The sequence below is a fragment of the Cumulibacter soli genome, from assembly GCF_004382795.1.
GTDB lineage: Bacteria > Actinomycetota > Actinomycetes > Mycobacteriales > Antricoccaceae > Cumulibacter > Cumulibacter soli.
The window spans coordinates 228,877-286,317 of the sequence record NZ_SMSG01000001.1; the positions used below are offsets into that span (position 1 = coordinate 228,877).

Annotated in this window: 52 protein-coding genes and 4 tRNA genes (2 of these 56 cut by a window edge); 20 read left to right on the top strand and 36 right to left on the bottom strand. The window is 64.1% G+C overall.

Annotated features, from left to right (window positions below):
• From E1H16_RS01115 to rplK, 3 genes are all read right to left on the bottom strand, one after another.
• Positions 1-1,303 carry the 5' portion of a sodium-dependent transporter gene (locus E1H16_RS01115; protein ID WP_134321857.1) on the bottom strand. 338 nt of this gene lie to the left of the window's left edge, so 1,303 of the gene's 1,641 nt are visible here — the first part of the coding sequence; it begins with the start codon at positions 1,301-1,303; its stop codon lies beyond the left edge, outside the window.
• A gap of 133 nt (positions 1,304-1,436) precedes the next feature.
• Complete coding sequence (gene rplA, locus E1H16_RS01120) at positions 1,437-2,150, bottom strand: 50S ribosomal protein L1 (protein ID WP_208378788.1); 714 nt, start codon at positions 2,148-2,150, stop codon at positions 1,437-1,439.
• A 96-nt stretch (positions 2,151-2,246) separates the two neighbouring features.
• Positions 2,247-2,675, bottom strand: coding sequence for a 50S ribosomal protein L11 (rplK, locus tag E1H16_RS01125; RefSeq protein ID WP_134321859.1), 429 nt, complete (start codon positions 2,673-2,675; stop codon positions 2,247-2,249).
• 279 nt (positions 2,676-2,954) lie between these two features.
• On the opposite strand from rplK, the gene E1H16_RS01130 reads away from it, so the two are divergent.
• Both E1H16_RS01130 and E1H16_RS01135 read left to right on the top strand, forming a co-directional pair.
• Positions 2,955-4,529 (top strand): ABC transporter substrate-binding protein, encoded by a 1,575-nt coding sequence (locus tag E1H16_RS01130; protein ID WP_134321860.1) that lies wholly within the window; start codon positions 2,955-2,957, stop codon positions 4,527-4,529.
• 173 nt (positions 4,530-4,702) lie between these two features.
• Complete coding sequence (locus E1H16_RS01135; protein ID WP_134321861.1) at positions 4,703-6,274, top strand: ABC transporter substrate-binding protein; 1,572 nt, start codon at positions 4,703-4,705, stop codon at positions 6,272-6,274.
• Between the two features lie 83 nt (positions 6,275-6,357).
• On the opposite strand, the gene nusG is transcribed toward E1H16_RS01135, so the two are convergent.
• The 3 genes from nusG to E1H16_RS01150 form a co-directional block, all read right to left on the bottom strand.
• The gene (nusG, locus tag E1H16_RS01140; RefSeq protein ID WP_243837542.1) at positions 6,358-7,254 is read right to left on the bottom strand and encodes a transcription termination/antitermination protein NusG; all 897 of its coding nucleotides are present in this window, start codon (positions 7,252-7,254) and stop codon (positions 6,358-6,360) included.
• Positions 7,255-7,318: 64 nt separating this feature from the next.
• Positions 7,319-7,873: a preprotein translocase subunit SecE gene (gene secE / locus E1H16_RS01145; protein WP_243837544.1), complete on the bottom strand. Its 555-nt coding sequence runs from the start codon at positions 7,871-7,873 to the stop codon at positions 7,319-7,321.
• Between the two features lie 41 nt (positions 7,874-7,914).
• Positions 7,915-7,987, bottom strand: a tRNA-Trp gene (locus E1H16_RS01150).
• A 252-nt stretch (positions 7,988-8,239) separates the two neighbouring features.
• Here E1H16_RS01150 and E1H16_RS01155 point away from each other — a divergent pair.
• Together E1H16_RS01155 and E1H16_RS01160 are read left to right on the top strand one after the other, a co-directional pair.
• Complete coding sequence (locus tag E1H16_RS01155; protein WP_243837546.1) at positions 8,240-9,622, top strand: hemolysin family protein; 1,383 nt, start codon at positions 8,240-8,242, stop codon at positions 9,620-9,622.
• Positions 9,619-10,632 (top strand): hemolysin family protein, encoded by a 1,014-nt coding sequence (locus E1H16_RS01160; protein WP_134321863.1) that lies wholly within the window; start codon positions 9,619-9,621, stop codon positions 10,630-10,632. Before E1H16_RS01155 ends, E1H16_RS01160 begins: the two co-directional genes overlap by 4 nt.
• Here E1H16_RS01160 and E1H16_RS01165 read toward each other — a convergent pair.
• From E1H16_RS01165 to E1H16_RS01190, 6 genes are all read right to left on the bottom strand, one after another.
• Entirely contained in the window at positions 10,629-11,054 is a 426-nt protein-coding gene (locus E1H16_RS01165) for a MaoC family dehydratase (protein WP_134321864.1), read from the bottom strand. The genes E1H16_RS01160 and E1H16_RS01165 overlap by 4 nt on opposite strands.
• On the bottom strand, positions 11,051-11,509 hold the full coding sequence (locus tag E1H16_RS01170; protein WP_134321865.1) for a MaoC family dehydratase N-terminal domain-containing protein: 459 nt from the start codon (positions 11,507-11,509) through the stop codon (positions 11,051-11,053). Before E1H16_RS01170 ends, E1H16_RS01165 begins: the two co-directional genes overlap by 4 nt.
• Before the next feature lie 9 nt (positions 11,510-11,518).
• A complete protein-coding gene (locus E1H16_RS01175; RefSeq protein WP_134321866.1) occupies positions 11,519-11,743 on the bottom strand; it encodes a twin-arginine translocase TatA/TatE family subunit in 225 nt (74 codons plus the stop codon).
• A 324-nt stretch (positions 11,744-12,067) separates the two neighbouring features.
• Entirely contained in the window at positions 12,068-12,232 is a 165-nt protein-coding gene (gene rpmG, locus E1H16_RS01180) for a 50S ribosomal protein L33 (protein ID WP_134321867.1), read from the bottom strand.
• A 33-nt stretch (positions 12,233-12,265) separates the two neighbouring features.
• Positions 12,266-12,341: transfer RNA gene (locus tag E1H16_RS01185), tRNA-Met, on the bottom strand.
• Positions 12,342-12,385: 44 nt separating this feature from the next.
• Positions 12,386-12,458: transfer RNA gene (locus E1H16_RS01190), tRNA-Thr, on the bottom strand.
• Positions 12,459-12,723: 265 nt separating this feature from the next.
• On the opposite strand from E1H16_RS01190, the gene E1H16_RS01195 reads away from it, so the two are divergent.
• Complete coding sequence (locus E1H16_RS01195; RefSeq protein ID WP_134321868.1) at positions 12,724-13,407, top strand: hypothetical protein; 684 nt, start codon at positions 12,724-12,726, stop codon at positions 13,405-13,407.
• A gap of 57 nt (positions 13,408-13,464) precedes the next feature.
• Here E1H16_RS01195 and E1H16_RS01200 read toward each other — a convergent pair.
• A tRNA-Tyr gene (locus E1H16_RS01200) sits at positions 13,465-13,548 on the bottom strand.
• 78 nt (positions 13,549-13,626) lie between these two features.
• Between E1H16_RS01200 and E1H16_RS01205 the strand changes: the two genes are divergently transcribed.
• The 10 genes from E1H16_RS01205 to E1H16_RS01250 all read left to right on the top strand — a co-directional run bounded on the left by E1H16_RS01205 (position 13,627) and on the right by E1H16_RS01250 (position 23,907).
• Positions 13,627-14,118, top strand: a complete 492-nt coding sequence (locus E1H16_RS01205; RefSeq protein ID WP_134321869.1) for a YajQ family cyclic di-GMP-binding protein — start codon at positions 13,627-13,629, stop codon at positions 14,116-14,118.
• Positions 14,119-14,155: 37 nt separating this feature from the next.
• Positions 14,156-15,040 carry a glucose-1-phosphate thymidylyltransferase RfbA gene (gene rfbA / locus E1H16_RS01210; RefSeq protein ID WP_134321870.1) on the top strand — a complete coding sequence of 295 codons (885 nt, stop codon included), beginning with the start codon at positions 14,156-14,158 and terminating at the stop codon, positions 15,038-15,040.
• A gap of 81 nt (positions 15,041-15,121) precedes the next feature.
• On the top strand, positions 15,122-16,225 hold the full coding sequence (locus E1H16_RS01215) for a hypothetical protein (RefSeq protein ID WP_208378789.1): 1,104 nt from the start codon (positions 15,122-15,124) through the stop codon (positions 16,223-16,225).
• 2 nt (positions 16,226-16,227) lie between these two features.
• Positions 16,228-17,817 (top strand): ABC transporter transmembrane domain-containing protein, encoded by a 1,590-nt coding sequence (locus E1H16_RS01220; protein ID WP_134321871.1) that lies wholly within the window; start codon positions 16,228-16,230, stop codon positions 17,815-17,817.
• Positions 17,814-18,182: a hypothetical protein gene (locus E1H16_RS01225; RefSeq protein ID WP_134321872.1), complete on the top strand. Its 369-nt coding sequence runs from the start codon at positions 17,814-17,816 to the stop codon at positions 18,180-18,182. Before E1H16_RS01220 ends, E1H16_RS01225 begins: the two co-directional genes overlap by 4 nt.
• Positions 18,139-19,626, top strand: coding sequence for a sensor histidine kinase (locus tag E1H16_RS01230; RefSeq protein ID WP_166741574.1), 1,488 nt, complete (start codon positions 18,139-18,141; stop codon positions 19,624-19,626). The genes E1H16_RS01225 and E1H16_RS01230 overlap by 44 nt, the downstream gene beginning before the upstream one ends.
• Positions 19,604-20,278, top strand: coding sequence for a response regulator transcription factor (locus E1H16_RS01235; RefSeq protein WP_134321874.1), 675 nt, complete (start codon positions 19,604-19,606; stop codon positions 20,276-20,278). Before E1H16_RS01230 ends, E1H16_RS01235 begins: the two co-directional genes overlap by 23 nt.
• A 146-nt stretch (positions 20,279-20,424) precedes the next feature.
• Complete coding sequence (locus E1H16_RS01240; RefSeq protein WP_134321875.1) at positions 20,425-21,138, top strand: succinate dehydrogenase cytochrome b subunit; 714 nt, start codon at positions 20,425-20,427, stop codon at positions 21,136-21,138.
• A 22-nt stretch (positions 21,139-21,160) separates the two neighbouring features.
• A complete protein-coding gene (locus E1H16_RS01245) occupies positions 21,161-23,167 on the top strand; it encodes a fumarate reductase/succinate dehydrogenase flavoprotein subunit (RefSeq protein WP_134321876.1) in 2,007 nt (668 codons plus the stop codon).
• Positions 23,164-23,907, top strand: coding sequence for a succinate dehydrogenase/fumarate reductase iron-sulfur subunit (locus tag E1H16_RS01250; RefSeq protein ID WP_134321877.1), 744 nt, complete (start codon positions 23,164-23,166; stop codon positions 23,905-23,907). Before E1H16_RS01245 ends, E1H16_RS01250 begins: the two co-directional genes overlap by 4 nt.
• Before the next feature lie 446 nt (positions 23,908-24,353).
• On the opposite strand, the gene E1H16_RS01255 is transcribed toward E1H16_RS01250, so the two are convergent.
• Positions 24,354-24,764: a PaaI family thioesterase gene (locus E1H16_RS01255; protein ID WP_208378790.1), complete on the bottom strand. Its 411-nt coding sequence runs from the start codon at positions 24,762-24,764 to the stop codon at positions 24,354-24,356.
• Positions 24,765-24,798: 34 nt separating this feature from the next.
• On the opposite strand from E1H16_RS01255, the gene E1H16_RS01260 reads away from it, so the two are divergent.
• Positions 24,799-25,848, top strand: coding sequence for a threonine aldolase family protein (locus E1H16_RS01260; protein ID WP_208378791.1), 1,050 nt, complete (start codon positions 24,799-24,801; stop codon positions 25,846-25,848).
• An 18-nt stretch (positions 25,849-25,866) separates the two neighbouring features.
• Positions 25,867-27,135, top strand: coding sequence for a M24 family metallopeptidase (locus E1H16_RS01265; RefSeq protein WP_134321878.1), 1,269 nt, complete (start codon positions 25,867-25,869; stop codon positions 27,133-27,135).
• A gap of 68 nt (positions 27,136-27,203) precedes the next feature.
• On the opposite strand, the gene E1H16_RS01270 is transcribed toward E1H16_RS01265, so the two are convergent.
• The 3 genes from E1H16_RS01270 to E1H16_RS01280 are packed head-to-tail and all read right to left on the bottom strand — an operon-like array spanning position 27,204 to position 31,220.
• Positions 27,204-29,546 carry a [protein-PII] uridylyltransferase gene (locus E1H16_RS01270; protein WP_166741575.1) on the bottom strand — a complete coding sequence of 781 codons (2,343 nt, stop codon included), beginning with the start codon at positions 29,544-29,546 and terminating at the stop codon, positions 27,204-27,206.
• Positions 29,527-29,865: a P-II family nitrogen regulator gene (locus E1H16_RS01275; RefSeq protein WP_134321880.1), complete on the bottom strand. Its 339-nt coding sequence runs from the start codon at positions 29,863-29,865 to the stop codon at positions 29,527-29,529. The genes E1H16_RS01270 and E1H16_RS01275 overlap by 20 nt, the downstream gene beginning before the upstream one ends.
• Before the next feature lie 14 nt (positions 29,866-29,879).
• The gene (locus E1H16_RS01280; protein ID WP_134321881.1) at positions 29,880-31,220 is read right to left on the bottom strand and encodes an ammonium transporter; all 1,341 of its coding nucleotides are present in this window, start codon (positions 31,218-31,220) and stop codon (positions 29,880-29,882) included.
• Between the two features lie 310 nt (positions 31,221-31,530).
• Here E1H16_RS01280 and E1H16_RS01285 point away from each other — a divergent pair, with 310 nt between their 5' ends.
• Both E1H16_RS01285 and E1H16_RS01290 read left to right on the top strand, forming a co-directional pair.
• Complete coding sequence (locus tag E1H16_RS01285) at positions 31,531-33,387, top strand: 2-oxoacid:acceptor oxidoreductase subunit alpha (RefSeq protein ID WP_134321882.1); 1,857 nt, start codon at positions 31,531-31,533, stop codon at positions 33,385-33,387.
• Complete coding sequence (locus E1H16_RS01290; RefSeq protein ID WP_134321883.1) at positions 33,387-34,451, top strand: 2-oxoacid:ferredoxin oxidoreductase subunit beta; 1,065 nt, start codon at positions 33,387-33,389, stop codon at positions 34,449-34,451. The genes E1H16_RS01285 and E1H16_RS01290 overlap by 1 nt, the downstream gene beginning before the upstream one ends.
• A 128-nt stretch (positions 34,452-34,579) precedes the next feature.
• On the opposite strand, the gene E1H16_RS01295 is transcribed toward E1H16_RS01290, so the two are convergent.
• The 19 genes from E1H16_RS01295 to E1H16_RS01385 form a co-directional block, all read right to left on the bottom strand.
• Positions 34,580-35,086 (bottom strand): GNAT family N-acetyltransferase, encoded by a 507-nt coding sequence (locus E1H16_RS01295; RefSeq protein ID WP_134321884.1) that lies wholly within the window; start codon positions 35,084-35,086, stop codon positions 34,580-34,582.
• Positions 35,087-35,309: 223 nt separating this feature from the next.
• Complete coding sequence (locus tag E1H16_RS01300; protein ID WP_134321885.1) at positions 35,310-36,326, bottom strand: polyprenyl synthetase family protein; 1,017 nt, start codon at positions 36,324-36,326, stop codon at positions 35,310-35,312.
• Positions 36,327-36,329: 3 nt separating this feature from the next.
• Positions 36,330-37,886, bottom strand: a complete 1,557-nt coding sequence (nuoN, locus tag E1H16_RS01305) for an NADH-quinone oxidoreductase subunit NuoN (RefSeq protein WP_134321886.1) — start codon at positions 37,884-37,886, stop codon at positions 36,330-36,332.
• Entirely contained in the window at positions 37,883-39,583 is a 1,701-nt protein-coding gene (locus E1H16_RS01310) for an NADH-quinone oxidoreductase subunit M (protein WP_134321887.1), read from the bottom strand. The genes nuoN and E1H16_RS01310 overlap by 4 nt, the downstream gene beginning before the upstream one ends.
• Positions 39,580-41,529, bottom strand: coding sequence for an NADH-quinone oxidoreductase subunit L (nuoL, locus tag E1H16_RS01315; protein ID WP_243837547.1), 1,950 nt, complete (start codon positions 41,527-41,529; stop codon positions 39,580-39,582). Before nuoL ends, E1H16_RS01310 begins: the two co-directional genes overlap by 4 nt.
• A 9-nt stretch (positions 41,530-41,538) precedes the next feature.
• Entirely contained in the window at positions 41,539-41,838 is a 300-nt protein-coding gene (nuoK, locus tag E1H16_RS01320) for an NADH-quinone oxidoreductase subunit NuoK (RefSeq protein WP_134321888.1), read from the bottom strand.
• A complete protein-coding gene (locus E1H16_RS01325) occupies positions 41,835-42,653 on the bottom strand; it encodes an NADH-quinone oxidoreductase subunit J (protein ID WP_134321889.1) in 819 nt (272 codons plus the stop codon). Before E1H16_RS01325 ends, nuoK begins: the two co-directional genes overlap by 4 nt.
• A complete protein-coding gene (gene nuoI, locus E1H16_RS01330; RefSeq protein WP_134321890.1) occupies positions 42,650-43,213 on the bottom strand; it encodes an NADH-quinone oxidoreductase subunit NuoI in 564 nt (187 codons plus the stop codon). Before nuoI ends, E1H16_RS01325 begins: the two co-directional genes overlap by 4 nt.
• On the bottom strand, positions 43,206-44,537 hold the full coding sequence (gene nuoH / locus E1H16_RS01335; RefSeq protein ID WP_134321891.1) for an NADH-quinone oxidoreductase subunit NuoH: 1,332 nt from the start codon (positions 44,535-44,537) through the stop codon (positions 43,206-43,208). Before nuoH ends, nuoI begins: the two co-directional genes overlap by 8 nt.
• Positions 44,537-46,975: an NADH-quinone oxidoreductase subunit G gene (locus E1H16_RS01340; protein ID WP_134321892.1), complete on the bottom strand. Its 2,439-nt coding sequence runs from the start codon at positions 46,973-46,975 to the stop codon at positions 44,537-44,539. The genes nuoH and E1H16_RS01340 overlap by 1 nt, the downstream gene beginning before the upstream one ends.
• 3 nt (positions 46,976-46,978) lie before the next feature.
• Positions 46,979-48,298: an NADH-quinone oxidoreductase subunit NuoF gene (nuoF, locus tag E1H16_RS01345; protein WP_134321893.1), complete on the bottom strand. Its 1,320-nt coding sequence runs from the start codon at positions 48,296-48,298 to the stop codon at positions 46,979-46,981.
• Positions 48,298-48,990: an NADH-quinone oxidoreductase subunit NuoE gene (gene nuoE, locus E1H16_RS01350; RefSeq protein ID WP_134321894.1), complete on the bottom strand. Its 693-nt coding sequence runs from the start codon at positions 48,988-48,990 to the stop codon at positions 48,298-48,300. Before nuoE ends, nuoF begins: the two co-directional genes overlap by 1 nt.
• Positions 48,990-50,318, bottom strand: coding sequence for an NADH-quinone oxidoreductase subunit D (locus tag E1H16_RS01355; protein ID WP_134321895.1), 1,329 nt, complete (start codon positions 50,316-50,318; stop codon positions 48,990-48,992). Before E1H16_RS01355 ends, nuoE begins: the two co-directional genes overlap by 1 nt.
• A gap of 31 nt (positions 50,319-50,349) precedes the next feature.
• On the bottom strand, positions 50,350-51,384 hold the full coding sequence (locus E1H16_RS01360; protein ID WP_134321896.1) for an NADH-quinone oxidoreductase subunit C: 1,035 nt from the start codon (positions 51,382-51,384) through the stop codon (positions 50,350-50,352).
• The gene (locus E1H16_RS01365) at positions 51,381-52,124 is read right to left on the bottom strand and encodes a NuoB/complex I 20 kDa subunit family protein (RefSeq protein WP_134321897.1); all 744 of its coding nucleotides are present in this window, start codon (positions 52,122-52,124) and stop codon (positions 51,381-51,383) included. Before E1H16_RS01365 ends, E1H16_RS01360 begins: the two co-directional genes overlap by 4 nt.
• Positions 52,125-52,139: 15 nt before the next feature.
• Complete coding sequence (locus tag E1H16_RS01370) at positions 52,140-52,502, bottom strand: NADH-quinone oxidoreductase subunit A (protein WP_166741576.1); 363 nt, start codon at positions 52,500-52,502, stop codon at positions 52,140-52,142.
• 119 nt (positions 52,503-52,621) lie between these two features.
• A complete protein-coding gene (locus tag E1H16_RS01375; protein ID WP_134321898.1) occupies positions 52,622-53,941 on the bottom strand; it encodes a geranylgeranyl reductase family protein in 1,320 nt (439 codons plus the stop codon).
• A 129-nt stretch (positions 53,942-54,070) separates the two neighbouring features.
• Entirely contained in the window at positions 54,071-54,811 is a 741-nt protein-coding gene (locus E1H16_RS01380; RefSeq protein WP_243837548.1) for a demethylmenaquinone methyltransferase, read from the bottom strand.
• Positions 54,812-54,904: 93 nt separating this feature from the next.
• Positions 54,905-56,203, bottom strand: a complete 1,299-nt coding sequence (locus tag E1H16_RS01385; RefSeq protein WP_134321900.1) for a serpin family protein — start codon at positions 56,201-56,203, stop codon at positions 54,905-54,907.
• 315 nt (positions 56,204-56,518) lie between these two features.
• Here E1H16_RS01385 and E1H16_RS01390 point away from each other — a divergent pair, with 315 nt between their 5' ends.
• A protein-coding gene (locus E1H16_RS01390) for a beta-ketoacyl-ACP synthase III (RefSeq protein ID WP_134321901.1) crosses the window boundary here: on the top strand, positions 56,519-57,441 show its 5' portion. Its footprint extends 22 nt past the window's final position; only the first 923 of its 945 coding nucleotides appear in the window; the start codon lies at positions 56,519-56,521; its stop codon lies beyond the right edge, outside the window.

The following is a 57,441-nucleotide window of genomic DNA, read 5'->3' on the forward strand; positions in this document are numbered from 1 at the left end:
GCCACACCACCGCGATAATGCTCGCGATCGCGACCAACAGAACACCGAAACGATTAACGAAGTAGTCCAGCGTATCGAGGATCGGCAATCCGGTCGTCGTACCGAACAGCACTGTACTGATGACCGCAATCGGAACCACGATCAGACCAGTGGCCTTTATCCGACTCATACCAAGTTTGTCGCGCAGCGCGGAGATCACGACCTCCACGATGCTGACCAGTGACGTAAGACCTGCGAGCACCAGCGAGCCGAAGAAAAGTACGCCGATCAGCCCACCGGCCGGCGCTTGGGAAATAATCGCGGGGAAGCCGATAAATGCCAGCCCGATACCGTCGCTGGCGACCTGATCGACGCCGTTACCGGCCGCTTGCGCCATGAACCCAAGCGCGGAGAAGACGCCGATCCCCGCTAATACCTCGAACGAACTGTTCGCCATGCCGGCAACGGCGCCCGAGCCAGTCATATCCGTGTGTCGCCCGACGTACGACGCGTACGTGATCATGATGCCGAAGCCGATCGAGAGCGAGAAGAAGATCTGGCTATATGCGGCGAGCCAGACGTCCACGTCACCCAAGGCCGACCAGTTCGGTTGGAACAGGGCGTTCAGGCCGTCAAAGGCGCCCGGCAGCGTGAGTGCCTGAACGACGAGTACGACGAACATCACCAAGAGCAGCGGAATGAACACGACCGACGTTGCACCAATGCCCCGCTGTACGCCGAAGGCCAGGATGACGAGCACGACGAGCCACACGATGATCAGCGGCACGGTCAGCCCGCCGACAAAATCGAACCCGAACTCTGGAGTCGCCGTCGCGTTCAGGAAATCACCGAAGAAGTAACTCTCCGGGTCGGCGCCCCACGACTTACCCGGAGAGTAGATCGTGTACTGCGCCGCCCACGCAATGATGGCCGCGTAGTAGATCGCGATGATGATGCACACCATCACCTGCCACCAGCCGATGAACTCCGACTTGCGGCTGAGGCGCCGGAAGGAAAGGGGGCCGGAACCACGGAACCGGTGACCGATCGCGTAGTCGAAGAAGAGGAAAGGCAAGCCCGCCGTCAACAGGGCAACAAGGTAGGGCAGGATGAACGCCCCGCCGCCGTTCTCGTACGCCACGTAGGGAAAGCGCCAGATATTCCCCAAGCCGACGGCAGAACCAACCGCCGCCATGATGAACACTCGCCGGGAACTAAATCGGCCACGCTGACGATCGGTCTCGTCGGCGTACGCCGATTCACCCGGCGCAGTTTCGGTTGACAACTCCACCACCCCGCAGTGACCTGTAACTGCATCGACCATGTGTCGACCGTCACCAGAGCGTACCTACCGTCACACCAGTTACGCAGCATCTGCGTGCACGAAAACAGCGAAGTCTGCTCCGGCGATGAGGGAGCAGACCTCGCTGTAGGAACCTTGTTGCAGGCCCTAAGTGCTACGCGACCGAGTCCTCGGTCAGGTTGCGCGTGCGGTTCGGGTCAACCAGGATGCCGGGGCCCATCGTCGCGGAGAACGCGATCTTCTTGATGAACTTGCCCTTGGCCGCGGACGGCTTCGCACGGAGGACCTCATCGAGGACCGCGGCGTAGTTCTCAACCAACTGGTTGGGCGCGAACGATGCCTTGCCGACGATCAGGTGCAGGTTGGCCTGCTTGTCGATGCGGAAGCTGACCTTACCGCCCTTGATGTCAGCGACAGCCTTGGCGACGTCCGGGGTCACCGTGCCGGTCTTCGGATTCGGCATCAGACCACGCGGGCCCAGCACGCGAGCCACGCGGCCGACCTTGGCCATCTGATCCGGCGACGCGATGGCCGCGTCAAAGTCCAGGAAACCGTCGTTGATCTTCTCGATCAGATCGTCCGATCCGACGACGTCCGCACCAGCGGCCTCGGCCTCGGCGGCCTTCTCGCCGACGGCGAACACGATCACGCGGGCGGTCTTGCCGGTGCCATGCGGCAGGTTGACCGTCCCGCGAACCATCTGGTCGGCCTTGCGTGGGTCAACACCCAGCACCATGGCGACCTCGACGGTTGCGTCGTACTTCGTCGTCGCGGTCTCCTTGACCAGACCCGCTGCCTCAAGCGGGCTGTACAACTTCGACCGATCGATTTTTTCCGCGGCGGCGCGGTATGCCTTGCTGCGCTTCATAATTGCTCCAAGTTGCTTCGGGGTGTCCGGCGGGACCGAACACCACTTGTAGATGTGGTCGGCGAGCCAGCGCGTGGCTCTCCCACATGGGCACGACTACTTGACGTCGATACCCATCGAACGTGCGGTGCCGGCGATGATCCGCTCGGCCTGGTCCAGGTCGTTCGCGTTCAGATCGGCCATCTTCGTCTCAGCGATCTCGCGAACCTGGTCGCGGGTGACACTGGCAACCTTGTTGACGTGCGGCTCGCCGGAGCCCTTCTGCACGCCAGCAGCCTTCAGCAGCAGGCGCGAGGCCGGCGGCGTCTTGGTGATGAACGTGAAGGAGCGGTCCTCGTAGACGGTGATCTCTACGGGGATGACGTTGCCGCGCTGCGACTCGGTCGCGGCGTTGTACGCCTTGCAGAACTCCATGATGTTGACGCCGTGCTGACCGAGCGCGGGACCAACGGGCGGAGCGGGGTTAGCCTGGCCGGCCTGGATCTGAAGCTTGATCAGACCAGCGACCTTCTTCTTGGGAGGCATGTCTTTCGTGTCCTCTGTGTCGGGAACTAAACTGGCGGCCGCACACCGGTCACTACATGTGGCACACCGGCGCCGTACGGCCAGGAGTCGCCCCCACCCACCATCTGATGGGCAGAAAGCAACCTGTCAAGCCTACGCGGCGAACTCGAAAGACGCGAGCGGGCGCTAGCAACATCACAACGGTCCTTGCCACCCACCGGCCCGACTGTTAAGCATGACCCCAATCACCGTGAGCAACCACACATCGCACGCTGCTCACTCGACGATCGGGGTCCCATTGTGAAGTCGTCTCTGCGCCTGGCCGCTACCGCATCGGCATTCGCGCTCCTACTCACCGGATGCGGCGACGCGCCGGACAAAGAACCCGCGGAATCGGGTGAACTGCCCAGCGAAATTCCGATGACCAGCGACGAACTCGACAAAGATGCGCACTTCCGATGGGCCTACACGCAGTACACCACCAGTTGGGACCCAACGAAGAGCGTCGGCGGCGGCGACTTCAGCTTCTATGCCCCGGTGTACGACCGATTGCTCTGGCTCGAACCCGATGCGTCGGTGTCGCCAATGCTCGCCGAGGACTTCACCGCCGAAGGAAACACGGTGACCATGAACCTGCGCGAGGGCCTGACCTTCTCCGACGGTACGCCGTTCGATGCAGAGGCCGTGAAGTTCAATCTCGAGCGGGACGCCGCAGACGGCAGCACCCTGCAGGCCGAGGTGGGGCAGTTCGAGTCGGCAGAGGTAATCGACGAGCACACGATCAAGGTCACCGTGTCATACGGACTGGGCGCCTACCTCAGCGCGCTCACCGCACGCGGCGGCATCATGGTCTCCCCGACTGCCGTCGAGAACGGCACGATCGAGGACGAGCCTGTCGGCATCGGTCCGTACGTGGCAACGTCCATGACTCCCGGCGACAAGGTGGAGTACGAAAAGACGCCCGACTACTGGGATCCGTCCGTGCAGAACGTCGCCACGATGACCTACAGCTTGATGCTGGACGACCAGACGCGATACAACGCCGTACAGAGCGGTGAGGTCGATGGCGCATTCCTGAACCCGAACCAGATCGACACAGCCATCGCCGCCGACCTCAATGTGATTTCCGAACCGTCCACCTCGTTCGTCTACATAATGGTGAACCCGACCATCGAACCGTTCGATGACCCCGAGGTCCGGCGAGCCATGAACTACGCCGTGGACCGTCAGGCCATCGCGGACGGTCTCTACGAGGGGTACTGCTCGGCCGGAGTCCAGCCATGGCCAGAGTCCAGCCCGGGCTACAGCGAAGAGATCGGCGATGGTCTCGACCAGTTGCCCTACGACCCTGAGAAGGCGAAGCAGACTCTCGCGGACGCCGGATATCCCGACGGCTTCGAGTTCACCACGGTCGCCACGAACGTCAGTCAGTACACCGCGCTCGCCGAGGCTCTGCAGGACCAGTTCAGCGCCGTTGGCATCACGATGAACATCGACCCGGTGCCGACCCCCCAGGTCATCGAGAAGTTCGTCATCGACCAATCCGTTGCCGGCAACGTCAATCCGTACACCGGGTTCGCCGATCCACACGGCGTGCTGGCGCGTCACTTCTTGGACGGCGGAACGTACGGATTCGGCGGTCAGCTCGACGATGAAACGTTGAAGACCGCGCAGGACGCGGCGAGCGAGGTCGACCCTGAGGACCGCCGACCGCTGTACGGGGAAGTCATGCAAGCAATGGTCGACGAGCCCACACATCTGTTGTCGCTATGTCAGGTGCACCTCACGGCTGCCTTCAACGATCAAGTATCGAACGTGCAGCAGTTCTTCAGTGGATCGACTGATCTGCGCGGCGTGGCCATGACGAAGGAGTGATTCGGGTGCTCCCGGGGTCGCGCTCGTCGGGCCCCCGAGAGCTCGCTCGCTGCCAGATAACATAACGATCAATCCATACAAATGTCTTGCTCGCGCGCCTTGGTTACTGAAAAGTAGGCAGGGCCCGGGTGAGCGCAGACACCCGGGCACCCTCTACGACCAAGGGAGTGGCCTTGAAGTTTGCGATTCGCGCCGCAGTAGCAACAACCTCGCTCGCCCTACTGCTGACAGGGTGCGGCAATGCCCCCGACAAAGAGCCCGCCGCCACCGAAGAGTTACCCACCGCCATACCGTTGGCCGACGACATCGACACCGAGGCCAACTTCAGTTGGGCTTACACGCAGTACACCTCGAGCTGGGACCCGACCAAGAGCATCGGCGGCGGCGACGTCAGCTTCTACGTCCCGGTCTACGACCGGCTCTTGGACCTGAACGAAGACGCGACCGTCAGTCCGATGCTGGCCGAAGACTTCACCGCCGAGGGCAACACCGTCACCCTGCACTTACGGGACGGGTTGACCTTCTCTGACGGGACCCCGATGGACGCCGACGCGGTGAAGTTCAATTTAGAACGGGCGGCTGCACCGGAAAGCACGCTCCTGGCCGAGGTCGCGCAGTTCGAGTCGGCGACGGTGATCGATCCGCTCACCGTGGAGGTCACCGTGAGTTCCGGACTCGGCGCGTACCTCACCGCACTCGCGGCTCGCGCCGGAATGATGATCTCGCCTGATGCGGTGAAGTCGGGAGCGATCGAGAACGAGCCGGTAGGGGTCGGGCCGTACGTCGTGACCTCCCAAACTCCCGGGGACAAGGTGGAGTACGAGAAGACCCCCGGCTACTGGGATCCGGATGCGCAGCACGTGGCAAGCCGCACCTACTACCTCATGGCCGACGACCAAACGCGTTACAACGCGCTGCAGAGCGGTGAGATCGACGGCGCCTTCCTGAATCCAAATCAGATCGACACGGCAATCGCAGCCGACCTGCAGGTCATCGCGCAGCCAAGTACGTCGTTCGTCTATTTCATGGTGAACCCAACGATCGAACCGTTCGATGATCCAGAAGTACGCCGCGCACTGAACTACGCGGTCGATCGACAGGCGATCGCCGACGGGCTCTACGAAGGCTACTGCTCCCCCGGTATCCAGCCGTGGCCTGAGAGCAGCCCGGGCTACAGCGAGTCGATCGGCGACGGGTCGGACGCATTCCCGCACGATCCGCAGCAGGCGCAGGAGATCCTCACCGAAGCCGGTTACACCGAGCCGATCGAGATCCAGGCGGTCACCACGAACGTCACGCAGTACCAGAACCTGGCCGAAGCGCTGCAAGACCAAATCAAAGACGCCGGGTTCGAGATGACCATCGAACCCCTGCCGCCGACCCAGGTGGTGGAGAAGTTCGTCCTCAACCAGGAGGCGGACGGCAACGTCAACCCGTACACCGGACTCGGCGATCCGCACGGCGTACTCGCCCGCAATTACCTTCCCGGCGGCACGTATAGCTTCGGCGGACAGTTCGACGAGGCCACGACACAGAAAACCCTCGAGGCATCAGGGCCGGTCGATCCGGAGGAACGGCGTGCGATGTATGAGGAACTCATGCAGGGCATGATCGATACCCCGACGCACATGCTGTCCCTGTGCCAGGTGCACCTCGCCGCCGCATTCGGGCCTCAGGTATCGAACGTGGAACAGAGTTTCACCGGCGCGACCGACCTACGCGCAGTCGCGATCAGCAAGGAATAGGCCGGAAAATGAGATCTGCGGTGGTTTCTCGCACGCTTTCGAGCGTAGGAGAAACCACCGCAGATCTGTTCGGTGCTGGAAAGCTAGATCTTGCTGACTTGATTGAAGCCGAGCTCGACAGGCGTCTCACGACCGAAGATCGACACCAAGACCTTGAGCTTCTGCTGCTCCGGCATGACTTCGCTGATCGATGCCGGCAAGGTCGCGAATGGCCCGTCCATGACGGTGACCGACTCGCCGACCTCGAAATCGACCTCGATCGTCGGCGCGGCCTGTCCGGTCAATGCCGCTTCGCCGGCGGAGCTGGCCGTAGCGGCGGAGGCCTCCGGCTGCGGCTGGGAACGGATGATCATCTTCACGACATCGTCGATCGGCACCGGGGACGGGCGAGCCATACCACCGACGAAACCGGTCACGTTCGGCGTGTTCCGCACAACGTTCCACGATTCATCCGTGAGGTCCATGCGCACGAGTACGTACCCGGGGTACGGCTTGCGCTTGACCTTCACCTTCTTGCCGTTCTTGATCTCGGTGACCTCTTCTTCGGGGACGGCCACCTCGTAGATGTAGTCCTCCATGTCGAAGGTCTCCGAGCGCGTCATGATGTTGGTGCGCACCCGGTTTTCGTACCCGGCGTAGGAGTGCACGACGTACCAATCGCCGATCAGCGATCGCGAGCGCAACTCGGCTTCCTCGTCGATCGGAGCATCGATATCGTCCTCGACGGCGGGAGCTGCAGAGGCTTCTGGCTGCTCGCCGGACTCGGCGCTCTCATCCGCGGATGCTTCCTGCAGGTTGCTCTGAGGCGCTACTTCAGCGTCGTCGCCAGCCTGCGCGGCATCAGTCACGGCGCCCTCGGTGCCAACCGTCTCGGCGTCAGCCGACGCGGTGTCGCCGCCGTCGACGGTCGACTCGCTGTCATTGGCTGCTGTCTCGCTCGAGTGCGTCAACTCGTCGCGCTCGATGTCTTCTTCAGCCACGGGATTAACTCGCTTCCTTGGTTTGCGCCGTCGAAACGGCAGGGCGTCGCTTGACGGCCGCGGACTAGGCGAAGATCCAGTCCATCAGTTCGCCGACGCCGAGGTCAAAGCCCCAGACCGCCGCGACGAGTGCGACGACGAAAACCAGCACGACGGTCGTGTAGGTGATCATCTGCTTTTTAGTAGGCCAGACGACCTTGGACAACTCGCTGACGACTTGCTGCAAGAACGTCCCCGGCGCAGCTCCGGCGATCGGGCTCGGCTTCTTCTGAGACTTCTTGTCCTGCGACTTCGTCGCAGCCTTTTTCTTGGTGGCGGTCCCAGCGCTCTTCGACTTCTTGTTCTGACGGGCGCCTGCTGCTACTGCGGCGTCCCCATCCGAGTCCTCATCAGAATCGTCGTCGTCCGAGTCCTCGTCATCGGAATCCTCTTCCGCAGAGTCTTCGTCGTCGAGGTCATCATCCGACTCTGCTGAGTCATCCTCTGACTCTTCGTCGTCAGACACCGCCGAGTCGGCCTCGTCATCGGAAGGATCGACGCCGTCATCCTCTTGGGTCGGCTCATCGGGGAGCTCACGCTCGTCGTCATCAGACGACTCGCGCGGAGAGTCCTTAGCCACTCGCTAGCCTTCCGTTAGCCGACATTGCAGGTACTTACTTGCAGGGGTGACAGGACTCGAACCTGCAACCTGCGGTTTTGGAGACCGCTGCTCTACCAATTGAGCCACACCCCTGTAGCGCGACCGACCCTTCGGGCACGCCAGGTCAGGAGTCAACTGCGACTCCCGGCACGCAAGTCTACCCACACACTCAATCCGCTGACCACCAGGGCGCTCTTTACCCACAGTTGCCCATTCCGGTGAGATACTGCGTACATACACACCCTCTCCCTTGGAGCCAAACCGCCTCATGGACAGCGACAGTCCGAGACCCCCGAGTCTGAACTGCCCAACTAGAAACTCAATACTGAACGGCGGCACACGCTGATGTGGGCCGTAACCATGTTGATCGGCCTCCTCGTCGTGCTGATCATCACCGCGCTGACTGGATTCTTCGTCGCGCAGGAATTCGCCTATATGGCTGTCGATCGCTCACGACTGCGATCACGAGCGAGCGAAGGCAACGCAGCAGCCACCCGCGCATTGCAGGTCACCTCGCGCACCTCCTTCATGCTCTCCGGGGCACAACTCGGCATTACAGTCACCGCGCTACTCGTGGGCTATGTCGCCGAACCACTGATCGGCGCCTCGCTGGGCGAAGCGCTGGGCGGTATCGGTATCCCATCCGGTGTATCGATCGCCATCGGCGCGGCGTTCGCCTTAATCGTGTCCACCTTGGTGCAGATGATCTTTGGCGAGCTCTTCCCGAAGAATCTCGCCATCTCGCGGCCCGAACCGGTGGCACTGCGGCTGGCTACGCCAACGACCGCCTACCTCGCGGCATTCGGCTGGCTGATCAAGGTCTTCGAGGGGGCGTCAAACCTACTGCTGCGACTGTTGCGCATCGAACCAGTGCACGACGTCGAACACTCAGCCACACCCCGCGACCTCGAGCACATCGTTGCCGAGTCGCGCGATACCGGCGAACTCCCCGAAGAACTATCCATGCTGCTCGATCGGATCCTCGATTTCCCGGACCAGACTGTGGAACACGCGATGATCTCGCGCCCCAACGTCGGCACCTTCCGCGAGGATCAGACTCTCGAAGAAGCGTGGGAGCACATGAGCACCGGACATTCGCGCTATCCGGTGCTCAACGCCGACGCCGAGGTAGTCGGTGTCATACACCTACAGGACGTGCTCGCCACGCCGCGGCGTGAGGCTGTGCCCGTGCGCTCGCTGATGCGCGATCCCCTACTGGTGCCCACCACGATGTCGCTGCCCGATGCGCTCGATCAGTTGGCAACCGCTCGCCGGCAACTCGCCTGCGTCCTGGACGAGTACGGCGGGTTCGTCGGCGTACTGACCATCGAGGACCTCGCCGAGGAACTCGTCGGCGAAATCACCGACGAACACGATCCGCTCGAGCCCGAACCGTTGGCGCACGCTGACGGCACCTGGCAACTGTCCGGCGATATCCACCTGGACGAAGTAGAACGAGCGCTCGACTGCGAGCTTCCCAGGGGTGACTACGAAACCCTCGCCGGGCTCGTCATATCCGCGCACGGGTCGTTGCCACCGGTCGGCACCCAGATCGACGTCGAACTCCCCATCGATCCCGCGGACCTCGCCGAGGACGACGATCCGGAACCGCAAATGCTCCGGGTGACAGTGCTGCACATACGGCGACACGTTCCCTCGCGAGTCCGCGCCGAACTCATCGAGCGGCCAGTACCGACCGCTGAGGAAGATCAGGAGGCGACCGCGTGAGCGCTGCAGTCGTCATTCCCGTCACCGTGGCACTGATTGTGCTCAGCGCCCTGTTCGTGGCCGCCGAGTTCGCACTGTTGGCGGCCAAACCACATCGTTTACAGGATCGTGCGGCCAACAGCCGTTCGGCCCGCGCGGCGCTACGTAGCAACAACGAACTAACGCTGCTGTTGGCCGGCAGCCAGCTCGGGATCACCGCATGCGCGTTAGCACTCGGTGCCATCACCAAACCCGCGGTCATGCACGCGCTGACTCCGCTGATCACGTCGATCGGCGCACCGCTGGTCGTCGCCGAGGTCGCCTCGTTCATCTTGGCGCTGCTCGTGGTGACCTTCCTGCATCTCGTGATCGGCGAGATGGCGCCGAAATCATGGGCCATCGCACATCCTGAAACCGCGGCCACGGTCCTCGCGCTTCCGATGCGCGGCTTCATGTTCCTCACCCGACCGGCCCTGGTCGCGCTGAACTCCACAGCGAACTGGCTGCTACGCAAAGTCGGTGTGCAGCCCCAGCCGAACGTCTCAACCGGGCAAAGCGCCGACGACCTTCGGCACCTCGTTGAACATTCGGCGTCCGTGGGTGCGCTCGATGAAACCTATTCCGCTCAGCTGACGATCGCGCTGGACCTGCAGAACCTCAGCGTCGGCGACCTGCTTGATCCGAACCAGCGGATCAATTCGGTCGACGCGTCCGAAAGCGTGCTGCGTGTTCGCGAGCAGACCCGTGCCAGCGGTCACTTGCGGATTCCGGTTACCAAGGACGGCGTGATCGTCGGCGTCGTGCACGTGCGCGACACGCTGATGGAGCCGGACGACCGTGCGGCCTCAGAAATCATGCGCCCGATCATGCGGATGACCGCCTCGACCCCGGCGCATTCCGCGCTTGCGACGATGCGTGAAACTCGTACACACCTGGTGCTGGTCGAGTCTGCTGACGGCCCTGCCGGGATCGTCACCCTGGCAGACGTCCTGAAGCGGTTGTTCCCGGGGCGCCAGGTGCGGCCGGCCTAATCGAGTTTGACGATCGCGCGCGCCATCGACAGCACCTTTTGGTCGCCGGCGCGCGCGTCGATGTCGATTCGCACCTTCTTGTCCTCTAGCTTCTTGCCGATCTTCGCCGTCACGACCAACTCCGACGGGTCGTCGCTGTCCGGCACCTCTACGGGCTGCCCAAAGCGCGTGCCGTACTCGAGGATCCGCGCGGGATCGCCGACCCAGTCAGTCAGCAGGTTCGCCGCCTTCGCCATGGTGAGCATGCCGTGCGCGATCACATCCGGGAGCCCGACGGCCAGAGCGGTGCGTTCGCTCCAGTGAATTGGGTTGAAGTCACCTGACGCGCCGGCGTACCGCACGAGATCGGCTCGCGTGATCGGCAGCGTGACGTCCCGGAGGTGCTGACCAGCTTCGACTGCGTCGTACGACGGGACACTCATGACTGCTCCTGAGCCGTGCCGCGCGCTACCAGCATCCCGAAGGCGGTGACTACATGCTCACCGTCTTCGGTGCTGAGCTCGGCGCGAAGATTGATCATGTCGTTACCGGCGACTGCACGAATCTTGTCGATGTGCAGGACGCCGACCAGCCGGTCGCCCGGACGGATGGGCCGCGAATAGGTGAACTTCTGTTCGCCGTGCACGACCTTTGAGTAGTCGAGTCCGAGTTCGGGGTCGAACGCTGCTTGATTGATCACCGGCATCGCGGCCACGATCGCGAACGTGGGCGGCGCGATCACATCGGGATGCCCGAGAGCGCGGGCGGCCTCGATATCGCGATATGCGGGGTTGGGGTCGCCGATCGCGTCGGCGAACTCACGGATCTTCTCGCGGCCAACCTCGTACGCCGCCATGGGCGGGTACTCGCGGCCGACGAAACTCTGATCTAACGGCATCGGTACACCTTAATGCGTCGTTGAGTCATCCGCGTCTGGTCGACTGGACGGGGCTCCGTCCGCCTTCGCGCCCGGATTCGCGGGCGCGTCGTCCGCTTGAAGCCCCTTCAACTCGCTCTTGAAGATGCGTAATGACCGGCCGACAGCCCGGCTCGCGTCGGGGAGTTTCTTATAGCCGAACAGGGCGAAGGCCACCATCGCAACGACCGCTATCTGCATTACTCCGGGGTACATATAAATCCTCACGCTTCAGTGGTCGTCGTGAAATCCGCGATCACCAATTCTCGTACGTCGGCGATGCTAGTAAGCGGTTGCGCGGATCGCTCACGCGGCCGGGTGCTCGATGCTCGAAGACACGGCGGTACCCTGCCCCGCCTTCTCGACCCATCGCTGCGTAGCGCGCAGGTGGATGCGGCCCGACTCGGACGCAGTACCGATCGGGGCAGAACTAGCCGAGCGCAGAACCGAGCGAGCGCACGACGACTCGTGTCGGCAGCACGCAGCGAGGCCGCACCCCGATCGAAATCAGGGTGCGGCCTCGCTGGTGAAGTCTCTGCGCTACCGGGTCTCGCGGTGGACCTGGTGCTGCCGGCAAGTCGGGCAGAACTTCTTCATCTCAAGTCGCTCGGGGTCGTTCCGGCGATTCTTGTTGGTGATGTAGTTGCGGTTCTTACACTCCTGGCACGCCAGGGTGATCTTCGGTCGTACGTCGGTGGAAGCCACGTGAGCGAGCCTTTCGTCAGTAGTTCGGATGAGTGGTAGCCGTGACCGGACTTGAACCGGTGACCACACGATTATGAGTCGTGCGCTCTACCAACTGAGCTACACGGCCAGGTTGGTACCGAGCGTCACGCTGGTGAGCGCTCCGATTACCCGAGCCCCTTTACGGAATCGAACCGTAGACCTTCTCCTTACCATGGAGACGCTCTGCCGACTGAGCTAAAGGGGCCTGCCGCACTCGCAGAACTGCGCGAGTCGGACCACAAGAGGTTACACGGAAGCGCACTGCGAGCAACAGCCGGGGGGTTGTGATTCACGTTATGCCGGGTTCGACCAGATGCCCACTGCGCATGCATGATGGAGAAGGGCGTAATCGGTCGCGCGCGGGATCCCCGTGCCGCACCAATGCGTCCTAGCGAACGCCGACATTCGTCGGTCAGCAACATCTGAGCAGTTACAGCTAATTATGCAGATAAGTCACTAAGGACAACACGATGGAACATTTCGACGGAGCCGACTCCAGTTATGACGGCGGCACGAGCGATGACCCGTCCTTCGACGGAATCAGTGATCAGGAATACAGCGCAAGCAATGGGTTCGACATCGGCATCGCGGACGGCGACGAAGTAGATATCGACGGTGACGGCCAGGCCGACGGAATCGCGAAGGTCAGTTACGGAGACCTCGACGGCGACGGGATCGACGACTACGTCGAGATCTCCGTTGACGCGGACACCGACGGTGACGGTGAGGTCGACGCGGTCGTGATTGTGAATCAGTACGACACCGATGGGGACGGTTTTGCCGACGAGGTCGATATGACCTACGGGCAGGACACCGATGGCGACGGTCAGATCGATACCTCAACGTTCTCGAGCGGCGCGGTGTCCAGTTCACCCACCGACACCGACGGCGACGGCGAGGTCGACACGGTCGAGCAGTCCGTGAGCTGGGACGCCAGTTCGCACCAAACCGCTGGCGGTGATGACTCACACGCCGAGGCGGACGACGATCCTGTCGTCAATGAGATGGAAACGTATGAAGAGTCCGACGAGACACAGGGAATGACCGCTAGCACGGACTCCGACGCGTACGAGGCCGACGACGTCGACCTGGCGTACGTCGACCCGGCGACCGGCGCATGGGTAGAAAGTTCGTCAGCGACGAGCGCCAACTAGCGCGATTATTGCTCGAAACCAACGAATGGCCCGGCTATCGCCGGGCCATTCGTCGTGTGGTGGCAGGTAGAGGATTTGAACCTCTGAAGCTTGCGCGGCTGATTTACAGTCAGCTCCCTTTGGCCACTCGGGCAACCTGCCATGTCCCGCTCCGCCTGGCCCACATCGGTAGACTCGGCGTCGCGTTCCGGTAGACGAGCATACAGGAGAGATTTCACCATGGCCGACCCATCCTTCGATGTTGTGAGCAAAGTCGATCACCAGGAGGTCGACAATGCACTGCAGCAGGCTTCCAAGGAGCTTTCGCAGCGATTCGATTTCCGCGGCACGGACACGTCGATCGAGTGGGCCGGTAATGACGGCGTCGCGCTGACGTCCTCCACCGACGACCGAATCCTCGCCGCTTTGGAGGTATTCAAGGAGAAGCTCGTCAAGCGCGGGATCAGCCTGAAGGCCTTCGATGCCGGCGAGCCGCAGTCCTCCGGCAAGGGTTACAAGTTGACCGGCAAGATCGTCGAGGGCATCGACTCGGAAAAGGCGAAGAAGATCTCGAAGTTCATTCGCGACGCGGGGCTCAAGGGCGTTCAGGCTCAGATCCAGGGCGATCAACTGCGTGTGACCGGTAAGAAGAAGGACCACCTTCAGGAAGTGATCTCGTTGCTGAAGGGCGAGGACTTCGGCGTGGCGCTGCAGTTCACCAACTACCGTTAAGTCGCTCGGCACTGACTACCGAAGGGTCGCATCGCGTATGAAGGGCATCATCCTGGCCGGTGGCAGCGGCACCCGCCTCCACCCCATCACCAAGGCCTCCAGCAAGCAGCTATTGCCGGTATACGACAAGCCGATGGTCTACTACCCGCTGTCGACGCTGATGCTCGCGGACATCCGGGACATCCTGATCATCTCCACACCGCACGACCTGCCGAGTTTCCAGCGACTACTAGGCGACGGGTCCCAGTGGGGTATCAACCTCACGTACGCCGAGCAGGCCCATCCGAACGGGCTTGCCGAGGCGTTCATTCTCGGCCGCGATCACGTCGGTGACGACTCCGTCGCACTGGTGCTCGGCGACAACATCTTCTATGGCCAAGGGTTCTCCTCGATGCTGCAGCATGAGGCCACGAGCCTGTCCGGCTGCACCTTGTTCGGCTATCAGGTCACCGATCCGGAGCGATACGGCGTCGGCGAAGCCGACGCGGACGGCAAGCTGATCTCGATCGAGGAGAAGCCCGCACAGCCGAAATCAAATCGTGCGATTACCGGCCTGTACTTCTACGACAACCGGGTGCTGGATATCGCCGCGAACCTCAAGCCGTCACCGCGTGGCGAGCTGGAGATCACCGACGTCAACAAGCAGTACCTCGAGTGGAACGATGCCCGCCTGGTTGATCTCGGCCGTGGATTCGCGTGGTTGGACACCGGAACCCACGACTCGCTGCTGGAAGCCGGTCAGTTCGTGCAGGTGCTCGAGCATCGCCAGGGCGTGCGGATCGCGTGCCCGGAAGAGGTCGCGATGCGGATGGGATACATCGACGCCCAGACGACGTACGCGCTGGGCAAGGAACTGGCCAAGTCCGACTACGGCACGTATTTGATGCGCGTCGCGAAGGAATTCGGCGCCTCCGAGGCTTAATTCGGATCGCGGGGCCCGAGATGAGGAAACCCTCATCTCGGGCTCATCGTCCGGTCATGGCCGGTGCATAGCGTTCAAGGCATGACGCACACACTCGCCGCGCCCACCCTGCTCCTCGAGTCGTCGAACACTGACAGTTACGAACTGGACCCGACGCGCCTGCTGCGCGCGAAACGCGCCTACACCACCCGGTTCCTGGACGCCGCACTGCGCGTCGATCCGACTGGCTATCGCCTGATCAGCGGATCGTTGCGGCCGGCTCCCGGTGATATCGTGCTCGCGCGCGTCGTCGAGATCGGTCAGCACCAACGTCTGGAGAGCCCGACCAGACGCCGTCAACACCTACACGTAGGCGATGAGATCCTCGTCGCTTACGGGCACCGCTACGCACCCGACCAGTTCGAGGCCACCGTGCCAGAGGATTTGGGGCCGGTGCATCTGGTGGCCGCCGGCGGCGTGGCTGCTCGGGTCGTCACACAACACGCACGGATGGACCCGGCCACGGTGCTCGAACCGTTGGGGTTTCTCGCGCATTCGCGCGGTATCGCCAATCTGACGCACTTCGCGCAGTACAACGCGGGTACGCCGGCGGCGTACGTCGACCGCGATGTGCCCACCATCGCGGTGCTGGGTTCCAGTATGAACGCGGGCAAGTCCACGACGCTCGCGTCATTCGTCCACGGTCTGACCCTCGCTGGGCTGCGCGTCGCCGCCGGCAAGGTCACCGGTACCGGCGCGGGCGGCGACCCGGCGATGTTCACAGACGCTGGCGCGATCGAGGTCGTGGATTTCACCGACTTCGGCGTCGCGTCCACGTTCCGCATGGAGTTCGGGTACCTTCGCGAACTCGCGACAGCGATCCGCGCCCACCTGCTGGCACAGGCCCCCGACGTTGTTGTGCTGGAGATCGCCGACGGCGTGTTCCAGGACGAAACCTCCAGGCTGTTGCACGACGCCGAGTTCACCAGCGGTATCGACCGGGTTTTGTTCGCCACCGCCGACGCGCTCGGCGCGAGCGCCGGCGTACCGATGTTGCGAACTGTCGGACTCGACGTAGCGGCGGTATCGGGCTGTCTGACGTCCTCGCCGTTGGCGACTCGAGAGGCTCGCGCGGCACTCGACGTCAGCGTCATCGACACCTTCGATCTCGCCACGCCGCACGTTGCCACCAGGCTGCTTCGATAACCATGCCCGCGTTATTGACCGAGGAACGTCGCCGGCTGATCGCACTGCTGGTGCTTTCTGGAGTGGGGCAGGCAGCAGCGGCACTCACCGTCGCGATTGCCGCACCGCAACTGCTGGTGGCCGACCAGGGCGTGAATCGGGTGTGGCTCATCAGCGTCTTGCTGGGTGCAGCTGCGCTCATCGGTGCACTTCGGATGAGTGAATGCGTACTGTCCGAACGGCTCGCGCAAAGTTACGTCCATCAGGTGCGCGGCGACCTGGTCGCCGCCGCGCTGCACCGCGCGGACGGCCCCCACCTCGGCATCACCGTCGCCCGCACCACCAATGACCTCAGCGCGGTACGGAACTGGATCGCGCTCGGCATCAGCCCGCTGCTCGTCGGCGTCCCACTCATCCTCGGCGTACTCGTCGCCTTGCTGATTCTGTCGGCACCGATCGCAGCGGCGGTCACGGCCATGCTGACCGCGTTCGCGGCGACCCTGTACTGGCTGAGCCGATATGCCTTACGACGCGCACGTACCCTGCGCAGACGCCGCGGCGCGATGGCCGCGCATATCGCGGACACCGTGTCGGCGTCCGCGAACATCCGCGCAGCGGGCGGCGTACATCGCGAACTGGCGCACATCGACAAGGTCAGTGCCCGGCTCGGGTCCGCGGCTGTCGCGCGATCGGTCATCGCCGGCGGTATGCGCGGATCGGCTGCGGCGACGGGAGCCGTCGCGATGGTGCTCGCCACCGTCGTCGGCACCGCGAGCGCCACGTCTGCCGGTGCGATCACGGCGGCGCTCCTGTTGCTCGGAGTGATCGCGACCCCGCTGAACGAGCTCGGCCGCATCACGGAGTACCGCCAGTCATATCGTGCCGCGCGATTGATCCTGGAGCCCGAACTACAGTTCGCCACGCACGCCCGGCAGAGCGCGCCGGCACCCAGGGCGCGGCGAGTTAACGGCGTACCGGACGGCGTCGTACACCTCGCCGACCTCCCCGGCGCCAGTGAACTGCTCGCCTTTCCTGGCGGCCGGATCCTGCTTCGCTGCACCGACGCCGCTGCCGCCGGAATCACCGATGCACTGCTGCATGGCAGCCCGCACGCCTGGGTACACGTCGACGGTCGAGACCTGTACTCGCTGCAAGCGAACGACCGCCGTGAACTTGTCGGTTGGGCCGCTCGTGGCACTGCCATCGAACGCGGCACAATCGGGCGCGCAGTGCGGTATCGACTGCCCCGTTCGGACGAATCGCCGATTCAGGCCCTGCAGCGGGTGGGCCTGGGCGAGCGGATCACTGAACTCCCGAACGGGGTCAGGACGGTGCTGCGCCGCGGCGGCGATCCGCTGTCCACCTCCGAGCGCGCGCAACTGCTGCTCGCCCGTGCAACACTGGGCACCCCGCCCCTGCTGCTGCTCGATCACCTCGATGAGCAGCTCGACGCGGCGGGACGGCAGATGGCCGGCGAACTCATCCGCACGTACCCCGGTGTAGTCATCGCCCGCACCCATCAGCCCGAGCAGTTGCTTGGCGCGCACCGGGTGTGGGAGGTCCACGACGCGGGTACGCGTCAGCTCACCGCAATGGAAGGGGCCACCTCATGAAGTCGCCCATTGGTTTCGGGCTGCTCGGCGGATTGATCGGGTTCATCATCGTCGGCGCGGTCTCGTTCGCAATGCTCGGTTCTGCACCGCCGGCCGATCTGCCCGATGAAGCGCCCATCACGTTGGCTCCGCGCGATTCCACGGACGAGAGTTTCTCCACATCCGCACCAAAGGAATCCGCGGATCCCTCCACGGGCACTTCTGGTCCATCGGATCCGTTATCACCGAAGCCGCCCACCGACAGCTCCACCGATATCGATCCACCCATCGATTCGTACCCGGCCCCGCTGCCTGACGACGACGATGACGATGACGACGACGATGACGACTACGACGACGGAGATGATGACGACGACGATGACTGATCGCCCTCGTCGTCGGCTGCCGCTGCGCTGGTGGATCGTCGGCTGGATCGCGCTCACCGCGGGGATCGGTATCGGCCTCCTGCTCACGTTGACCATCGTGTTGATGCGCCGCGATGTCGGCGAGCGCGCGAATGCCCAGATCACCCAGGAGATCGCCGAGTTTCAGGCTCAGGCGACTACTGGCGCCGAATCGGACGGTGAGGCGCTGTTGCAAAGTTTCCTGCAAGGTCAACGCCCTGGGGACGGCGAACTGTTGCTTGGGTATATTGCGCACAGCGGCACCTACTACGTCAATTCGGGCGCGCAGATTCCGGCGCGAGAGGATTACGATCCGACCGCAGACGCGGGCCTCATGCGTCAGATCCTCAATGCCACCACAGGTACCGCGCAGACCCCGGCCGGCGAGGTGCGCTGGGGACGCAGCGACGTGGCGGACGCCGACGGACGTAGCAGCATGATCGTGTTGGTGTTCACCGAGGCCGAGCACCGCCAGGTCTCCGACACGGCACAACTGCTATTGACCATCGGCGCCCTCTCGCTGGTGTTGACCGGCGCGATCGCCTGGTGGGTCTCCGGTCGCGTACTGCGACCAGTGGCCGAGGTTCGTGAGGCTGCCGCCGAGATCGGTGAACGTGACCTCACCCGTCGGTTGCCCGTGGACGGCACCGACGAACTCGCGGATCTCGCCCTCACGTTCAATGCCATGCTCGAACGCCTGGAACAGGCGTTCGCCACTCAGCAACAGTTCGTCGACGACGCCGGACACGAACTGCGGACGCCGATCACAATCATCCGGGGGCACCTCGAACTTATGGGCGATGATCCCGCGGACCGCGCCGCGACCATCGAGATCGTCACCGGCGAGCTCGACCGGATGAACCGCATGGTGACCGACCTACTCACGCTCGCCAAGTCCGAGCGGCCGGACTACATCCGGTTGCGCGAACCCGTCGACATTGCCGAACTCACCATGGAGTTGGACGCGAAGCTGCAGGGTCTGGCCGATCGCCGCTGGCTCGTCGGCAGCGTCGCCGACGGCGAGGCGATCATCGACGCGCAGCGCATCTCGCAGGCGATTCTGCAGCTCGCCACCAACGCGACACAACACACCGCGGCGGGCTCGACCATCACGCTGAGTTCGGCATTCCACACCGCAGCCGATGGCTCCGAACAACTCGTGTTGACCGTTGCAGATGAGGGATCCGGCGTGCCCGAAGCCGACGTACACCGCATCTTTGAACGATTCGGCCGGCCGGCCACGGAGGCGGCATCGCCTGGCGCTGGCCTGGGCCTGGCCATCGTGAAGTCGATCGCCGAGGGTCACGGCGGAACCGTGCACGTGCAAGGTACCCCTGGCGGTGGAGCAACCTTCGTCATCGCCGTACCCACCCGGATCAAGGCACCGCAGAGAGGACTGAGCGATGAGCCGAGTGCTGATAGCTGAGGACAACCACCAGATCGCCGCTTTCGTGCAGAAAGGTCTGCGGGCGGCCGGTTATCAGACCGAGGTTGTCGGCGATGGAATCTCGGCCCTGCACGCGGCGTTGGATGGCGACTTCGATCTACTCGTGCTCGACCTCGGGCTGCCGGGGAAGGACGGATTCGCCGTACTCGACGAACTTCGTGGCCAGGGCGCCACGATTCCCGTGGTCATCCTGACCGCTCGTGACACCGTGCAGGACACGGTCGCGGGCCTCGAGGGTGGCGCCAACGACTACGTCACCAAACCATTCCAGTTCGCCGAACTGTTGGCCCGAGTCCGGCTGCGGTTGCGCGAAAGCGACGAATCGGCGGCGCCTATTGGCGGCGCGACAGTGTTGCGCGCCGGCGGCCTCGAACTTGATCTGCACACGCGCGTGGTGCGGGCGCCGTCCGGAGACTACGAACTGACGGCTCGGGAGTTCGCGATGCTGGAGGTGCTGGTTCGTCATCCCGGCCAGATCCTCAGCCGACAACAGCTGTTGGGACACGTGTGGGGCGTCGACTTCGAGACGACCTCGAACGTCGTGGATGTGTGCGTTCGAAGTCTGCGCCGCAAGATCGGCGCCGACCGGATCCAAACCGTCCGCAACGCCGGCTATCGGTTGACAACCTGACCGTTCGGCGTCAAGGGTTGCTTAGCCATGCCTACCCTGAGACGGAGCAATCCGGCAACACCCGCGCTACACAAGGTCTACAATCTCACACGATTTTTGCAGGGTGCGACTCGATTCGTTACCACCGCTAGCGATAACGTGCAATCGTGGCCAATACAACTCTCTCTCAGCGACCGAACACGGCCAGTCGCACGACGGTGTTCCTCAAACTATTGATGGCAACGTCCGGCGCCGTGTTCGTGCTCTACGTCCTCCTGCACATGTACGGCAACCTCAAGGCCCTCTGGGGCGAGGAAGCGTTCAACGAGTACGCGCATCACCTGCGTACCATCCTGATGCCAATGCTGCCGTACGGCGGTCTGCTGTGGATCATTCGCGTCGTACTCATCGTCGGTGTCGTCGCACACGTCTACGCAGCCTTCAAGCTGTGGTCGCGCGCGAACCACGCCCGTCCGACCCGGTACGCCGTCGCGTCGGCGAGCAAGGCGGCGCTGAAATCGAAAATGATGCGCTGGGGCGGAGTGGCGCTACTCGCGTTCATCATCTGGCACCTGCTGCAGTTCACCATCGTGAAGTTCAACGTGAACGGCGACGTGAGCGGACCGGACGTCGAGAACAACCCATTCGGGCTGCTGCACGCGGCATTCCAGGTGTGGTGGGTCGTGCTCATTTACGTGGTGGCGCTGATTGCGCTCGGCATGCACCTTTTCCACGGCGTGTGGAGCATGGCGCAGACCTGCGGCTGGACCAGCACCGCGAGCCGCCGCAAGGCCTGGAAGACGATCGGCGCCGTGATCGCGCTCGTCGTCTCGATCGGCTTCATCATCCCGCCGCTCGCCATCGCCTTCGGCGCCATCTAGGCACGAGAGTCGAAAGAGAATCATGACTGCAAATACCTCTGAGCTCGTTGAGGGGCTCTACAACGTTGGCGAGCCGATCGCTGACACCAAGGCCCCGGGCGGGCCGATCGACAAGAAGTGGGGCCAGCGCAAGTTCGATGCGGCACTGGTCAACCCAGCGAACCGCCGCAAGCTGAGCGTCATCGTCGTCGGCACCGGCCTGGCCGGTGGCGCTGCGAGCGCCACCCTGGGCGAAGCCGGCTACCACGTCAAGTCGTTCTGCTACCAGGATTCCCCCCGACGTGCGCACTCCATTGCCGCGCAGGGTGGCATCAACGCCGCGAAGAACTACAAGGAGGACGGCGACTCGATTCACCGCCTCTTCTACGACACGGTCAAGGGCGGCGACTACCGCTCTCGCGAGACCAACGTCTACCGCCTCGCTGAAGTCTCGGCCAACATCATCGACCAATGCGTCGCGCAGGGCGTGCCGTTCGCGCGCGAGTACGGCGGTCTGCTGGATAACCGCTCGTTCGGTGGCGTGCAGGTCTCCCGCACGTTCTACGCCCGCGGGCAGACAGGTCAGCAGCTGCTGATCGGCGCCTACCAGGCACTCGAGCGTCAGATCGCCGCCGGCACCGTGGAGGCATTCACCCGCCACGAAATGCTCGAGTTGGTCATCGTCGATGGCCGCGCGCGCGGCATCATCGCACGCAACATGGTCACCGGCGAGATCGAGACGCACCTGGCGGATGCCGTCGTACTCGCCTCGGGTGGTTACGGCAACGTGTTCTTCCTGTCCACCAACGCGATGGGTTCGAACGTCACCGCCTCGTGGCGCGCACACCGCAAGGGCGCGTACTTCGCCAACCCGTGCTACACCCAGATCCACCCGACCTGCATTCCGCAGTCCGGGGCGCACCAGTCGAAGCTGACCCTGATGTCGGAGTCGCTGCGTAACGACGGCCGCATCTGGGTGCCGAAGGATCCGGCGGACGCCGACAAGGATCCTCGCCAGATCCCGGAGGAGGCGCGCGACTACTACTTGGAGCGCATCTACCCGAGCTTCGGCAACCTGGTCCCCCGCGATATCGCCTCCCGTGCCGCGAAGTATCAGTGCGACGACGGCAAGGGCGTCGGCCCGGCCGTCGAGGAGACCGACGCCGAGGGCAACACTCGGATGGTTCGACGCGGTGTCTATCTGGACTTCGCCGAGGCCATCTCGCGTCTGGGCAAGGACGCCGTGGCCGCGAAGTACGGCAACCTGTTCGATATGTACCTGCGGATCACCGGCGAGAACCCATACGAAGTGCCGATGCGCATCTACCCCGCCGTGCACTACACGATGGGTGGCCTGTGGGTGGACTACGACCTGCAGTCCAGCATCCCGGGCCTGTTCGTCGCCGGCGAAGCCAACTTCTCCGACCACGGCGCGAACCGCCTCGGTGCCTCGGCGCTGATGCAGGGTCTGGCCGACGGATACTTCGTACTGCCGAACACGATCCGCGACTACCTGGCCAAGGGTCCGTTCGACAAGGTCACCACGGACAACCCGGAGGTCACCGCCGCACACAAATCGGTCACCGACCGCGTGCAGCAGTTCCTGTCCATCCAGGGCACCCGCAGCGTCGACAGCTACCACAAGGAGCTCGGCGCGATCATGTGGGAGTACTGCGGCATGGAGCGCACCGACGCCGGGTTGCGTAAAGCGATCGATCTGATCCGCGAGTTGCGCGCCGACTTCTGGAAGAACGTGCGCGTGCTTGGCAAGAACGAGCAGCTCAACCAGAGCCTGGAAAAGGCCGGCCGTGTCGCCGACTTCCTCGAGCTCGGTGAGTTGATGTGCATCGACGCCCTTCACCGGCGCGAGTCCTGCGGTGGTCACTTCCGCGCGGAATCGCAGACGGAGGACGGCGAGGCACTGCGTCACGACGACGAGTTCGCGTACGTCGGCGCATGGGAATGGGGCGGCGAGAACGGAGCACCGGTCCTGCATAAGGAAGACCTCGTGTACGAGGCGATCGAGATGAAGCAACGGAGCTACAAGTGAACCTCACCCTCAAGATCTGGCGTCAGGAAGGACCGCGTGCGGCGGGCAAGCTGGTCACTTACCAGGTCAAGGACATCTCGGAAGATATGTCCTTCCTGGAAATGCTCGACGTACTCAACGAACAGCTCAACGACAACGGCGACGAGCCGATCGCGTTCGACTCCGACTGCCGCGAAGGTATCTGCGGCATGTGTGGCCTGATGATTTCAGGTTCGGCACACGGTCCGGAGAAGACCACGACCTGCCAGTTGCACATGCGCAGCTTCAGTGACGGCGAGACCATCACGATCGAGCCGTGGCGGGCCGAGGCCTTCCCCGTCGTTCGCGATCTGGTCGTCGACCGTGGCGCATTCGACCGCATCATCCAGGCTGGCGGATTCATCTCGGTCAACACTGGTGCTGCCCCTGAGGCGCACTCGGTACCGGTGCCGAAGGTCAAGGCTGACCGCGCCTTCGAAGCCGCCGAGTGCATCGGCTGCGGCGCCTGCGTCGCTGCCTGCCCGAACGCGTCGGGCATGCTGTTCATGGGCGCGAAGATCACCCACCTGGGCGAACTTCCGCAGGGCCAGCCCGAGCGCTACTCGCGCGTCGTCGACATGGTCAACCAGCACGACGCCGACGGCTTCGGTGGTTGCACCAACATCGGCGAGTGCTCCTCGGCCTGCCCGAAGGGCATCCCGCTGGACGTCATCTCGACGCTGAACGGCGACCTGCGTCGCTCGCTGGCGCGCAAGGCGTAACACCTAGTACGGCCACCCGAGAGCCCTGTTCCTAACGGAACCGGGCTCTCGGCGTTCGTGCGCGTCGCAGTCCATCGGAACCTGCCCGACACACCCAGCTGGTCGGGACGCCACCTGGGCGGACGCGACTTTGTCGGACAACACAGCGCAAAGCGGACCGAACAAGTCGACGCAGGATACTGATGGCGAGACCTGATCCCGACTCCCGGCTCTGATCCTGCAAAAAACGCAGAGAATTTGAGGGGGCATCGTCCAGTGATCGATGCCCCCTCGATTTCGCTGCGTCTTTTGCGACACCCCTCACCGCTCGAGCAATGACCGGATGAGTACCCGCTTACGCGTTGACCGACTGGAGTACCCGCTTAGGCACTGACCGGATGGGAGCCTCGTCCGTCCCGGGCACGGGTGCCTTCGACGCCGTCGGTACCGCGACCAACGGCGGTTCGTTACTTCGGGCGAAGGACCGTCTGCGTCTGAGTGGTCTTGCCGACCAGTTTGTCGCCATTGCGCAGTTCGGTCTCGACGACGATCGTCGTCCGGCCCACATGGAGCGGGGTGGACGTGGCGACTAGCGTGCCACCTCGAACCGCACCCAGGAAGTTCGTCTTCGATTCAATGGTCGACGTACCGGCAGCGTCCTCGGGCAGGTTCTCCACCGCGCACGCGGCACCGGACGCATCGGCGAGCGCCATCACCGTGCCGCCGTGGATCATGCCGTTGGAGGTGCACAGGTCCTCGCGCCACTCGAGCGTCAGCACCGCCTTCTCGGCGCTCACCGTCACCGCCTGTACGCCAAGCGTCGCGCACAACGGCATCAGAGAACGGATCTGTTCGGTTGCCTTCTCATCGTGAGTCATCTCCGCAGTATTGCGTACGATCGGCCCGCCGGGAATGATCCCAGGGGTGATGGACAACAGCGGAATCGCGCTATTGAGCGACAACGCGGCGGGCGTACACCCGCGCGTGATGACCGCCCTGGCCACGGCCAACGACGGCTACGCGGCCGCCTACGGCGCGGACAGCGTGACTTCACAGGCGATCGAGCTACTGCAGGCGGAGTTTGGTAATCGCGCGCAGGTCGCGCTGACAACCACCGGAACAGCGGCGAACGTATTAGGACTGCGGGCCGTCACAGACTCGTTCAACGCCGTCATCTGTGCGCAGTCGGCGCATCTGCATCGCGATGAATGTGGTGCGCCGGAGCACTTCTGCGGCTGCACCCTGCTCACCGTTCCGGCCACGGACGGAAAGATCGGCGTCGACGACCTCGACGGTGTGCTCGCTGATCACCAGATGGTGCATCGAGTGCAGCCCCGAGTCGTCTCGATCAGCCAGTGCACCGAATGGGGCACCGTCTACTCTCCCGATCAGCTCGACGCCCTAGCGCGGTGGTGTCACGCAAACGATGTGCTGTTGCACGTGGACGGCGCTCGCTTGGCCAACGCAGCGGCCGCGTTGGGGTGCTCGCTGGCCGACGCGGCGAGCGGAGCAGACCTGATCTCGTTCGGATGTAGTAAGAACGGCGCGATGAACGCCGAGTCGGTGATTCTCGCCAGCGATGCCGCGCGAACCTCGGCACTCGGCTTTCATCAGAAGCAAGCGATGCAGTTGACATCGAAAATGCGGTTCGTCGCCGCGCAGGTTGTAGCGATGCTGACCGGTGAGCTGTGGCTGCGCAACGCGCGGCACGCCAACGCGATGGCGAGTCGGCTCGCCGACGGAGTACGCGCGGTCCGCGGCGTACGCCTCGCGGTCGGCCAGGTCACCAACTCCGTGTATGCGCACCTTCCGGACGCCGTACTCGACCGGATCAGCGCTGAAGTTTCCATCCATATCTGGGATCGCCAGAGTGGCGTGATTCGACTGATGACCTCATACGCGACGACACCACAGGACGTCGATCGCTTTATCGCCGACCTAACCGCGGCGGCGCGAACCTGACACCTAGGAGGCCAAACGATGAAGCCGTTCAACGCCGACGAGTACGCCGACCGACTTCTGCGCGTCCGGCAAGCAATGTCCGAACATGGCCTCGACGGAATCATCATCACCAATCCGGAGAATATTTACTATCTCACGGGTCTCAACCACCAGGGCTATTTCGCCTACACCTCGCTCATCGTGCCGCTGGAGAGCGAACCCGGACTGATTACTCGCGCCATGGAACAGGCGATCGTGCGAGACACGGTCAGCGGCGTACGACACTTCCCTTACAGTGACGGGGTCGCGCCGCTCCCCCAACCAGAACAGCCGCTGGAATCTTCCTCGGCGGCGGCGGCGATCGACCCGTCACCGATGAGCATCGGCATCTCGGTGACCGAGACGGTTCCCTCGGCGCCAGACTTCGATGCACCCGTCGACGCGACGTGCGATGCGCTGCGCCAAGTGGGATTGACAACGGGTCGCGTCGCGTTCGAGCGCTCCAGCACCTACCTGCCGTACCGGATCGCAGATGGCTTCGTGCGCCGCATGCCGCACATTTCCTGGGCGGACGCCGATGGACTGGTCGCCGACTGCCGCAGCATCCAGTCACCGGCCGAACTGGCATGTACCCGCCAGGCTGCTGCCATTTCCGATGCGATGATCATGGCCGGTACCGCGATGGCTGGGCCGGGGATCCGCGAGCAGGACGTGATGGCCTCGATCTACCAGGTCATGTTCCAGCGCGGCGGCACCTACCCCGCGTTCGTGCCACTAGTGCGTTCAGGTCGCGCGATCTCGCACGAGCACGGCACCTGGGATCAGGTCGGTCTGCGACGTAGGGACCTGCTGTTCATGGAGATGGCCGGGTGTCGATACCGCTACCACGCCCCGATCGGCCGCCTGACGTACATCGGCGGGGTGAGCCGGGAGTCGGCGCGGATCTACCAGGTCGCGCTGGACGCGCTGTACGCCGCGGCCGACGCGCTGCGGCCCGGGACGACCGCCGGCGCGGTGTACGACGCATGGCAGGCCGTCGTCGACCGCGCCGGACTGCACCATTACGGCCGGCATCACTGCGGCTACATGGTGGGGATCGGGTTCCCGCCCAGTTGGTCAGGTTCCGGCGTACCGCGCGGGCTACGTCGCGGGTCAGATCTCGTGATTCGTCCCGGCATGGTCTTTCACCTGATGTCGTGGTTGCTGCGCACCGGTCGTGGCGACGCGTTTTTCTCCGACACGGTCACCGTCACCGAGGACGGCTGCGAGTTTCTCACCCGCGCACCGCGCGACCTCATCGTCCGCTGAGACCAGGTATCCATCGTCCACAAACACTCGCCACCGATTGCGCCCGCGGCGGCTGACCGTCGCGCAACTCAGGAGTCGAGGCCCGCGAGGCGTCGCTGGACGCATAGGCGCTCGTCGGCATTCAGCGGCCGAGCGCCGTCCCCCTGCAAATAGAACGCATCGACCACGGTTGGACCGTAGGACTCGATCACTGCTGCGCGCACCCGCACGCCGGCGTCCTCGATCGCCTGTAGCAGCTGAAACAACAGAGCCGTACGGTCGCTGGCCAGTACCTCGACGACGGACGCATCGGTCGCCGCCCCCTCGGCCCACCGCACTGTCATTGGTCGGCTCCTCGGCTTGTCGTACGCCGCTGCCTTCTGCGCCAACCGTTCGGTGAGGTCCAGGGCGCCGTCGGTGGCTCGGCGCAACTGTTCGGTGAGTTCGACCGCGGCGGGCATTGAGCCGAACTGGGGTTCGACGATCAAGTCCAATAACAATGTGCCGTCGACATCGGTGAGGCGCGCACGCTGGATGGTCACCGAACGCAACGCGAGCACCCCCGCCACCGAGGACACTCGCACCCGCTCGTCACGGATCGCGACCAACAACTGTTGATACGCCCCGGGGGCGCGACCGATCACCATCGCGAACGGCTCGTCCGGTGCAGCACCGAGCACGTGACCGGCCAGATCGTCGATCACATCGAGATCCTCGACGATCTCCCCCGCCATCGTCGCCTTGACCCGGGTCACGAGTTCGACTTGTAGCGCGGTCTTCCACGGGGAGTGAGCACCCGGACCGGTGGCACGCCCATCGGCGAGCGTAAGCGCATGCAACAGGTCGACGACCAGCGGCGACGGACCAAGCGAATCAATGACCTGTTCCACGGTGCGTGGATCGGACAGGTCCCGCCGCTGCGCCGTGGTCGACAGCAACAGGTGATGCAGCACAACCCGCTGGACCACTTCGCGGTCGCGCTCGCTAAATCCCATCCGCGCCATCACGGCGCCCGCGATTCGGGCTCCGACAACGCTGTGATCGCCCGGCTGTCCCTTGCCCAGGTCATGCAGTAGCGCACTGATTCGGACCAGGTCGGGCCGACTGGACTGCACATCGACCACATCGGTCTCCAGCACGGTCTGCAGCAGGTGCCGGTCGACGGTGAACACGTGCACCGCGTTGTGTTGCGGGAGGGAGCGCACGTGGCGCCATTCCGGCAGCAATCGCTCCAGCAGCCCGTGCTGATCGAGTGAGTCCCACACGGCCAGCATCGGCGCACCGGCCGCGAGCAACGCATCGAGGTCGCGGCGCATTTCCTCACTCCACACGCCGAGGTCTGCTGGTCCTTCGATCCGAAGCCTGTCCAAGGTAAACGTCGAGATCGGCAAGTCAGCGTTCGCCGCCGCTCGCGCGACGCGCAGCAGCAGGCCCACATCGGACGCCGGTGACGCGCTGCGGGCGAGCACTACCTCGCCGTTCTGCGCGACGACGTCCTTGGCCAGGCCGCGGCGCAGCGAGCCCACTCGACTCGGCCGGCGCAACCGCTCACGCAGGCTCGCCGGCTCCTCGGCCCGACGACGAGCCGCCCGCCGAAACGCGGTGTCCAGCGCGTACGCGATCGCCCGGCCCGCGGAATTCACCTCCCGCAACAGTTGCGTTGCGGAGTCGATCCCCAGTGCGTCGGCGATCGCGGGGCGGTCCTGCGCGAGCAACAGGTCGTTACGCTTACCGGCGTGCCGGTGCACTTCACCGCGCACGTCCAGCAACAAGTTGACCGCATCGTCGAGCCCGCGTCGTACGTCGATAAGTTGCGCTCGCGCCAGCGCACGCAAGATCGTCGCGTCCCGCAGACCGCCGTACGACTGCTTGAGATCCGGTTGCAGCAGGTAGGCGACCTGGCCGAACAGGTCCGCGCGTTCGCGAATCATGAGTTGCAGTTCCGCTGCACGGGTCGCCGCGTTCACCCGCCACGCCTCAGCCACCCGGCCGCGCGCCTCGGCCGCGATATCCGCCGACCCTGCGATGAACCGCAGGTCCAGCATGCCCAGCGAGACCTTGATGTCCGAAGCCGCCAATGTCGCGGTTTCGCGGACGGTACGCACGGAGTGATCGAGTCCCAGGCCGCTGTCCCAGACCGGGTACCAGATCGCATCGGCGACCTCGGCAACCTGCGAACGCCCCAAGTCATGCAACAGGACCAGGTCCAGATCACTGTGCGGTGCGGGTTCCTCCCGCCCGAGGCCACCGACCGCTACCAGTGCGACCGGGCGATCCGGCGGCACGAGCTCGGTGAGCCATCCGTCGTACAACTCGGTGAGCCGTCGCCGCAACTCACGACCGACCAGGTGGCTATTAGCCAACAGTCGGTCGCGAGCCTCGCGGATCGAGGGACCCACCTTGGTGAGCCCCTCAGAGGGCGTCGGCGCCACGTTCGCCGGTCCGCACTCGGACGACAGTGTCCAGGCTGGAGACCCACACCTTGCCGTCGCCGATTTTCCCGGTGCCCGCGGCGCGGACGATCTCGTCCACGATTTCCGACGCCGACCGCTCGTCGGCGAGCACCTCTATCTTGATCTTCGGCACGAGATCGACCTCGTACTCAGAACCCCGGTAGATCTCGGTGTGGCCCTTTTGCCTGCCATACCCGGAAACCTCGCTGATCGTCATCCCCGAGACGCCGAGCGACTCCAGGGCTTCCTTCACGTCGCCGAGCATGAACGGTTTGATGACTGCGGTTACGAGCTTCATAACTCTTTACCTTCTCATTCCTTCTCGGATGGTGCGGAGGGCAGCAGGTCCCGTCCCGAGGCGCCCCGGCTCGAATCGCCGAACTCGTACGCCGTCTCACTGTGCATGGCCTGGTCCAGGCCAGTGATTTCGGTTTCGGTGTCGACACGGTGCGGTAGGAGGAATCCGATCAACTTACCGAGAATGAATGTACCGATGAATGAGAACGCCATCGCCGCGACAACGGCGAGCAGTTGCTTGCCGAGCAGTACCGCACCACCGCCGACGAGCAGTCCGTCGTCGGTCACGACCGAGTTGATCGAGGAGGTCGCGAACAGGCCGACGGCCAGCGATCCCCAGAGTCCACCGATCAGGTGCACGGCCACAACGTCGAGCGCATCGTCGACCTTGACCTTCTCCTTCAGTCCCAGGCTCGCAGCGCACAGTACGCCGGCGATGAGGCCGATCGCGATCGCCGCGAGCGGACTGACGAAGCCGGCACAGGGCGTGATCGCGACCAAGCCCGCGACGGCGCCGGAGGCAGCACCGAGTGTGGTTGAGGAACCGTGCCGCAGTTTCTCGTAGCCGAGCCAGCCAGCCATCGCGGCGGCCGGGGCGACGGCGGTGTTGATGAACGCGATCGCTGCCAGTTGCGTGTTGCCATCATTCACGCCAAGCGCCGAGCCGGCGTTGAACCCGAACCACCCGAACCACAGCAGGCCCGCACCGAGCAGCACCAGCGGCATGCTGTGACCGCGCATCGCGTCCTTGCCGTAGCCGCGGCGTCGTCCCAGCACGATCGCCATCGCCAGGCCGGCGACGCCCGCGTTGATGTGGACGACAGTTCCACCGGCGAAGTCCAGCGCACCCAGTTCGGCGATCCAGCCCGACGGCGACCACACCCAGTGCGCCAGCGGCGCGTAGATCACGGTCAGCCACAACACACCGAACAGCACGAACGCACCGAACCTCCAGCGGTCCGCGGTGGCTCCGGTCACTAGCGCGAGCGTGATGATCGCGAACGTCATTTGGAATGCGGCGAAGACCAACGGAGGTACAGCAAGGTCCTCAAGCCCAGGAATAGCCTGCGACGGATCGGTCATGCCGAAGAAGTCCAGGTTGCCAATGAAGGCATTCCCGTCGCCGAACGCGAGCGAGAACCCGATGACGACCCACACGACGGCACCGATCATGATCGCGGCAAAGTTCTGCATGAGCATCGCCAGGACGTGTTTGGCGCGCACCATCCCGCCGTAGAAGAACGCCAATGCGGGGGTCATGAGGAATACGAGTGCTGCGCTGATGAGGACCCAGGCAATCGACCCTGTGTCGAATCCAGCCTCCTCAGCCGGCGCAGCGAGTACCGAGGTCAGCATCTGCGGCCTCTCCTTCGTGCTGAATGTGTGGACGCGCGATCGCATCCGGGGATTCGTAAAGTTTGTGCGAGGGTTGTTTCCTGACCCGGTGCGCTGCAGTTTCCGCTCCGTAACCAACCGGCGGCTTGGATGAACATCGTGTTACAAGGCGCTCACGGCCTACTCGCCCGTACACTCGCCAGCTATCACAATCGGTCGCAGTACCAACACCTGGGGCCGAGTGTCACAATGGGTAATACGCCTCTCGCACGGTCGGTCTGGCTTGCCCGTACATCGGGTGTTCTCGATATAGGAATGGGGTCGCTTGTCGATGGCGAAGGAAACCAAACAGCTGCAGCGCGTCGTGATCCGTATCGCTGGCGATTCAGGTGACGGTATGCAGTTGACCGGGGACCGATTCACTACCGAGACGGCCGCGTTCGGCAACGACCTGTCCACGCTGCCCAACTTCCCCGCCGAGATCCGCGCTCCTGCCGGAACCCTCGCTGGCGTGTCCAGTTTCCAGCTTCATTTCGCTGACTACGACATCGTTACGCCCGGCGATGCGCCGGACGTACTGGTCGCGATGAACCCGGCCGCACTCAAGGCCAACATCAACGACGTCCCGGACGGTAAAGACGTCATCGTCAACACCGACGAGTTCACCAAACGTAATCTGTCCAAGGTCGGCTACGGTTCGAACCCGCTGGAGGACGACTCGCTCGAGCGGGTCCGCGTGCACCCGGTACCGCTGACGTCGCTGACCGTTGACGCGCTGGCCGAGTTCGAGATCGGCAAGAAGGACGCCCAGCGGTCGAAGAACATGTTCGCGCTCGGGCTGCTGTGCTGGATGTACAACCGGCCGACCGAGGGCACCGCGGAATTCCTACATAAGAAGTTCGCGAAGAACCCGGTGATCGCTGAGGCGAACATCGCCGCGTTCAACGCCGGCTGGGCGTACGGCGAGACCACCGAGTCGTTCTCGGTCTCGTACGAAGTCGCCCCCGCGAAGCTGCCCGCCGGGACCTACCGCACCATCACCGGGAACAAGGCGCTCGCGTACGGCCTGGTCACCGCCGCGGACCGCGCGGGCCTGCCGATCTTCCTCGGCTCGTACCCGATCACCCCGGCCTCGGACATCCTGCACGAGCTATCGGCGCTGAAGTCATTCAACGTGCTCACCTTCCAGGCCGAGGATGAGATCGCTGGTGTCGCGTCCGCGCTCGGCGCCGCTTTCGGTGGCCACCTCGGCGTAACGACGACTTCTGGCCCCGGTGTGGCGCTGAAGGCCGAGACGATCGGGCTAGCGGTTTCGCTGGAGTTGCCGCTACTGATCGTCGATGTGCAGCGCGGCGGCCCGTCCACCGGACTGCCGACGAAGACCGAACAGGCTGATCTGCTGCAGGCGGTGTACGGACGCAACGGCGAATCACCGGTGCCGGTGATCGCTGCGCAGTCGCCCGGCGACTGCTTCACCACCGCGATCGAGGCGGCGCGGATCGCGCTGACCTACCGCACGCCAGTGATCCTGCTATCGGACGGATACCTCGCTAACGGCTCGGAGCCGTGGCGGGTGCCGACCGTAGAAGACATCCCCAAGATCGACCTGAACCTCGCCACCGAGCCCAACGGCCCGGATGGATCGTTCTTGCCGTACAAGCGTGATGAAGGAACGCTGGCTCGCGCATGGGCCATCCCCGGCACCAAGGGCCTCGAGCACCGCGTCGGCGGTATCGAGAAAGCCAACGAAAGCGGCGAGATCTCCTACGATCCGGACAATCATGACTTGATGGTGCGGCTGCGCCAGGCCAAGGTCGACGCGGTCGCGTCGACGTACAACGCCACCGAGATCGACGACCCCTCGGGATCGGCGAAGGTACTGGTGTTGGGCTGGGGCTCGACGTACGGCCCGATCACCGCCGGCGTACGCCGTGTCCGCGCGTCCGGGGGCAAGATCGCTCAGGTACATCTGCGGCACGTCAACCCCCTGCCGGAGGACCTGGGCAAGATCCTGGCCGAGTACCAGCGGGTGATCATCCCCGAGATGAACCTCGGGCAATTGCGGACGCTGGTCCGCGCGAAGTACTTGGTGGACGCCGAGGGCTACAACATGGTGCGAGGGCTTCCGTTCGGCGCCGCCGAACTGGCCGACGCATTCGGCGAGATCCTGATTGAGGTGGAGGGCTGATGAGCAACGAAGTGCTACTAGGCATGCCAAAGGTCGGCGGCATGGACGGAGTCCCGCTCACAGACGATAAGCAGACCCGCAAGGAGTTCACCTCGTCCTCTGAGGTCCGCTGGTGTCCCGGATGCGGTGACTACGCGATCCTCGCCGCCTTCCAAGGTTTCTTGCCCGAACTCGGGGTCAAACGAGAGAACGTCGTGATGATCTCCGGTATCGGTTGCTCGTCGCGATTCCCGTACTACGTCGACACCTACGGAATGCACTCCATCCACGGCCGAGCACCTGCGATCGCGACCGGTTTGGCTACTGCCCGCGAGGACCTATCAGTATGGGTCATCACCGGCGACGGTGACGCACTGTCGATCGGCGGCAATCACCTCATCCACGCGCTTCGACGCAACGTGAACATCAAGATCTTGCTGTTCAACAACCGGATCTATGGACTCACCAAGGGCCAGTACTCCCCTACCTCCGAGCCCGGCAAAGTCACCAAGTCCACCCCGGTCGGTTCATTGGACACGCCGTTCAACCCGGTCTCACTCGCACTCGGCGCCGAGGCGTCTTTCGTCGCGCGGACGATCGATTCCGATCGCAAACACCTGACCTCCGTACTCACCGCCGCCGCGCATCACAATGGATCTGCTCTGGTGGAGATCTACCAGAACTGCAACATCTTCAATGATGGCGCATTCGAGATCCTGAAGAACCCCGATACCCGCGACGAAGCGATCGTGCCGCTCGAGCACGGCCAGCCACTCGTCTTCGGTACCGAGCGCCCGCGCGCCGTCGTGCAGCGGGGATTCTCTCTCGAGGTTGTCGACGCGGACTCGGTGGATGCGTCCGAGATCGTCGTCCACGACACCACGATCAAGGACCCGTCGTACGCCTACGCGCTGTCGCGACTGTCCGGTACCGACCTCACGCATACCCCGATGGGTATCTTCCGGCAGATCAAGCGTCCGACGTACGACTCGGCCGCGCAGCAGCAGCTGAAAGCGCAGATCGAGGCCGGACCGAACGACCTCAACGCGTTGCTGCACGGCAACAACACCTGGACCATCGCCTAACGCCCACCCGGCTGCGACGCCGGCGCCTGGCGACGCGCGGCCGACGGAGCACGCCGACGGTTAAGTAGCGTGACGTGTCGCTGGCGCACGTCGCCGTCAGGTGCCGAAAGCCTCAGATGCCGACGGCGTCAAATTCCGAAGGCGTCGGCGTACACAATCGGCCCACGAGGAGTGGCGCGGTCGGGATCGAGCGCCAACGCGAGGAATGCATCATCTGGTACGTCGAAAGGCGCGCTCACGCCGAAGCCGGACGCCGGGGTGAACCCGAACCGCGGGTAGTACTCGGCGTGCCCGAGTACGACGACCAGGTTCTCGCCGAGGTCTGCGGCAGCCGACAAGCCAGAGCGGATCGCGGCGGACCCGGCACCGGTGCGTTGCAGTGTCGGCGCGACCGCGCACGGAGCGAGCGCGAGTGCCGGTTCACCGCCCACTGTGCAGCGGGTCAATAGCGCGTACCCCACGACGTCGTCGTGCTGACCGACCGTCACGATCGACAGTTCGCCGATCCATGCGCCGGGGTCTGCGCGGAGCGCGTCCACGAGGTCAGCCTCGTCCTCGCGCTCGAATGCTGCGGCGTTGATGCGGTGGATCGCCCGGATATCGTCGGGCCGCTCGGGCCGCGTAGTCCAACTCATCCGGTTACCGTTTCACACAGTGTCGGCGTACGTCGACGGATTTAGTACGCCTGCAGTTGATGCGCGGGCCGCCGACACTCGCGTCCAGCGGCGCCACCCCAGTTGAGCGGTGGCCGGGATACTCACGTCCAGCGGCGTCTCCGCTCGTTCCGGGCTCCCCTCGCACCCACTCGGCGACCGAGTGGGGCGATGGGGCTGGCGAGTTATGGGACCGGCTTGGGTCCTAATTGGAGCGGGTCTGCATGAAGTCGACGAGCGCCTCCAGCGATTCACGCGGGACGCCTTCGGGCAACAAAGCGAGTTGCGCGCGGGCCCGTTCGACGTACTGCCCCAGCACTTCACGCGCCTGCGACATTCCATGTGAGTTACGCAGTAGCTCAAGCGCTTCGCGGTGCGGTGCGTCCTCGGTAAGCGGTCCGGACTGCAGCAGGGCCCGCAACCGTTCATCGCTTGACGGATCAGCCAAGGTAAACAACATCGGCAACGTATGCACACCCTCGCGCAGGTCCGTGCCGGTCGCCTTCCCGAGATCCTCCTCCTCGGAAGTGATGTCGATCAGGTCATCCGAGAGTTGGAACGCCATACCGATGGCCTCACCGAACTCGGTCATCGCCGTGACAATGTCCGGTGACGCTCCGGCGAACATCGCACCGAACCGACCGGACGTCGCGATCAACGAGCCGGTCTTGCCGGCGAGCACCTGAAGGTAGCGGTCGATCGGATCGACGCCTTCGGGAGCGGCCACCGTCTCCTGGATCTGCCCGGTCACCAACCGCTGGAAGGTTTCCGCTTGGATCCGGACTGCCTCCGGTCCGAGTTCAGCGACCAGGATCGAAGCGGCGGCGAACAGGTAATCGCCGGCGAGGATGGCGATGCTGTTGTCCCAGCGCGCGTTCGCGCTCATCGCGCCGCGGCGGATCTCGGCCTCGTCCATCACGTCGTCGTGATAGAGCGTGGCCAGGTGGGTCAGTTCGACCACTACCGCGGCCTTATCGACGTCTACGCTGCCCGGCCTACCCAGTTGCGACGCGAGCAGCACCAACAGCGGCCGGAACCGCTTACCGCCTGCCTGGGCGAGGTGCTTGGCCGCCTGGTCCAGCGTCAAATCGTCGCTAGAGCAGGCCTGCATCAACATCGTCTCGACGCGTTCCAGCCCCGAACGCAACGACTGGGCGATCCGCTCGTCGCCGAACTCAACTCCGGCGACGATGCGGCTCGAACCACCCACGGCAGAGGGCATCTGCTAGCCCACGAACTGCGTGGCCTTGGCCACCAGGTCAAGCAGCGGTCCGGGGAACACACCGAACAGCACGGTCAGCGCGGTGGTCACCCAGATGACGACGTCCGTGGAGGTACCCGGCTCTTCGATGAGTGCGACGTCCTCTTCCGGCGCATGGAAGTACATCAGCACGATCAACCGCAGGTAGAACACCGCAGTCACCGCGCTCAGCAGCAGCGCGACAACGACCAGCCAGGCGTAGTCGGCCTCGATCGCGGCGCTGAATGCCTGGAACTTACCGATGAAGCCGGCGGTCAACGGGATACCGGTCATCGACAGCATCAGGATGGTCATGATGCCGGCCAGCAACGGCTTGCGGCGACCCATCCCCTTCCAGTCAGACAATCGCGACGATTCGCCGTCCTGGCGGCGGACCAGGCTGACGCACGCGAATGCGGCGATCGAGCTCAGACCGTAGGTGATGATGTAGAACATCACGGCACTCACGCCGGACTCGGTGTTGGCCAGCACCGCGACCAGGATGAACCCGGCGTGGGCGATCGACGAGTACGCCAGCATCCGCTTGAGGTCGGTCTGCGCGATACCGAACAGACCACCGACGAGCATCGACACGATGGCGAACGCGGCCAACACGGGCTGCCACTGCGTGGGTACGGCGGTGTACCCGATGTACAGCACGCGCAGCAGCGCCACGAACGCGGCCAACTTCGTCGCCGCGGACATGAAGCCCGCGATCGGGGTCGGCGAGCCCTGGTAGACGTCCGGCGTCCACTGATGGAACGGCGCGATACCCGCCTTGAAGAACAAGCCGACCAGCAGTAAGCCCAACCCGATCAGCATCAACGGGTCTTGCCCGAAGTTGTTGGTCGTTTCGCTGAAGATGTCCCGCAGGTCGACCGAGCCGGCGTAGCCGTAGATCAGCGCGATGCCGTAGATGAAGAAGCCGGAGCCGAACGAGCCAAGCAGGAAGTACTTGACCGCGGCCTCCTGCGACAGCAGGCGGCGCCGACGGTTCAACCCGGCGATCAGGTACAGCGGCAGCGAGAAGACCTCGAGCGCGATGAACATGACGATCAAGTTGTTGCTCGCCACGAAAATCATCATGCCCGCGATCGCGAACAACGACAGCGGGAAGACCTCGGTTTGCACGCGCTGTGATGCCAGCAGCGCGCGATCGGCGCGGGAGCCGACCGGCAGCGCGGCTTCAGCCACGAAGTGCGACACGCGGTTATTGCCGACCTTGTCCAGGCTGCGGTCCGCGTAGAGCATGGTCGCCAACAGGCCGAACACCAGCAACGCAGCCATACTCAGCAGCGCGGGCGCATCGATCGCAATCGCGCGGCCAAGGGTCAACGTATGCGTGGAGCGCTCGGCAAAGATGGCGATCAACGCGGCGAAAATCGCCACGACGCTGAGGCCGACCTGCGATGGGAATCGCGCCGCACGCGGTGCGAACGCCTCCACGAGGACGCCGATGCACGCGGCAGCCAGCATGATCAATATCGGCGACAGCGCCGAGTATGCGATCGACGGGAGCTCAATCGCGGCTAGGTGGTTCACTTGCCGTCTCCGTTCGCGGACGCGTTGACGGGGGCGCCCGGATTATCGATACCGACATCGGTCTGCAGGGTCTGCTCAACCGCAGGGTTGATGATGTCCAACACCGGCTGCGGGTAGAAGCCCAGAATGAACACGATCGCGACCAAGGGGCCCAGGACCCACGACTCGCGCGCCGTCAGGTCACCGAACGCGCGTTGACGAACCGACTTCTTGGTCCGCTCCTTCACCGCGACACCGGCGTCGGACTCCAGGACTTCCTCATCGATGACGGCATCGTGATCGAGGTCGTCGTCCGTGTTCGGCACGACTCCGCGGGCGGGTCCGTGCAGCATCCGCTGGACGAGCCACAGAATGTACAGCGCGGCCCACACGATGCCGATGGTCGCCAGAATCGTGAACACCGGCTCACGGCCGTACGAGCCGATCAACACCAGGAACTCCGATACGAACGAGTTCGTACCTGGCAACGCAAGGCCAGCGAGACCGGCGATGAAGGTGATGCCAGCCAGCCAAGGGGCCACTCGGAACACGCCACCGTAATCGGAGATCTTGCGGCTGCGACCGCGGGCGATGATCATGCCGACCGCGAGGAGCAACAGGCCGGTGGAGATGCCGTGGTTGAACATGTACAGCACGGCGCCGGCCAACGACTGCGTGGTGAACGCGAAGATGCCCAACGCGATATAGCCGAAGTGCGCGATCGAGGTGTAGGTGACGAGTTTCTTCACGTCGTCCTGCCCGATCGCCTGGAACGCGGCGTAGAAGATGCCGATCACTGCCAGCACCAGTACCAGCGGCGCCAGATCACGCGATGCGTCCGGGAACAGTCCGAGACAGTAGCGCAGGAAGCCGTAGGTGCCGACCTTGTCCAGGATGCCGACCAGCAGCACGGTGGTGCCGATCGGGCCTGCACCGCCGGAGGCCGGCAGCCAGGTGTGCAGCGGTACCAGTGGTGCCTTGATTGCTAGCGCAATGAAGAAGCCGAGGAACAGCCAGGTCTGTGTCGTGCTGGACAACTCCAGTTGGCTCAGCGCCTCCCAGGAGAAGGTCGCCTCCCCCAGCTGATCCTTGCTCACGACGTACAGGCCGATGACGCTGGCCAGCATCACCAGACCACCGACGAGGCTGTAGATGATGAACTTCATCGCGGCGGCGCGACGACGCGATGCGCCGTACCCACCGATCAGGAAGTACGTCGGAATCAGCATCGCTTCGAAGAAGACGTAGAACAGGAACACGTCGGTCGCGGCGAACACGCCGATCATGAAGACCTGCAGCACCAGGATCCAGGCGAAGTACCGGGCCTGGTTACCGACGGCCGGGATCGAGTCTTCATCGTCGCCGGGCTGGTTGATGTCATCGCCGAGCGAGCGACGCTTCCACGATGCGATCATCACGATCGGCACCAGGATCGTGGTCAGCAAGATCATCAGCAGCGCGATGCCATCGACACCGAGCGAGAAACTGACGCCGAGCGAGTCGATCCAACCGACGCTGGAGGTGAACTGCAGTCGTGCACCGTCGGCGTCGAAGGTGAGGACCATCGCGATGGCGATCAACAGTTCTAGCAGCGCGAAACCGACGGCTGCCTTCTTGGCAATCTGCTCCCCCGCCTCGTCGCGGCCGACCACGGCCACCACGATCGCGCCGAGTAACGGCAGCAGGATCAGCAGGAAGAGGAAAGGAAAGTTGCTCACGCGAACCTCACCGCCAGTAGCGCGATGATCACAGCGACCACGCCCACGAGCATTGACAATGCATAGCTACGAACCGCTCCGTTCTGGATGCGGCGTACGCGCGTCGAGGTAGCGCCCACGCCACCCGACAGTCCGTTGACGGCGCCGTCTACACCGTGGTCCTCGATCCACAGCGAGGCGCGGGTAAGCGCCAGGCCCGGCTTCTCGAACACCGCTTCGTTGAACTTGTCGCCGTACAGGTTGGCGCGAGCGGCGGCCACCAGTGGCGAGACCCTCGCCGGGGCAACCTTCGGGATCTCACGCTTCGGGCCGAAGAGCAGGACGCCCAGTGCGACACCGCCGACGATGAAGACCAGCGTGATGGCCAGCAACACGCCCGACGGAATCGGGCTCTCCTCCATCGCATGGTGCAGGTCGATCGGAGCACCCAGGCTGGTAGCTAGCCAGTCCGGCAGCACCGCGGCCAGCCACACACCACCGCCGAGCGAGCCGATCGCCAGGATCATCATCGGAACCGTCATGGTCGCGGGCGACTCATGCGGGTGGACGTCGTCGTCCCACCGTGGCTTACCGAAGAAGGTCATGCACATCAGTCGGGTCATGTAGAACGCCGTCAGACCGGCGCCGAGCAGCGCCGCACCGCCGAGCAGCCATCCTTCGACCCCACCGCGTGCGAACCCGGCCTCGATGATCGGGTCCTTAGAGAAGTAACCCGACAGCGGCGGAATGCCGATCAACGCGAGGTAGCCGAGCGTGAAGGTCACGAACGTGATCTTCATGTGCTTCCACAAGCCGCCGAACTTGCGCATGTCCACTTCGTCGTTCATGCCGTGCATGACCGAACCGGCACCGAGGAACAGACCGGCCTTGAAGAAGCCGTGCGCGACGAGGTGCACGATCGCCAGGGCGTATACGCCGGGGCCAAGACCCACAGCGAGGAACATGTAACCGATCTGCGAGACGGTCGAGTACGCCAACACCTTCTTGATGTCGTCGTACGCACAACCGGCCACGCAGCCATACAGCAACGTGATGGCGCCCACGATCGTGACGACCAGGCGCGCCGTATCGGTCGCGTCGAAGATCGGGTTCGAGCGGGCGATCAGGTAGACGCCTGCGGTCACCATCGTTGCCGCGTGGATCAGCGCCGACACCGGAGTCGGACCTTCCATCGCGTCCGGCAGCCACGCTTGCAGCGGGACCTGACCGGACTTGCCGCAAGCACCGAGCAACAGCAGCAGGCCGATCGCGGTGACCAGTCCGCCGGTGAGCGTGCCGACGGAGTTGAACACGTCGGCGTACTGAGTGCTGCCAACCTTGGTGAACATGATGAAGATGGCGATCGCCAGACCGACGTCACCGACGCGGTTCATGATGAACGCCTTCTTCGCGGCGGTAGCCGCAGCCGGACGCTTGTTCCAGAACGAAATCAGCAGGTACGAGGCGACACCGACGCCTTCCCAGCCGAAGTACAGCGCGACGTAGGAATTACCGAGCACCAGCAGCAACATCGCGGCGACGAACAGATTCAAGTACGCGAAGAACTTGCGGCGTTCGGGGTCATGGCTCATGTAGCCGATCGAATAGATGTGGATCAACGATCCGACACCGGTAATCAGCAGCACGAACGTGATCGACAGCGGATCGAGCAAGAGACCGGCGTCGATCTTGAGATCACCCGAAGCCGTCCAGGTGAACATGTGCAGGTTCTGCGCCCGCGAGTCGGTGCCCTTGAGGTGGAAGAAGAGGAACAGCCCGAGCGCGAACGACAGGATGGGCATAGCGCAACCGAGCAGGTGGCCCCACGCGTTCGCGCGTTTGCCGAGCAACAGCAGCACGATAGCGCCGGCCGCCGGCAACGCGATCAGCAGCCACATGAGGTTGAACGGTGCACCCGCGGTGACCGCGTCAACCTGATCGGCGGCGAGATTCATAGAGGTCGTCACATTCGTCCCTTAGTACTTCAGCAAGTTCGCATCGTCGACCGAGGCCGAACGGCGGGTACGGAAGATGGCCATGATGATCGCCAGACCCACGACGACTTCCGCCGCGGCAACCACCATCACGAACAGCGCCATAACCTGGCCTTCGAGCTGACCATGCATGCGGCCGAACGTCACCAGGGTCAGGTTCGCCGAATTGAGCATGAGCTCGATCGACATGAACACCACGATGGCGTTTCGGCGGACGAGCACGCCGATCGTGCCGAGCGTGAACAGGATGGCCGCGAGGACCAGATAAGCGACGGGGTTCACGCGTCCTGCCCTTCCTGCGTGGTGGTCTTGACCTGCCGCAGCGTGCCATCAGATGCACGGCCGATCAGGTGTCCTCGGGACATCGGCAGCATTTCAACGCCGGTGGACTGGCTCTCCGGGGCAATCGTGCCGTCAGGCAGCAAGGCCGGCGTAGCGACCGAGTGTGAGGTCGCGAATACGCCCGGTCCGGCGAGCGGATGTGGCGCATCGGATGCGAACCGCTCCAGCGCACGCGCCTTCTGTCCCTTGGGCTTGCCGCGCTCGATGTGTGCGAGCACCATCGCGCCGACGGTGGCGGTAATCAGCAACGCGCCCGTCAGTTCGAACGCGAACAGGTAATCGGTGAAGATCAGCGCGGCGAGCCCCTCGACGTTTCCGCCGGCGGCAGCGGTCGCGTCATTGAGGCCGAGCGAGGGCACACCGTGCGTGGACTTGTAGACGACCACGCCCACCAGGCTGGCGAAGCCCACGCCGAACCACGCGGCGTACGCGCGTTGTCCGCGCAACGTCTCGATCAGCGAGTCGGACGCGTCGCGCCCGACCATCATCAGCACGAACACGAACAGAATCATGATCGCGCCCGTGTAGACGATGATCTGGGTGACCCCGAGGAACGGTCCCATCTGCGCCATGTAGAACACGCCCAGGCTGAGCATCGTCGCGACCAGCCACAGCGCCGAATGGATCGCGTTGCGGGAGAACAGCATCCCGATCGCGCCGAGCACCGCGACCGGCGCCATTACGTAGAACAGCGCCGTCTCGCCGCTGGACATCACCCCCGGCGCGTTCGCCAGGATGGTCGTCAGTTCGGTCATTTAGCCGACTCCTCCTGAGTACGCAACGAGCCGTTCTCGAAGTCGCGCAGTAACTCCGGCCCGTTCACGTAGTAATCCTTCTCGTCCTCGCCGAGGCGCATCGGATGCGGTGGCTGCTCCATCCCCGGCAACAGCGGGGCCAGCAGATCCTCCTTGGTCCAGATGAGGTCCTGACGGTTGTCATTCGCGAGTTCGTAGTCGTTGCTCATGGTCAGCGAACGTGTCGGGCACGCCTCGATGCACAGTCCACAACCGATGCACCGCAGGTAGTTGATCTGGTAGATCTTCCCGTAGCGCTCACCGGGCGAAAAGCGCTGCTCGTCGGTGTTGTCGCCACCTTCGACGTAGATCGCGTCAGCGGGGCAAGCCCATGCGCACAACTCGCAACCGACGCACTTCTCCAGGCCGTCCGGGTGACGATTGAGTACGTGCCGGCCGTGATAGCGCGGCTGAACGTCAACCTTGACTTCCGGGTATTTCAGCGTCGCACGCTTACGGAACATGGTCGTGAAGGTCAGCCCGAAACCCTGCAGGGGGCCGGGCAGGAAGCTCTTAGCCATCGGAGGACTCCTTCGCTGAGATCGCGCCGGACGACGTACGACCGCTCACCCGGGGGGTGCGCCCACCGCTGGTGGGCCGCGCGCCCGGCACGGCGAGGTTCATTGGCGGGATCGGGAACGCGGGGTTGGCGTTGATGTTGTCGATCGGTTTCTCCGGGCGCTTGAAGTAGAGCACGGCGCCCGCGATCACCAGCACGGCGAAGATTCCGGAAGCGATCCAGCCCCAGGTCGGCATCTTGTCGCCGTTCTGCAGCATGCCGGTGCGGATCAAACCGAGGAACATCGTCCACGCCAGAGCGGCCGGGATCAGTACCTTCCAGCCCAACGCCATGAACTGGTCGTAGCGCATACGCGGCAGGGCGCCTCGCAGCCAAACGAAGAACGACAGGAACAGCGCGGTCTTGCCCAGGAACCAGAGCATCGGCCACCAGCCGGAATTCGCGCCCTCCCAGAACGTGTCTATCCAGAACGGCGCTCGCCACCCGCCGAAGAACATCGTCGTCGCCAGCGCAGACACAGTCGCCATATTGATGTACTCAGCGAGGAAGAACATCGCGAACTTCATCGAGGAGTACTCGGTGTGGAAGCCACCGACTAGTTCGGACTCGGCCTCGGCGAGGTCGAACGGCGCGCGGTTGGTCTCGCCCACCATCGCGATCACGTACAGGATGCAGCTGATTGGCAGCATCCAGAAGAACCAACCGCGGATCCCCTGCGCAGCAACGATTTCCGAGGTCGACATGGTGCCGGCCCACATGAAGACGCCGACGATCGCCAAGCCCATCGCGATTTCGTAAGAAATAATCTGCGCGGTCGAGCGCAAACCACCGATCAAGGGATAGGTCGAACCGGACGACCAACCGGCCAGGATGATGCCGTAGGCGCCGACCGACGCGCACGCGAGGATCACCAGGACGCCGACCGGGGTGTCGGTGAGTTGCAGCGGCGTCTGTTCACCGAACATGCTCACCATCGGGCCGACCGGAATGACCGAGAACGCCATATATGCCGGTACCGCGACGATCACCGGCGCGATCCAGTACACCGGTTTGTCGGCCATCTTGGGGATGACCTCTTCCTTGAAGGCCAGTTTGATGCCGTCGAACAGCGACTGCAGCAGAGCCCAGGGGCTGTTGCGGTTCGGTCCGGTCCGGTTCTGCATGTAGCCGATGAGCTTGCGTTCCCACACGATCATCGCCAACACGATCAGCACCAGCAGCACGAAAACGCCGACAGCCTTGATCAGCGTGATCCAGAACGGATCGTGCCCGAAATCCTCAAGGGTGGGTACGTCCGCCGGCAGTGCAGCAGCGAGCGAGTACATCAGTTCTGACCTCCGGCCGAGATACGTACAGCGGAGCCGATCGCCACTTGCAGCTCGCGCCGCACATGGCTACCTGGTGAGTTCATCGGGAGCCACACGACACGATCGGGCATATCAGTGACTTCCAGCGGAAGGCTCACCGCGCCATGGTCGCTGCCGACGGTCACGATGTCGCCGTCGACCGCACCGATCTCGGCAGCGGTATCCGGCGAGAGGCGCACGATCGAGGGGCGCGCGGTGCCTTGCAGGTGCTTTTCCTCCACCTGCAGGCTGCCGGAGTCGACGAGTCGGCGCCACGAGGACAGGATCGCCGATCCAGCTGCTGGCTGCTCCGGCAACGGTGCGGCCGTCGTGTGGATCGGGTTCGGCCGGCGCTCGGTTGAACCGAGCCGATCGATTTCCGCGATGGCCTGCGATGCAGTCAGCACACCCAGCTCGATATTCAGCTCGTCAGCGAGCATGCTCAGCACGCGCGCATCGGACGGTACGCCGACGGAGTGGATCGTCGCCTCGAATGGACGGCGACGTCCCTCCCAGCTGATGAACGTGCCGGACTTCTCGACCACGGGCGCGACCGGGAGAACGACGTCCGCCCATTCCGTCGCGGCGGACGGCAGCATTTCCAGGCTGATCACGAACTTCGACGCCTTCATCGCGTCGATAGCCAACTGAGGGTCTGGCAGGTCGTACGGGTCGACACCGCCGATCAACAAACCGCCGAGGTCGCCGTCGCGGGTCGCCTCCAGAATGCCGGTCGTGTCACGACCGACTTCGCCGGGGATCGACGTACGCCACACCGTCTCCAACTCGGCCCGAGCACCGATGTCGGCCACCAGTCGTCCGCCGGGCAACATCGACGGCAGCGCGCCGGTATCGATCGCGGCCCGCTCGCCTGCGCGACGTGGAATCCAGGCGATACGGACACCGTCTCGCAACAGTGCCGAGGTGGCCCGCAACGCGCCGGGAATCTCGGCCAGACGTTCACCGACGAGCACCAGGCAGCTGCCGTCGGCAATCGCCTGCGCCGCTCCGGCACCAGCACCACCTGCGGTTCCGTCGCCGATCGCGGTGAGGACAGCGGCCTCGGCGCCCGGCGTGGTCATGATGACCTCGGCGTCCAGCTTGTCGGTGGCCGGCGTCGCAAACGGCGCGACCGAGTAGACCTTCAGGCCGTTCTTGCGGACGGCCTTGCGCAACCGCAGGAAGACCGTCGATGCCTCTTCTTCCGGCTCCAGCCCGAGCAAGATGACTGACTTCGCACGATCGAAGTCGGCGAACGTAACGGCACCGTCTTCGAGGCCGACACCGGCGACGTGAGTGGCGAGGAACTCCAGCTCCTCGTCGCTGTGCGCACGGGCGCGAGCGTCGATGTCGTTGGTGCCGAGCACTACGCGGGCGAACTTCGCGTAGGCGTAGGCATCCTCGGCAGTCAATCGCCCACCCGGCAGGACGCCGACTCCGCCGGCCTGCTGCGCAGTGCGCAGCCCGGCCGCAGCGACCTCGAGGGCCTCGGGCCAGGACGCGGCAACCAACTGGCCGTTCTGATCGCGCACCATCGGTGTCATGATCCGCTCGTTGCTCTGCGCATAGTTGAACGCGAAGCGGGTCTTGTCGCTGATCCACTCCTCGTTGACGGCCGGATCATTACCGGACAAGCGGCGGGTGACACGCTTGCGCCGCCAGTCCACGCGGATCGCCGCGCCACTCGACTCGTGCTCGTCGACGACTGGCGTCGACTGTAGGTCGAACGGGCGTGCACGGAACCGGTAGTCAGCGCTGGTCAGCGCGCCGACCGGGCAGATCTGGATCGTGTTACCGGAGAAGTAGGAGTCGAACGCCTCGCCGTCGCTGATCGATACCTCTTCGTGCGACGTCCGCTCGAACAACTCGATCAAGGGGTCACCGGCTACCTGGGCCGCGAATCGGGTGCAACGCGCACACTGCACGCAGCGTTCGCGATCAAGCAGGATTTCGGTCGACAGCGGCTTCGGCTTCGGCCAGGTCCGCTTCTGCTCCACCATCCGCGATTCGCCACTACCGGTGGACATCGACTGGTTCTGCAGCGGGCACTCGCCGCCCTTGTCGCAGATGGGGCAGTCCAACGGGTGGTTGACCAGCAGCAGCTCCATGATGCCCCACTGGGCGCGGGCGGCCACGTCGCTGGTGAGCTGGGTCTTCACGACCATGCCCTCGGCGATCTCCATCGTGCAGGAGGCCTGAGGCTTGGGCATCGGGCGACCGCCCATTTCCACCTCGACCATGCACTGGCGGCACGCGCCGACCGGGTCCAGCAGCGGGTGGTCGCAGAACCGCGGGATGTTGATCCCGACCTGCTCTGCCGCCCGGATGATGAGCGTGCCCTTGGGCGCGGTTACCGAGATGCCGTCGATCGTCAGCGTGACGGTCTCGACCACCTCTGCGGTCTGGTCAGTAGTCATGACTTAGCGAACTCCCGCGGCGGCCGGCTCGGCGTCGGCGCGCTTCTCGTCGGTGGCGTCGACGCCGCCGTTGGCGATGGCATCGACGTACTCCTGCCGGAAATGCTGGATCGAGGCCTGCAGGCAACCAACACCACCATCGGCCAGCGCGCAGAACGAGCGGCCGCCGATCGTGACGGTGATGTCCAGCATCTGGTCGATCTCGGACTCGAGCGCCTCACCGTCTTCGAATCGGCGCAAGATTCGCTCGAGCCAGTAGTTACCTTCGCGGCACGGCGTGCACTTGCCGCAGGACTCGTGCGCGTAGAACTCGATCCACTTGCGAGTGGCGCGCACGTTGGAATCACTATCGTCGAAGATCATCACAGCGCTGGTGCCATTCATCGACCCCGCTGCGGCGACCGCATCGAAGTCGAGCGGTACGTCAAGGTGCTCATCGGTGAAGCACGGAGTCGACGACCCGCCTGGCGTCCAGAACTTGATCGTGTGGCCGTCGCGGATGCCGCCGGCCATCTCGAGCAGTTCACGCAGCGTGGTGCCCATCGGTGCTTCGTACTGCCCAGGGTTCTTCACCCGACCGGACAGCGAGTAGATGGACGTTCCCGGGCACTTCTCCGGGCCCATCTCCTTGAACCAATCGGCGCCACCGAGCACGATCCCGGGAACGGAAGCGATACTCCCGACGTTATTCACCACAGTGGGCGATGCGTACAGGCCGGCAACCGCCGGGAACGGCGGCTTGAGACGCGGCTGCCCCCGGCGTCCCTCCAGGGACTCCAGCAGCGCGGTCTCCTCGCCGCAGATGTATGCGCCCGCACCGGCGTGTACGACGATGTCGAGGTCGAACCCCGAGTCGAGGATGTTCTTGCCGAGATACCCCGCGGCGTACGCCTCCTTGACGGCGTTCCGTACCCGGCGGATCGCGTGGATAGCTTCGCCGCGAATGTAGATCGCGCAGTAGTTCGAACGGATCGCGTAGGAGGAGATGATGCAGCCCTCGATCAGCGCATGCGGATCGAGCATCATCAGCGGCAGATCCCGGCACGTGCCCGGTTCGCCTTCATCGGCGTTCACGACGAGGTACTTCGGCTTCGCGCCAGGTCCCTCGGTGCCCTGCGGCACGAATGACCACTTCAGGCCGGTCGGGAAGCCCGCACCGCCTCGTCCGCGCAGGCTGGAAGCCTTCACCAACTCGATCAGTTCGTCCGGGGTGGCCTTCAACGCCTTCGGAAGTGCCTTGTAGCCGTCAAGGGACTCGTACGTCTCGATCGTCCACGGCTGGTCGGCGTCCCAGCGGTTGCTCAACACAGGAGTCAGTGGCATTACTTGTTCTCCTCCTTAGCGGCGATTGGCGTGTTGTAGTCCGCCGCCGGCGCAGTTTCGCCGCGTTCGCGAGCGAGTTTCAGACCACGCAACGAAGATTCGATGTTGTCCACCGAAGCAACCTTCGCGGCCACCAGTTCGTCGTCGAGGACGCCGGCGAGTTCCAGTTCGGCCTCACGGAACGACGTAATTTGCGCACCGCGGGTGGGCTTCGGTTTCTGCCCGGCACGCAACGACGCGACTAGTTCCTTCGCGGATTGCACAGACTGCTTGTCGAAGAATTCGTAGTTCACGGTCACCACTGGGGCGTAGTCGCAAGCGGCCAGGCATTCAGCGTGTTCGAGCGTGATCGTGCCGTCGTCGGTGGTCTCGTTATGTCCTACGCCCAACTCATCGGAGAGCTCGGCGTAGATCTTGTCGCCGCCGAGCATCCCGCACAACGTGTTCGTACATACGCTCACGAGGTGTTCACCGGTGGGACGACGCTTGTACATGGTGTAGAACGTCGCCACGCCGCCAACTTCGGCCGCGGAGATGCCCAGTACCTCGGCGCAGAACTCGATTCCGGCCTGACTGACGTAACCTTCCTCGCCCTGCACCAGATGCAGCATCGGCAGCAACGCCGAACGCGACTGGGGGTAGAGGTCGATGATCTTCTGCGCGAGCGCGCGCGTGTTCTCGTCAAGTGCCATCAGCGGTCGCAACCTCCCATGACTGGATCCAGTGAGGCCACCGACGCGATGACGTCGGCCAGCAGACCACCCTCGGACAGCGCAGGCAGCGCCTGCAAATTGATAAAGCTGGGTTCACGCAGGTGCACGCGCCACGGGCGGGTGCCGCCGTCGGAAACCACGTGCGCACCGAGTTCGCCGCGCGGGCCCTCGATCGCCACGTATGCCTGGCCGGCTGGAACGCGGAAGCCTTCGGTCACCAACTTGAAGTGGTGGATCAACGCCTCCATGGACTGGCCCATGATGTGCTTCACGTGCTCGAGCGAGTTGCCCATGCCGTCGGCGCCGATGGACAACTGGGCGGGCCACCCGATCTTCTTGTCCTCGACCATCACCGGGCCGGGACCTTCGGACTTGAGGTGCTCGAACGCCTGGCGGCAAATCTTCAACGACTCGCGCATCTCGGCGACGCGTACGACGTACCGGGACCAGCAGTCGCCGGCGTCATGCGTCGGAACCTCGAAGTCGTACTCGTCGTAGGTCAAGTACGGTTCGGTCTTGCGCAGGTCCCACCCGAGACCGGCGGCGCGCAGCATCGGACCGGTCACGCCTACCTGCAGACAGCCCGGAACGTTGAGGAAGCCGACGCCCTTGAGGCGGCGGATCCAGATCGGCTGACCGGTGAGCAGTCGCTCGACACCGTCGATCTCGTCGTCCATCTTGTCGGCCCACCAGGTGAAGGCCTCATCGAAGTCGGCTGCCAGATCCTGCGCTACCCCACCCGGACGGATGTACGCGTGGTTCATCCGCAAGCCGGTGATGTTCTCCAGGATGTCCAGACAGTAGTTGCGTGCTCGGAATCCGTTCGTCGCGGCGGTGGTCGAGCCGAGCTCCATACCGCCGGTCGCCAGCCAGATCCAGTGCGAGGAGATACGGCAGATCTCCATGGTGATGACGCGGATGATGTCGGCGCGGATCGGTACGTCGGCGTTCAGCAGGCGCTCGACGCTCATCGCGTACGACGCCTCGGTGAACAGCGGCGACAGGTAGTCGGCGCGAGTCAGGAAGGTGGGCGCCTGCGTGTAGGTGCGGTACTCGACGTTCTTCTCGATACCGGTGTGCAGGTACCCGACGACGGCGCGCGCCTTCTCCACGGACTCACCGTCGAGGTCGCACACGATGCGCAGCACGCCGTGGGTCGAGGGGTGCTGTGGGCCGAGGTTGATGACGAGTTTCTCGTCCTCCAACGGATCGCCGGTCTCGTCGAACAGGTCGTCCCAGTCGCCGCCGGTAACGGTGTAGACCTTGCCCTCGTTCGTCTGCCGTGAATCGGCGGTGGGGGTGCTCATCGCGTCCTCCCAGAAGTGATGATGGTTCGCATTACTTGTAGGACCTCCGCTGATCCGGCGGCGGAATGCTCGCGCCCTTGTACTCGACGTCAATGCCGCCGAGCGGATAGTCCTTGCGCTGCGGGAATCCGTTCCAGTCGTCAGGCATCAAGATGCGGGTGAGCGCATGATGCCCGTCGAAGATGACGCCGAACATGTCGTACGTCTCACGCTCCTGCCAGTCTGCAGTCGGGTAGACCTCGCTGACCGTTGGCACGTGCGGATCCTCGACCGTCGTCGCAACCTCGAAGCGCACCCGGCGACGGAAGGTCATCGAGGTGAGGTGATAAACAACGTGCAATCGCTGCTTGCGGTACTCATCCTGCTGCGGGTCACCGGTAGACGACACTCCGCCGTCGCCGCGGTAGTAGTCGACGCCGGACAGTGAGGACAGCAGCTCGAATCGCAAACTGGAGTTGTCGCGGGCAATCTGCATGATCTTCGCGATGTGCGACTTCTCGACGTAGAAGGTGATCTCGCCACGGTCGACCATGGTCGCCAGGTGCGCCTTGTTCCACTGCGGATACGCCTTGGCGAAGATGTCCGCGACCTCGTCGAACCATCCACCGTACGGCCGCGGCGACGAAACACTCGGGATTCCGGAGCCGGCTTGGGTGACCAAACCGCCCATACCGGAGGTATCGCCGCTGCCCTCGACACCGAACAGTCCGCGGCGACCGGAGGCCTGCGGCGCGGGCGTTGGGTCGAACTCGGAGCGAGCGTGCGAGACGAACGCGGTCGGATCGGTGACGCGCGCGGCTACCTCATCGCCTTCGGCTGCCCCCTGCGGTTTGGAGCCCTCCGGGGCCGCGGCATCCTTCGCGTCGGAGGCCTGGCCATCGTCGGCCGGCTGCTCAGCGGCGTCGGTGGCCGGGGTCGCCTCGGTGGCGGTTTCGTCCCGCTTCGCGGACGAGCCGGAGCCCCGACGCTGGCGCCGCGCGGACGGACGCGGAGGGGCCGCGTTTTCCTTGGTGTCTTCGCGGGTCTCGTCCTTGCCCGAATTCGGGTTAGGCGTGCTGATGCTCATCGGCGACCTTCAACTTCTTTGCGCGTGGGCGAGGCGAGCTCGCGCTGCTTCGCGGCCAGTTTCTTCTGCGGGGAGTCCTGCTCGAGCATGAACTGCTTCTCGCGACCTTCGCCCTTGGCCTTGATCCAGTCCTCGCGCAACGTGTCGCCGGACTTGCGCTTGGTGGGATTCCACGACTTGTGGAACGGGGTGTAGCCGGCGCGACGCACGCTCGAGGGCATATCGACGTGCAGGTTCGCGTTGCGCTCGGCGACCTCTTTCGCGCGCTTGGCATTGATCGGCTCGTGCAACACCTTGTACTGCAGTTTCAGGATTGCATCGAGCAGCATTTCCGGTCGCGGTGGGCATCCGGGCAGGTAGATGTCGACCGGAACAATATGGTCGACGCCCTGCACCACCGAGTAGTTGTTGAACATGCCGCCCGAGCTGGCGCAGACGCCCATCGCGATGACCCAGCGCGGTTCGGGCATTTGGTCGTAGACCTGACGGACGACCGGGGCCATTTTCTGCGTCACGCGGCCGGCGACGATCATCAGGTCGGCCTGACGTGGCGTGGCGGAGAACCGCTCCATACCGAAGCGCGCAAAGTCGTGCATCGGTCCACCGGTCGTCATCATCTCGATTGCGCAGCACGCCAGACCGAAGGTCGCCGGCCACATCGAAGCCTTACGCGCGTAGTTGCCGAGGGCCTCGACGGACGTCAGCAGCAGTCCACCGGGAAGTTTCTCTTCAATACCCATTGTCTTGCGACCTCACTAATTCCAGTTGAGTCCGCCGCGACGCCATTCGTAGGCGTAAGCGACCGTGACGAGCGCGATGAAGATGGTGATCTGGATGAGACCAAACCAGGCCAATTGCCCCATCGCGACGGCGAACGGGTACAGGAACAACATCTCGACATCGAAGATGATGAACAGCATCGCCGTGAGGTAGTACTTAATCGGGAAACGCCCGGAGCCTGACGGCTGCTCCACCGGCTCGATACCGCACTCGTACGGGTCGTACTTCGCCTTGTTATAGCGCTTGGGCCCCACGATCGTCGCTAGACAGACCGAGAAGACCGCGAACCCGAGGGCGAGTACACCCAGCGTGATCAGTGGGACGTAAATGTCGAGCACTTAGCCACCCATCCTTGTCAGCATGTGTTGCATGGACGCCGCCGTTTCCACTGTATGGGTCGGTCGGTAGGTGTTTGAACCCTCGCCGTAGCGCATCACATTCGTTGTCGAACCGTTCATCATGACCGCACCGCCGGGGTCATTTTTTGCAATCCGATCAGGATCCGGTCCATCGCATCACCGTCGCGGGGGTCGGTGAGGTTGGCCATCATCTTCAGGACAAACTTCATGAGTGTCTTGCGCGGCAGGCCGTACTTGGTCGCCGCGCGCATCACGTGCTCGTTACCGATCAACTTCACGAACACACCGCCGAGGCGGTAGTAGGAGCCCAGGTGATCAGCCATCGCCGAGTTGTAGCCCTCGAGGGCGCGTTCACGGGCTGAATCCGTGCGACGTCCGTACGCCTGTGCCACGGCCTCGGCGGCGAGTTGGCCGGTTTCCATCGCATACGCAATGCCCTCGCCGTTGAACGGGTTGATCGCACCGGCGGCATCGCCGACGAGCAGCAGCCCATCCTTGTAGTGCGGGTGTTTGTTGAAGCCCATCGGCAGGCCACCACCACGGGTCGGCCCCGTGGCGTTCTCCTCGACGTATCCCCACTCTTCGGGGAGCCCGCCGAGCCAGCGCACCAACAGATCGCGGTAGTTGAGGTCCTGGAAGGACGCCGAGGAGTTCAAGATGCCGAGACCGACGTTAGACGTACCGTCGCCGACACCGAATATCCAGCCATACCCGGGAAGCAGGCGCTTGTCGCCGCCGGGAAGTTCCTCCCAGAGCTCCAGCCAGGACTCAAGGTAGTCATCGTCGTGTCGCGGAGACTTGTAGTAGCGGCGTACGGCGACACCCATCGGACGCTTTTCGTCGCGGAGAATGCCGGCCCCCAGGCCCAAACGGCCGCTCATCCCGTCGCAGGAGATGACCATCGGCGCCCGGTACTCACGCAGTTCCTTACCGGGCCCCACCTTGGCAGTGACTCCGACAATGCGGCCGCTGGGATCGTTGATAGCGCCGGTGACGTTGCAACTCTCCACTAACTTCGCGCCGACCTGCTGGGCGCGGCGAGCAAGTAGTTCGTCGAAGTCCGATCGCGGGCGCACCAGCCCGTAATCGGGGAAGGACGCCAGTTCGGGCCAGTCGAGTTCGAGACGAACATTGCCGCCGATCACACGCAGACCCTTGTTGCGGATCCATTTGCCTTCCAGGTCGACTCCGTCGAGACCGCTGGCGCCCTCGGTCGTGTCGATCCCCATCCCGATGATGCTCTTCACCGCGCGGGGGGTGAGGCCATCGCCGCAGACCTTGTCGCGCGGGAACGAGGACTTCTCCAGCAGCAGCACCTCAAGGCCTTGGAGAGCCGCGTAATAGGCGGCGGCCGATCCGCCGGGGCCGGCGCCGACGACGATGACGTCCGCGTCCTGCTGCGCGCTAATTGCGCTCATGGATCCCTACTCCAGGCATGCTACTGAGGCGTCCAAGGACGCGCTTGTGAAAACGTGCACGATCTAACATCGGAGAGTTTACGGGTCACCGTTAAGCCTGCGCGAACTTAGGCGAACCTTACCGATCGCTCAGCGCGCGCTGGCGGTCGATTTCGGCTTCTTCGCCCGGTGCAGTGCAACGATTCCGCCGGTCAGATTGCGCCACTGCGCCGCCGTCCAACCCGAGTCATTAATCAACTCGGCGAGAGCTTGCTGGTCGTGCCACGCCTTGATTGAGTCAGCCAGATATTCATAGGCCTCCGGGTTACTGCTCGCCCGGCGCGCCAGTTGCGGGATCAGCTTGAGCGCAGCGTTGTAGTACGCCACGCGAAGCGGCGCCCAGCTGGGTCGGGAGAACTCGCACACGACGAGGGTTCCGCCGGGGCGAACCACACGCGCCATCTCAGCGAGCGCATCGCCGGTCCGCACGACATTTCGCAGGCCGAAGGAGATCGTCGCCGCGTCAAACGCCTCGTCCGCGAACGGGAGGTGCAAGGCGTCGCCGGCCAGCAGCGGCACGTTCGCACGCTGCACCGCCGAGGTGTGTTTACCCGCGGCGAGCATGCCGAAGGTCAGGTCGGATCCGACGGCGTACGCCCCGGAGCGCGCGAGTTCGACCGTGGACACGCCGGTACCGCAGGCGAGGTCCAGCACTCGCTGTCCGGGCTGCAGTTCGAGCGCGTTTCGGGTCGCCCGGCGCCACACCCGATCCAGACCGCCGGACTGCAAGGTGTTCATCAGGTCGTAGCGCTTGGCGACGCCTTCGAACATCGCCTGCACTTCCTGCGGCTTCTTCTCTAGCGTGGCGCGAGTGGCATGTTGGTCTGGCACGCACGCGACTATAGTCGCCGGGTGCGGTCCGACGGGCCTCGACGGCGGCATACAAGCCGGACGAATTAAGACGTCGCCGCCCCGCTGCGACGGCTAATTATCGCTGGGGTTCTGGATTGCCGCGACGAAGGCGATACTGCCGGTCGCGATGACCCGCACCGCGAACAGGAACGGTCGGTCGAGGCGAATCTCCACCGAGTCGTCGGGGTTCGCTGACGAGGCCTCCATCCCGCCGGCGGTGGCCGCCGCGCCCTCGGTCCCCTTCTCCGCGACTTTCAGCCAGGCCTCGTGCTGCACGAACGACAACTGGGTTGGCTCGTCGGCGAGCGCCGAGAAGTCGGCCACGTCAGCATCGAACGCATCGACGATCCCCAACTTCTCCAACGCGGATGACAACTCGATGCGCTGCTTCGCCTCGAAGACCGGTATGTAGAGCTGCGCCTCGGTCTCCGCCAACTGCTCGACTACGTCGCTCACGCTTTCCGGAGTCAGCGACCCGATCGCCTCGGCGAGGTCAGTGTCTTCGGCCGGGAGGTAGAACAGGGCTACCAGGCCGTCGTCCTTGTATGGCAGCTCGAATGCGATGGCGCCGTCCTGCTCGACGTACGGCACGTGCCGGTGATCCTGCATGTAGTCGGCCTCGGATGTCGAGCCATCGCCAAGGGTGAAGGCATCTGCGGAGGTCTTGTCCGGGTTGAAGTCCTGCGCCCATAGCGCGTTCAGGTACAGGGCGTTGACCAGCACCGTGCGGGTGTCCGGCGTGACTTGGCCGGATTCGAGCAGGTCGGGAATCTTGTCGTTGGTGCGCTGCGCGACCCAATCGTTGATCGTCGCGGTGGCCCCGGACGGGTCGCTGAAGTCAACCGAATGTGGGGCGACCCCGAACCACTGCGCGACGATCGACGCGTAGTCGTCCTTCACCGCGAACGAGTCACTGACGAACGACGTATTCGCCATATCGAACTGCGCTTGCTGCAGTGCCGCAATCGCAGTGATCTCGGCGTTCGCGCCGGTGCGCAGTTCGGTGGCGTCGGCGCAACCGAACGCCTCGGCGATCTGGGTGAGCGTGTCGCCGTCGGCCCCTTGCGCGATCAACGCCATGCACTGACTGATGGATAACGGCGAGATCACAGCATTAGCCGCGGGCTCCGCGGCGACGGCTTCCGCGAGCATGGCGAGCGCGAACCCGGTGGTGCCCGCCTGGTACGCCGCCGCGGCTGGATCGTCCGCTGCGGTTTGCATGCTCGCTGCATCTGGATCATCGAAACCCTCGGGTGAGGGTTCTGGTTTATCTGGTTCCGCAGAGCACGCCGCCGCGGCCACGATGAGGGCCAGGCCGCCCGCCAAACCCAACGCCGCGCGCCGCGTCACCGCTCGTTGTCCCAGATTCATGCTCAAGCTCCCCAAAAAAGTGACTGCGCCGTGGTGTGTGGCAACGTCGCGTGCCCCCGCACCGTGGCCGGTTATCGCGTAGGACCGGTCATCTTGGAAGCGGGTTCCCACTCACCCTGCCACGACTGACGCGATCCTGAACCGATCGACGTTGGGTCAACCAGCGGTCGCCGCTCGGCGCGGTGCAGCGACTCGCGCGCCTGCCCAGAACAACTACTAGGACGTGCTACCAACGAAGGCGGTGCGGTCAGCACTAAACTCAGAGGTCCCATCGGCGTCCCGGCCGGTGGCCGTCCCTGGCCCAGGAGGCGCCCCGTGATTGGAAGCAAGATCCTGTCGGTCGGCCATTACCAACCGCCGCGGATCGTCACTAACGACGAGATCGCCAAGATGGTCGACACCAACGACGAGTGGATTCAGCGCCGGGTCGGCATTCGGGAGCGGCGCTGGGCAGCACCCGAGGAATCTGTCGACACTATGGCCACCAAGGCCGCCGAGGACGCACTCGCCAAAGCAGGGCTCGCCGCAAACGAGATTGACGCGATCTTCGTGGCCACGTGCACAGCGCTCGATCGCTCGCCGAATATGGCGGCCCGGGTTGCCGCAGCGCTGCAGATCACCAGTAATCCGGCGGCGTTGGACATCAACGTGGCATGTTCGGGGTTCTCGCACGCGCTAGCGCTCGCACAGCAGGCGATTGCGGTCGGCAACTCCCGGAAAGCATTGGTAATCGGTTCGGAGAAGCTGACCGATATGACCGATCCCACCGACCGCTCCACGTGCGTACTGACCGCCGATGGGGCGGGCGCGATGGTTCTGGAAGCCTCCGAGGAGCAGCACATCTCCCCCGTCGTGTGGGGGTCGATCCCCGAGATGGGCGATGCAGTTCGAATTGAACGCAGCAATAACGACAAGTTCGCCCAGAACGGGCAGTCCGTATTCCGCTGGACGACCGTGCAGTTACCGAAGATCGCACTGCAGATCCTTGAACGCGCCGACGTACGCCCCGAAGACGTGGGCGTGATCGTGCTGCACCAGGCCAACCTGAGAATCATCGAACCGTTGGCACGCAAAATCGGCGCCGAAAACGCGATCGTCGCCACGGACGTCGTCGAATCCGGGAACACTTCCGCGGCATCCGTTCCGCTGGCGCTATCGAAGCTGTTGGAATCCGAGTCGATTCCCAGCGGTACGCCGATCCTGATGTTTGCCTTTGGCGGCGGGCTGTCCTACGCCGG

What these genes read in the sequence shown, in the direction of transcription:
- E1H16_RS01365 (WP_134321897.1), bottom strand. Translation starts at nt 52,124, where the DNA reads ATGGGTATTGAAGAGAAACTTCCCGGTGGACTGCTGCTGACGTCCGTC.
- E1H16_RS01175 (WP_134321866.1), bottom strand. Translation starts at nt 11,743, where the DNA reads ATGTACCCCGGAGTAATGCAGATAGCGGTCGTTGCGATGGTGGCCTTC.
- E1H16_RS01360 (WP_134321896.1), bottom strand. Translation starts at nt 51,384, where the DNA reads ATGAGCATCAGCACGCCTAACCCGAATTCGGGCAAGGACGAGACCCGC.
- E1H16_RS01375 (WP_134321898.1), bottom strand. Translation starts at nt 53,941, where the DNA reads ATGAGCGCAATTAGCGCGCAGCAGGACGCGGACGTCATCGTCGTCGGC.
- E1H16_RS01355 (WP_134321895.1), bottom strand. Translation starts at nt 50,318, where the DNA reads ATGAGCACCCCCACCGCCGATTCACGGCAGACGAACGAGGGCAAGGTC.
- E1H16_RS01325 (WP_134321889.1), bottom strand. Translation starts at nt 42,653, where the DNA reads ATGACCGAACTGACGACCATCCTGGCGAACGCGCCGGGGGTGATGTCC.
- E1H16_RS01230 (WP_166741574.1), top strand. Translation starts at nt 18,139, where the DNA reads ATGACGACTACGACGACGGAGATGATGACGACGACGATGACTGATCGC.
- E1H16_RS01235 (WP_134321874.1), top strand. Translation starts at nt 19,604, where the DNA reads ATGAGCCGAGTGCTGATAGCTGAGGACAACCACCAGATCGCCGCTTTC.
- E1H16_RS01290 (WP_134321883.1), top strand. Translation starts at nt 33,387, where the DNA reads ATGAGCAACGAAGTGCTACTAGGCATGCCAAAGGTCGGCGGCATGGAC.
- E1H16_RS01215 (WP_208378789.1), top strand. Translation starts at nt 15,122, where the DNA reads ATGACGCACACACTCGCCGCGCCCACCCTGCTCCTCGAGTCGTCGAAC.
- nuoI (WP_134321890.1), bottom strand. Translation starts at nt 43,213, where the DNA reads ATGGCTAAGAGCTTCCTGCCCGGCCCCCTGCAGGGTTTCGGGCTGACC.
- E1H16_RS01285 (WP_134321882.1), top strand. Translation starts at nt 31,531, where the DNA reads ATGGCGAAGGAAACCAAACAGCTGCAGCGCGTCGTGATCCGTATCGCT.
- E1H16_RS01225 (WP_134321872.1), top strand. Translation starts at nt 17,814, where the DNA reads ATGAAGTCGCCCATTGGTTTCGGGCTGCTCGGCGGATTGATCGGGTTC.
- E1H16_RS01255 (WP_208378790.1), bottom strand. Translation starts at nt 24,764, where the DNA reads ATGACTCACGATGAGAAGGCAACCGAACAGATCCGTTCTCTGATGCCG.
- rplA (WP_208378788.1), bottom strand. Translation starts at nt 2,150, where the DNA reads ATGAAGCGCAGCAAGGCATACCGCGCCGCCGCGGAAAAAATCGATCGG.
- E1H16_RS01340 (WP_134321892.1), bottom strand. Translation starts at nt 46,975, where the DNA reads ATGACTACTGACCAGACCGCAGAGGTGGTCGAGACCGTCACGCTGACG.
- nuoF (WP_134321893.1), bottom strand. Translation starts at nt 48,298, where the DNA reads ATGCCACTGACTCCTGTGTTGAGCAACCGCTGGGACGCCGACCAGCCG.
- rplK (WP_134321859.1), bottom strand. Translation starts at nt 2,675, where the DNA reads ATGCCTCCCAAGAAGAAGGTCGCTGGTCTGATCAAGCTTCAGATCCAG.
- E1H16_RS01260 (WP_208378791.1), top strand. Translation starts at nt 24,799, where the DNA reads ATGATCCCAGGGGTGATGGACAACAGCGGAATCGCGCTATTGAGCGAC.
- E1H16_RS01265 (WP_134321878.1), top strand. Translation starts at nt 25,867, where the DNA reads ATGAAGCCGTTCAACGCCGACGAGTACGCCGACCGACTTCTGCGCGTC.
- rfbA (WP_134321870.1), top strand. Translation starts at nt 14,156, where the DNA reads ATGAAGGGCATCATCCTGGCCGGTGGCAGCGGCACCCGCCTCCACCCC.
- E1H16_RS01165 (WP_134321864.1), bottom strand. Translation starts at nt 11,054, where the DNA reads ATGAGTGTCCCGTCGTACGACGCAGTCGAAGCTGGTCAGCACCTCCGG.
- E1H16_RS01275 (WP_134321880.1), bottom strand. Translation starts at nt 29,865, where the DNA reads ATGAAGCTCGTAACCGCAGTCATCAAACCGTTCATGCTCGGCGACGTG.
- nuoH (WP_134321891.1), bottom strand. Translation starts at nt 44,537, where the DNA reads ATGTACTCGCTCGCTGCTGCACTGCCGGCGGACGTACCCACCCTTGAG.
- E1H16_RS01170 (WP_134321865.1), bottom strand. Translation starts at nt 11,509, where the DNA reads ATGCCGTTAGATCAGAGTTTCGTCGGCCGCGAGTACCCGCCCATGGCG.
- E1H16_RS01155 (WP_243837546.1), top strand. Translation starts at nt 8,240, where the DNA reads ATGTGGGCCGTAACCATGTTGATCGGCCTCCTCGTCGTGCTGATCATC.
- E1H16_RS01195 (WP_134321868.1), top strand. Translation starts at nt 12,724, where the DNA reads ATGGAACATTTCGACGGAGCCGACTCCAGTTATGACGGCGGCACGAGC.
- E1H16_RS01280 (WP_134321881.1), bottom strand. Translation starts at nt 31,220, where the DNA reads ATGCTGACCTCGGTACTCGCTGCGCCGGCTGAGGAGGCTGGATTCGAC.
- E1H16_RS01385 (WP_134321900.1), bottom strand. Translation starts at nt 56,203, where the DNA reads ATGAATCTGGGACAACGAGCGGTGACGCGGCGCGCGGCGTTGGGTTTG.
- E1H16_RS01220 (WP_134321871.1), top strand. Translation starts at nt 16,228, where the DNA reads ATGCCCGCGTTATTGACCGAGGAACGTCGCCGGCTGATCGCACTGCTG.
- E1H16_RS01205 (WP_134321869.1), top strand. Translation starts at nt 13,627, where the DNA reads ATGGCCGACCCATCCTTCGATGTTGTGAGCAAAGTCGATCACCAGGAG.
- nuoE (WP_134321894.1), bottom strand. Translation starts at nt 48,990, where the DNA reads ATGGCACTTGACGAGAACACGCGCGCGCTCGCGCAGAAGATCATCGAC.
- E1H16_RS01300 (WP_134321885.1), bottom strand. Translation starts at nt 36,326, where the DNA reads ATGCCCTCTGCCGTGGGTGGTTCGAGCCGCATCGTCGCCGGAGTTGAG.
- E1H16_RS01295 (WP_134321884.1), bottom strand. Translation starts at nt 35,086, where the DNA reads ATGAGTTGGACTACGCGGCCCGAGCGGCCCGACGATATCCGGGCGATC.
- E1H16_RS01245 (WP_134321876.1), top strand. Translation starts at nt 21,161, where the DNA reads ATGACTGCAAATACCTCTGAGCTCGTTGAGGGGCTCTACAACGTTGGC.